Below are 55,775 nucleotides of genomic sequence, written 5' to 3' on the forward strand. Positions count from 1 at the left end.
GAAGGGCCGCGCATCGTCTCGGCCGGGCACGCCATCACTCCGACCGGTGGACACCTCGATCCCACCATGTTCCAGCGGCTGGCCCCGCACATCATGCCGGTCAGCGTGGAAGAGGGCCGCGCCAACGGCGTGCCGCAGGTGCGCGAATCCGTGCGCTACCAAATCAAATACGGCGCCGGCGTCATCAAGATCTCAGCCTCCGGCGGAGTGATGTCGCACGGCACCGTAGCCGGCGCACAGCAGTACTCGGACGAGGAACTGGCCGCCATCGTGGACGAGGCGCACCGAGCCGGGATCAAGGTCGCGGCGCACGCACACGGCGACGCCGGAATCCGCGCCTGCATCCAGGCCGGTGTCGACTGCATCGAACACGGATCGCTCGCCAGTGACGACACCATCGCGATGATGGTCGAACACGGCACCTTCCTGGTGCCCACCAGTTATCTGTCCGAAGGACTGGATGTCTCCAAAGCCGCTCCCGCACTGCAGAAGAAGGCGGCCGAGGTGTTCCCCCGTGCTCGGGAAACACTGCGCAAGGCGATCGCGGCCGGGGTGAAGATCGCCTGCGGCACCGACGCGCCCGCGGTCCCGCACGGAGACAACGCCAAGGAACTGTGGGCACTGGTCGATCGCGGGATGACACCGGCCCAGGCATTGCGCGCGGCCACCGTCACCAGCGCCGAACTCATCGACGCCGACGACCGCGGCCGCCTCGCACCCGGACTGCTCGCCGACATCATCGCCGTCCCTGGCGATCCGACCGCCGACATCACCGTGTTGCAGGACGTGCGGTTCGTCATGAAGGACGGCCGCATCGTCAAACACGCCTGACCTCAATGGTCTCTCGCACTCGCATTTTCCTGATCAAGGAGACAACAATGCCCAAGGGAATTCTCTACGTCGAAACCCGTCCCGCCTCCGACGAGCAAGCCGCCGCGTACCACCAGTGGTACGAGGGAACGCATATGCAGGAGATGCTCAGTCTCGACGGAGTGGTCGCCGCCCGCCGGTTCGCACCCGTGGACGGTGAGAACGTCTATCTCGCCGTCTACGAAATCGAGGCCGACGACATCACTTCCGTCCAGGCGCAATTGGCCGCAGCGAGCAAATCCGGCACCTTCTCCACCCCGGTCGGGGTGCAGACCGATCCGCCGCCGACCGTCCGGCTCTATCGCGAAATCATCACGCACACAGCCTGATTCGCGGCTGCAGAGAACGATGCTACGAGGTGACCATGCCTGCACGACATCAGCTGTTCATCGGTGGTGACTGGGTCGCGCCCGCGGGTGCCGAGATGATCGAGGTGATCTCCCCGCACACCGAGCAGCCGATCTCCGCCGTGCCGGCCGCGTCCCCCGCGGACGTCGACCGCGCGGTCGCGGCCGCACGGGCGGCATTCGATCACGGCCCGTGGCCATGCCTGGACCCGTCCGAACGCATCGCGGTCGTCCGTCGGCTGGCCGCGCGATACGAGACCCGGCGCGAGGAGATCGCCGAGCTCATCACCGCCGAAATGGGGGCGCCGATCACCTTCTCCCGCTCCGCTCAGGCGCGACTGCCCGGCGCCTTGATCAGCGCGTTCGCCGACCTCGCAACCGAACATCCCTGGGACGAAACCAGGCCCGGGCTGCTCGGCGCCGACGTCACCGTGCGCCGAGAGCCCGTTGGAGTGGTGGCCGCTATCGTGCCATGGAACATGCCGATGTTCACGACAGTGGTGAAGCTGATCCCGGCATTGCTGGCAGGGTGCACCGTCGTGCTCAAACCCGCCCCCGAGACACCGCTGGACGCTTATATCCTCGCCGAACTGCTCACCGAACTCGAGTTGCCCCCCGGCGTGGTCAGCATCCTGCCCGGAGATCGCGAGACCGGCAGCTATCTGGTGGCGCATCCGGGGGTCGACAAGGTGTCGTTCACCGGCTCGACAGCCGCCGGCCGTCAGGTAGCCGCGGCCTGCGGAGCCGCATTGCGCAAGGTCAGTCTCGAACTCGGCGGTAAATCCGCGGCCGTCGTACTCGATGACGCCGATCCCGAAGCGGTCGCTGCCGGTATAGCCGTGGCCGGCCTGATGAACGGGGGACAGGCGTGCGTCGCGCAGACTCGAATCCTGTTACCGCGGAACCGGTTTCACGAATTCGTCGATGCATTGGCCGACATGGTCGATTCGCTCGTGGTGGGCGACCCGGGGAATCCCGCAACCCAGGTCGGGCCGATGGTCGCCGAGCGCCAGCAACGACGCGTTCGCGAGTACATCGACAAGGGCCGACACGAAGGCGCACGACTGGTGGCCGGTGGTTCCGACTTGCCCTCCGGTATCGATCGCGGCTGGTACGTCCGGCCTACCTTGTTCGCCGATGTCGACAATTCGATGTGCATCGCGCAGGAGGAGATCTTCGGTCCCGTGCTCTGCGCGATTCCCTACCGAGACGACGACGAAGCGATCGAACTCGCCAACGCCTCCGACTACGGCCTCTCCGGCTCGATCTGGACACCCGACATCGACCGCGCTACCGCCGTCAGCCATCGAATCCGCAGCGGCACACTGGGAATCAACCAGCCTTACAGCATGGACCCGGCCGCGCCTTTCGGCGGAGTCAAGGCCAGCGGCATCGGCCGTGAGTTCGGGCGCGAAGGCCTCGACAGTTTCATCGAAACCAAATCGATATCCACCGCACCGAGCCTCTGACCATGTGCCACGCTGGTGATTCAACGGGGATATCTGTGGCGACGGCGCGGATATGCCGTGCCCCGACCCTGTGCCGGCGGTACCGACCAAGCGATCCGGATTCATCGACACCGACGGGAAGCTGGTCCTGCCCGAAGGAGCCCGGCTTGCGGAGACCGGTCCGCAGTGGCCGTGTGCTGACAGGTGTCTCGCGGTCTCAGTCCGCCGTCGCGGGTTGCTCGGCGGGCAGTTTGATTGCCGAGACATACATTTCGAGGATCGGTCGGTAGAGGTCGAGGTTGTCGAGTTGGCTGCCGAGTTCGACCGCGTCGGTGGTGGCGATGAGTATGTTCGCGAATGTCAGTGCGGGGATCGACAAGGTGGCGCCGATTCGGTCGAGCCCCTCGGCGACGAAGGTCGCCAGCGCTTGCGCCACTTGTTGTCGTCTGTCGGCGACTCGCTCGCGTACGTCGGGGTTGCGTAGCAGGTACAGGGTGAACTCATACCCGAGCGCTGCTTGCGCGGCCCCGCGTTCGTTGCTGAGTTGGCGCCACCGCTGCGCGATCTCGTCGAGTTCATGGGCGCCGACCTCGGTCGCCGCGGCGATCACGTCGGCGAAGGTGTCGAAGTAGCGGCGCCAGTAGCGCTCGTTCACTGCCAGGAAGAGGTCTTCCTTTGCGGTGAAGTGCTTGTAGATGGCGCCTTTCGTGTAGCCGGCGGTGCGGGCGATGTCGTCGAGTGTCGCCGACATGAAGCCCTTTTCGGCGAATACCGCCTCGGCGGCATCCAGCAGGAGAGATCGAGTGTGCTCGAGGCGTCGCTCCACAGTCCACCGTTCCACCATGCGGATCAGTCTACTCAGTCTCCGGGAAACCCATTGGATTCTTAGATACCCACTGGTATATTGGCTGGGTCGGCGGCCACGCCGAGGCGATCTCCCCGCCGACGAGACGCTCTGGCTTCCAGGACGTCGACCCTCGCTGCGGCCTTGCGTATGCGCTACGGCCGGAGGCGTGAGCGCTGCAACGCGACGATCGAAAAGGAGACGGTGTCATGAGCGGACCGTCCGACAGCAAGACCAACCCCCTTGTCACGGAACCCGTCCCTGAGGCGATCGCACTGGGCTCCCAGGTTCGGTCCCGGGGCAAGCCGGTCCGGATCTGGGCTGTGATCGGCGGTGTGATCCTGGCCTTTCAGCTGTATGTGTGGATTCGGTGGGTGACCGGCCCGTATTTCGAGCGGGTGCCCAAGGGGCCGAGTGACCCGCCGACGTTCATGAAGGCGATTCTGATCACGTGGACGGCGGTGATCATTGTCGGTCTCCCGGTCGGGATCTATTACTTCATCATCCGGCCGTGGCGGCGGGAACGTCGCATCACGCTGGACGGCATGTTATTGGTGGCCTGCGGATTGTTGTGGTTTCAGGATCCGCTCCTGAACTACTTCAATACGTGGAGTACCTATAACACCTGGATGTGGAATATGGGCTCGTGGGTCCAGTACGTCCCGGGCTGGCATTCCTACGGAGAACCCGGTCGCATGATGGCCGAGCCCATTCTGATGAACGCGCCGGGATATTCCTACGGTGTGCTGCTGTGCACGATATTGGGCTGCTGGATCATGCGCCGTGCGAAGAAGCAGTGGCCGCGGCTCAACAATTACGGGTTGATCGGCGTGCTGATCGTATGGACGTTCATCTTCGACTTCGTCATCGAGGGACTGTTCCTGATGCCGATGGGGCTGTTCACCTACCCCGGTGCGATCAAGTCGCTGTCGATCAACGCCGGTACCTACTATCAGTGGCCGTTGTATGAGGGGTTGATGTGGGGTGGAGTGCAGGCGGGGCTGTGCGCGCTGCGTTATTTCACCGACGACCGTGGCCGGACATTCGTGGAACGCGGGTTGGAGCGCATCCAGGGCGGGTTCGTGAAGCAGCAGTTCACGCGCTTCCTGGCCATCTTCGCGGCGTGCAGCATCTTCTTCTTCGTGTTCTACAACATTCCTGCGCAGTGGTTCGGCATGCACGCCGAGTCCTGGCCCGAGGATATCCAGAAGCGCTCGTATTTCGATATGGGTATCTGTGGTGAAGGGACCGGCCGGTTGTGCCCCGACCCGGCGCTCCCGATACCCGGAAAAGACAGTGGCTATATCGATCCGCAGGGCCGGCTGGTGCTACCGCCCGGCACCGAGCTTCCGAAAACCATTCCATTCGATCGGGGAAATTGAGATGCTGACCGACAACCATGTCGTGCGTACCGGCACCGAGGCCCCGCCGTTCTACAAGGCGGTCGGTGACGAGGTGGAGGTCTTCGGCGCCGCGGCGCGCCGCGGCCTGCCCGTACTGCTGAAGGGCCCCACCGGATGTGGCAAGACCCGGTTCGTGGAGGCCATGGCGGCCGGGCTGGACCGGGAACTGATCACCGTGGCCGGTCATGAGGATATGACGTCGGCGGATCTCGTCGGCCGCTTCCTGCTGAAGGGCGGCGAGACGGTGTGGGTGGACGGTCCGTTGACGCGGGCAGTGCGCTCGGGCGCCATCTTCTACCTGGACGAAGTGGTGGAGGCGCGTCAGGACACCACGGTGGTGATCCATCCGCTCGCCGATCACCGCCGTGAACTTCCGGTCGACCGGCTCGGCACCACGTTGTCGGCGGCACCGGGCTTCCAACTGGTGATCTCCTACAACCCCGGCTATCAGAGCGTGCTGAAGAACCTCAAGGAGTCGACGCGCCAGCGGTTCGTCGCGATCGAACTCGGATTCCCGCCCGCCGAGATCGAGACCGAGGTGGTCGCTCACGAGGCCGGGATCGACGCGGGTACGGCCCGGACGCTGGTCACGTTGGGCAACGCCATCCGCAACCTGGACGGTTCGCCGCTGCGGGAGGTGTCGTCCACTCGAATGCTGGTCCTCGCCGGCGGTCTGGTGGCCGAGGGGCTCAGCCTGCGCAGTGCCGTCCAATCGGCCATCGTACAAGCGCTGTCCGACGATCACGAGATCGTCCGTGCTCTCGGTGAACTCGTCGACGCCGTCCTGCCTCGATCATGACAGCCGACCCGAACGACCTCGACCGGTTCCGGTTGCTGGCCACCTATCTCGCCGGCCGGGCGGTCGAGATCGCGCCGGCGCCTGCCGATGCGGCGGCACATACCAACGGTCAGACCGTCTTCGTCCGGGCGCGCACGCCGAGCGACCAGCGTCGAGAGGTGGTGGTCCAAGCCGCGTTGCTCGGTGCGGGCAGCCTTGATCAATCCGTCGTGAAGTCGTTGCGGGCGCGTCCGGCGGTCGCTCGCCGCTATCTGGCTCTGGAAGGCCGCCGCGTTCTCGGGGATCTCGCCGACCGGTTTCCGCTCGTTGCGGAGTCGGATCTCGGTGGCCGCCCGCTGACGTCCACGCCCGACGAGTCACTGGCGGTGGCCAGAGGTCGAGGTGCGGTCGCCGATCCGCCGGATTGGTTCGGCGTCATCAAACCCTCCCGTCTGCTGGCGCCGGTGGCCGGAGCGGGTGGGCGGCCCACCGACCGTGAACTCCGCCTGGAGTTCGATCCCCTCGACATCCCGGAGGAAGAGGCCGACGGTGACGTCGAGCAGTCCGGGGAAAGCAAGATCGCGAAGCTGTTCGAGAATCCGCTGTTCAGTTCGCGTACCCTCATGGACTTCTTCCGTAAACAGTCGGGGAGTACGAGGTCGGCCGGGGACGGGCCGGCCGGTGCCGAGGCGCCTGTCCGAGCGGTACGTCGTGCCCGCATGGTCGGGGTCCAGGCGCGGCCGCTGCCCGCGCGGATCCATTTCACCGACGACGGCAAGCCCGGTGCCGCCGTCGGCGTGGGCGGGGCCCTGTATCCGGAATGGGATGTCCACCACCAGCGCTACCGTCCCGAGTGGTGCCGGGTGATCGACTTCCCCTTCACCGCCGACGCCGACATCGCGGCCGCCGGTGTCCTGGCCGACGATGTGCTGCTGCGGCGCCTGGCCCGGGTCGGCTTGGGCCCCAAGGCTCTTCGCGGCCGCCCCGACGGAGACGAACTCGACTTGGAGGCGCTGATCGACCTGTTCGTCGATCTGCGCTCGGGCCACTCGCCTCCCGAAAACGTCTACCGCGAGCACCGCAAACTCGAACGCGATCTCGGTGTCCTGATCCTCCTGGACGCCTCCGGATCGGCTACCGATACCGACCCCGACGGTCTCGCCGTCCACGACCACCAGCGCCGCGCGGCCGCCACGCTCGCGGTCACCCTCGAAGAACTCGGCGACCGCGTCGCGGTGTACGCGTTTCGATCGCAGGGCCGCCACGCGGTGCATCTCCCGGCGATAAAAACGTTCGGGCAGCGTTTCAGCGCGCTCGGGCGAGCCCGGCTGAACCAGCTCCAGCCTTCCAGTTACACGCGTCTCGGCGCCGGTATCCGGGGTGCAGGCGAGATCCTCAAATCCCAAGCGGGAACGCGCAATCGATTGTTGCTCGTGCTGTCGGACGGGTTCCCCTACGACGACGGCTACGAAGGCCGCTACGCCGAAGCCGATGCCTACAAGGCGCTCGAAGAACTCCGCGGCGACGGTGTCGGGTGCCTGTGTCTGTCTCTGGGCGCGGGCACCGACACCGAGGCGCTCGAACGCGTCTTCGGCTCCGCCGGCTACGCCAATGCCGCCACTCTCGCCGAGCTGAGCCCCCGCATGGACGACCTGTTCCTGGCTTCCTTGCGAGAGCTCAGAGCACCGAAGCCGGCGCGCATGTGACGCGGCAACCCGACGAAAGGACGAGTCGATGGATGTGATGCCACTCGAGCCCGCCGGCCGCGTACAGGGAGTGACCGCCGCGGTGGACGCGATCGCTCGTGCGCACCAGCACAGTCTGCGAGGGTGGTTGGTGGTCGTGGCTCACCATGTGGACGACGTGGTGGATCTCGCCGGGGGCTGGCTGTTCGACCGCGCCATGGCCGGATGTGATGTCTCGGTCCTGATCGCTCATCCACACGATCCGGTGCCACTACGCGTACTCGGCGCCGCAGTTGTCGACCTCGCGACGGTGCCTGCCTCCTCGCACGATGCCACACCGCAACAACTGGCGGTCATCGGCGACGAGCGAACCTTCGACGACGCGGTACGCCGCTGGATCAACAGGTGCCTCGGCACCGGCTACCCCGAGACGACGCTGTGGGGCGATGTCCATGACCCCGATCTCGAGGGGCAGACCGAACCGGCGCAGCATCAGGCGAGCCTTGCCGCGCTGGCATTCAAAACTCGGGCCCACGCTCTCGCCGCGGGCCGCGCGGGAGTGGTCGATGACGCCCCGATCTCGGGTATCGAGTCGTTCCGTGCCGTCGGCCCGGCGCGGTCGGTGTCCGCCGCAAGAGGCCGGATCCGCAACGACTGGCGAGCGATGCTGCAACCGCCGCCGGAGAGGACACGACAGTGAACACCGAACAGGCTGCGGCACAAGCCGATCGTGCCCGCTACCATTTCGACCGGCATACACCCGAATACCGATTCCAGTTCCGGGCCATCACCGAAGACATGCACGCCCGCTGTCCGCTGGCATGGACGGATACCTACGGCGGGCACTGGGTTGCTGCCGGGAACCGCGAAGTCTTCGAACTGGCTCGCTGCCCCCATGTGTCCAACGACCGCGACGTCCACGGACAACGCCGTGGCTACCAGGGCATCACGATCCCCTCCGGCACGCAAGCCATTCCCATGCGCAGCGGCATCCTTGAAATGGACGATCCCGAGCACCGGCTGTTCCGGGCGGTACTCAACCCATATCTCTCGCCCAGCGCCGTGAACCGATGGCTGCCGTTCATCGACGAACTGATCCGCGCCTGCCTGGACGAGAAGATCGAATCCGGACGCATCGATTTCGTCGACGACCTCGCCAACATCGTGCCCGCGGTTCTCACCCTCGCCATGCTCGGCATCCCGCTGGCCAAATGGTCCGTCTACAACGGACCCGCCCACGCCTCGGTCTACACCCCACCCGACTCACCGGACATGCCGCGAGTCACGAAAATGAACATGGACATGGGCATGGACTTGCTGGCAAATCTCAACGAGATCAGGGAGCACCCGCGCCCGGGGCTGATCCACGCGCTGGCCACCATGCGCATCGACGGCGACAAACCCGACGATCTCGACCTGCTGGGCATTCTCGCGCTGCTCATCGGTGGCGGATTCGACACGACCACGGCACTGACGGCGCACTCGTTGGAATGGCTGTCCCAGCACCCATCCGACCGCGAAACCCTGAGCAGCCAGCGAGACCTGCTCCTCGACTCGGCCACCGAAGAGTTCCTGCGCTATTTCACCCCGGCACCGGGCGACGGCCGAACCGTCTCGGCCGACTGCGAGATCGCGGGACAGCAACTCGCAGAAGGAGAACGGCTGTGGCTCTCCTGGGCGATGGCCAACCGCGACGCCACCGTATTCGCCGATCCACACTCCGTCGTTCTCGACCGAAAGCGCAACCGCCACTTCAGCTTCGGCCTCGGAATTCACCGCTGCATCGGATCCAACGTCGCTCGAGTCGTTTTCAAACGCATGCTCATCGCCGTGCTCGACCGCATGCCCGACTACACCTGCGACCCAGCCGGCACGGTGCACTACGAAACCATCGGGATCATCCAGGGAATGCGCAAACTTCCCGCCACCTTCACCCCGGGGCGACGTCTCGGAGCCGGACTCGACGACACCCTCGACACACTGCAACGCATGTGCGATGAACAGCGCCTCGCCGCCTCGGCCGAAAGCATCCCGTAACCGGTCCACCGACTATCGACCGGTGCCCGAACATGGACCCCTCACCCACCGAGTAGAAAGCAACATCCATCATGGCCCCATCCATCCGGACAGCAGAGAATTCGAACGGGTCCCGAACCGGCCCAGTGCTGGTGACCGGGGCGTTCGGGCTCGTCGGCACGGCGACCGTACGACGGCTGCTCGATACCGGCCGCGAGGTTGTGGCCACCGACCTGGATAATCCTAGGAACCGTCGCGTGGCCCGCGGAATCGCCGACACCAGGCTGCGCGTTCACTGGGCCGACCTGACCGACCCGGAACAGGTGGATGAGCTGATCACCACTATCGCGCCGACAGATGTCGTGCACCTTGCAGCGATCATCCCGCCGCTGTGCTACCGCTACCCCGATCTGGCCGAGGCGGTGAATGTCGGCGCGACCGCCGCGCTGGTGCGCGCTGCCGAGAAGTCGCCCGCCCCGCCGCGATTTGTGCAAGCCTCCAGTATCGCCGTCTACGGTCCGCGGAACCCACATCGGACTGACGCTGTGCTCGCACCCGATACCCCGATCCGGCCGATCGACGTCTACGGGACGCAGAAGGGAGAAACGGAAAGATTGTTGATCACATCATCACTGGAATGGATCGTCTTGAGACTTGGTGGGGTGCTGTCCGTCAGCGGTGGACTCGCCATCAACACCGACATGCTCCGTTTCGAGGCTGCACTGCCGGCGGACGGCCGGATCCAGACCGTGGATGTCCGCGACGTCGCCGCTGCGTTCGAATCCGCGCTGACTACGCCTGCGACACGGGAAGTCTTCCTGATAGCCGGAGACTCCTCACATCGGCAACGCCAGCACGACGTCGTCAGCTCCGTCACCGCCGCACTCGGTTTACGCGATGTGTTCCCCGACGGCATAGTCGGCGACCCGGACAACGACGAGCACTGGTTCACCACAGACTGGGTCGACACCGAGCGGTCCCAGCAGGTCCTCGCATTCCAGCAGCACTCCTGGCCCGGCATGCTCGAGGAAATTCGTGTGAAAGCCGGCCGGTACCGACCCCTGCTCCGCGCCGCGGCGCCCCTGGCGCGTGCCTGGCTGCGCCGAACGTCGCCTTACCTCGGAAAGCACCGAACATTTGCTGATCCCTGGAACGCTGTCACGACCATGTTCGGGAACCCGTATCCAGAATCGGCATGACCCTCGGTCTCTCGATCCGCCCGCTAATCGCTGGATGGCCTGCGACCAGCTCATATCCGCCGGATTGGTGCTGGTGTTTCGACTCGAGAAGCGTTCGGCCGCTCATTCCTCGCGTGCACCTTCCCGTCTTGCTTGCCGGACCCGATCGGTCTGGCAGTACCAAGCCGTCCCGTCGTTGTCGGGGCTGCTTGCCACCCCCACCGTCGTCTCCCGGATCGGGCTGCCCCCAGTTTCATCCGGCCGCTGCGACGACCGCATGGTGCAGGTCTTCCACCTCCACTCGGTTGAACAGCGCCTCACGGCGCTGGATGTTGCGGGTCAACGCGCAGAATGCTGCCTACGAACTTCGCAAGGGTGGAACCGTCCCATGGCTGGTGGGCTCGTCCCATGGTTCCTTCGGTGCATCGAACCTCTTCCGCGCGGACCACTCGGGGGGCACCACAGGCGTTGTCGACCACCGTGCTGACCACTCGGCGGAACGTTTGTGGCGTCGCCCAGGCGTCAATTTCGCTCGCGCGGCCTGCCAGACCGGGCGGTGGCGGCGTTCGACGCCGCGCTGCTGGTTCGGTTTCCGAATTGTACTGCTGCGCAGAGAAGTTGAGTTGTAGGACAAACTGTCGGAGCTTGCTGTTTCTGCGGCTCGGGATCGCTCCCTCAGCGTTCGCATGTCAGCGCCGATCTGTCTCGGACATGTCGGGATATGGTGCTCGGGATCGAGCAAAACCCTTGTTGCGCCATCGGTGGCGCCACCGCTACGTACACCTGCCGATATGGTCCGAGGAGCGGGCCCGGGCGAAGGAGGCGGCGATGGTTGTGACGATGGGGGCGGGTGTCGCCGCACCGGGATGGTTTACGCAGGCCATTGCGGAACTGCCCGAACATCGTGAGGTCGACGTCGGGGGCGGTGTCGTTCATTTGCGGTGCTGGGGCCGGGCGGGGACGGCCGGTGTGGTGCTGGTGCACGGCGGATCGGCGCATTCGGGCTGGTGGGACCACATCGCTCCGCTGTTGGCGGGTACGCATCGTGTGGTGGCGCTGGATTTGTCCGGTCACGGTGACAGCGCCGTGCGATCCCGATATCCGATCGAGGGCTGGGCGGACGAGGTGATGGCCGCTGCCGAGGCCGGCGGGATAGCCGGACGGCCGTACGTCGTCGGGCACAGCATGGGTGGGCGAGTGAGCGCCGTGGCGGCTGCTCGGCATCGGGAATCGCTCGCGGGTCTGGTCGTCATCGATTCTCCGTTTCAGGAGCCGTCGGAAGAGTCCATCGTCCGGCAGTTGCTCCACCGGCCGAAGACGTACCCGACGCGGGATGAGATCTGTGGTCGGTTTCGAACCGTCCCGGACCAGGCGGTTCTGCTTCCTTACGTCGCGCGGCACGTGGCGGAGGAATCGGTGCGAGACAGCGGTGCCGGGTGGGGCTGGAAGTTCGATCCCGAGATGTTGCGCAAACGCCTCGAGGACGGGCGTATCCCACCCCTCGGCTCGCTGCGGGCCGTGGAGGCATCCGTGCTCTACATCCGGTGCGAACGCGGTGTGGTGGCGCGGGAGCGGGCGCTGCAGATCGCGAGCCTGTTCGGGCGACCCGCGACGGTGGTCGAATTGGCCGAGGCCGGTCATCACCCGATGATGGATCAGCCGCTTGCGCTGGTGGCGACCTTGCGGACCGTCCTCGCCCAGTGGGATTCGCGCGTTCGACCGGAATAACGGCGCAACCCGGTCCGTTCGACGTCTTATGCCGAAACCTTTCTCGGAAGCCGAGCGTCAAGAGTTCCTGGCGGGCAAGCACATCGGAGTGCTGTCGGTCGCCGCTACCGACGGGCGTCCGCCCGCCACCGCACCGATCTGGTACGACTACACCCCGGGCGGCAATATTCGCATCAACACCGGCGCGGCACGCCGCAAGGCCAGGCTGGTGCGTGAAGCCGGCGTGGTGACACTGACGGTGCAGCGCGAAGAGTTGCCCTATCAGTACGTCATCGTCGAGGGCACGGTCGTCGAGGCCGTCACCCCCTCGCCCCGGGACGCGCGGGTGAGCATCGCCAGCCGCTATCTCGGTCCCGAGGAGGGCCGCGCCTTCGCGGACCGGATGGACGGCAACGACTCCGTACTGTTCACCATCCGCCCCGACCGCTGGATCAGCCAGGACTACTCGGGTGATCTCTGACAGCACTGTTCGGGCGTCCAGCCCGGAGATCGACTCGGCGACGGCGCAGGCGACGCGCGAGAATTCGGTGGCCGGCCACATGAATCGTGCCGCCGGACAGGCCGTCGGCCTGATCAACGACTGCGCGGCGCGGGCGATATCGTCCGCCGCCTGACCGAGGAAGCGGTCGCGGCACTGGAGAACCCTGCCAAGCGAATCAAGCTGTCCGACTGAACTATCGCCGCCCAATTCGCCGACGCCCGCATACCACCGTCGTCCACCGTGTCGAACGCCGGGGACCGCGGACGTCGTGATGTTTCGCCACGAAGTCGTGATCACACCGTGCTGATCGAAGGGAGCGGCACGGAGGCGTTCGCCGATGACGCCGAGCTACCATCTGTTTCGCTCTCTGGTTCCGAATAAGACTCCGCTTCAACGACTTCCGAACAGCCCTGGCGTGCGAGCAGTGCATTTCGATGCGATGTTCACGCGAAAGCCACTCGGGCACTCGGATGTTTACTGGACGGTAGCCATGGCTAATCCGTGGCCGGGGCCTCCCTGTTTCACCCGATCGAAACTGCTCGACCTCTCACCGATGCACCCCTGACCGATTACTCGTTCCGGACCGCATCGGTCGCAAGTCAGAATGTTCGTCGAAAGGATTGAGGGACAGTGCATTACCTATGTTCGAGCTCGGCCATGGTTTCGCCGGCCGGTGGTGGCCGGTGACAGCCGAGATGGAGATCCTCGAACTGACAGACGAGTTCTACCAGGATCCGCATGCGACCTATCGGGCGCTGCGCGAGCGCGGCCCCCTCCATCGCATTCGATTGGACGGTGTCCTCGGCTGGTTGATCGTCGATCACGACGTGGCCAAGCAAGCCTTGGCGGAGCCGACCATCAGCAAGCGCATCGGGTCGCCCGAGGGCCAGGCCGTGCTGGCCAAGAACGGTGCGGCCGAGATGTTCAACACCGCCATCAACGACAACATGTTGTTCGCCGATCCGCCACAGCACACGCGTCTGCGCCGCCTCGTGGCGAAGGCGTTCGCGGGGCCCGCCATCCGCGATCTGCAACCGAGAATCAGCTCGATCGCCGACACTCTGCTCGACGGCATCAGCGCGCGAACGACTGTCGACCTCATCGACAGCTACGCGTTCCGGCTGCCGATCGCGGTGATCTGCGAGTTGCTCGGGGTGCCCGACGACGACAAGGCAGACTTCCGTTCGTGGACCGCCGTGGTCGTCAGCGACACCGCCACGAACGAGGAGCGCGCCGCCGCCGGGGTTGAATACTTCACCTACCTGACGGCGTTGATCGCCGAACGGACCGACGACCCCCGCGACGACCTGCTCTCCCACCTGATCATCGCGAAAGACCACGAGGACCGGCTGGACCACCACGAGCTCATCGCCATGCTGCTCCTGCTGCTGATAGCGGGGCATGAGACCACCGTCAACCTGATCGGCAACTCGGTACTCGAGCTACTGCGCGAGCCCGCGATCGCCGAGCGGTTGCGCGCGGACCCCGAAGCGATACCCGCCTACGTCGAGGAGATCCTGCGCTGCCAGGGGTCGCTGCACTTGGCCACGGCCCGGTACACCACCGCCCCGATCACGTTGGGCGATCGAGACATCGACGCGGACGAATTCATCCTCATCTCGCTCGCCGCCGCCAACCGCGACCCCGCCCGGTTCGCCGAGCCGGACCGCATCGACCTCGAACGACCCGAGAGCCGGCACATCGCCTTCGGACACGGCATCCATCACTGTCTCGGTGCCGCCCTGGCACGAATGGAGGCCACGACCGCGATCTCGAGGCTGCTGGCCACTTTCCCGGATCTGTCGCTCGACGGCGAATTCAGCGATCTGACGTGGCGAAAGAGCCTGTTGATTCACGGCTTGACCAGCCTGCCGGTCCGGCTGGCCGCACGCACGGATTCTCGGACCGGGCCCTTGACCGACACGGACCGCGTCTCCGTCATGGCCTGACCCGGCCGTCGACACGACGAGTGGTACATCGCGGCAATCCCATTCCGGCTCGCTCCCAGCGATGTACCACTCATCCGTGAGGGTGCCAGGAGAGCGACGCAGCTGGTCCTCGAACTCGACGTCGAGGCGAACAATCGCCTCTTCGATGTCGGCTCCCACCGCACGCGGGCCGGTGACGCGGTCATCCTCGAAGAGGGGGCGGGTTGTGACCGACTATCTGGCGACTTACGCGTCAGGAGGCTAGCGCTGGTGATCAGCCCACCCAGAAGGGCGTGGGCCAGTTCCACTGCTTGGGCAAGGCCGTGTGTCAGATCGGCCGGACTCGGCGATACTCAGCGATATTTCGGTGAGCGCCCCGTAGAAGGCGCTAGCGAGAAGTTTCGGGCTCGTGCGGCCGGATGTGGTGTGGTGCCGGTGGTGGCGTGTTCGGGTACGCCACAGCCGACCGCGTCGCCACAGCAGTCGCAGTCCGTTCCGGCCGAGTCGACCCGAACCAACACCGTGGCGGCGATGCACGGGGAAGCATTCGCCCATGCGAAATACCGGGCTTATGCGGATCAGGCCCAGCACAGCGGCGAGCCTCGGGTAGCGCAGGAATTCCGCACCGCGGCACAGACCGAGCTGTCGGATCATTTCACCCGCGAGGCCGATCTGGTCGGTCTGGGTGGTGACACCGCGGCGAATCTGCGTGACGCGATCGCCGGCGAATCCACTGAATCGACGACCATGTACCCGGGCTTCGCCGCACAGGCGACAGCGGCGGGTGACGCTGCGGCGGCGCAGCTGTTCTCCGCGATCGCCAGTGATGAAGCAGCGCACGTACGCGACTTCACGATCGCCTTGGCGACCCTCACCGGTCCCGCTGCGGGCGCCGTGGTTCCGGCGGGGCCCGATGTCACCGCGACGTCGATCACGCCGGGACCGGCGAAGTCGTCGGGTGCGACCCTGGCCAACCTGCGCACGGCCATGCAGGGTGAGGCGTACGCCTTCGCGAAATACAGCCGATATGCCCGCCAGGCTCGTGAGGCGGGGAACCCGCAGATCGCGCAGCTGTTCTCCCGCACCGCCCAGGTGGAGCTCGACGAGCACTTCGCCGAAGAAGCGACGTCGGCCGGACTGGTGGCCTCCGACGTTGCCGCCAATCTCACCGACGCGATAGCAGGGGAGAAGCACGAAGCCGAGTCGATGTATCCCGACTATGCCGCCCAGGCCGACAAGGCCGGAAACCCCCGGGCGGCCGACCTGTTTCGAGAGATTGCGGCCGACGAAAAGGCTCACGAGCAAGCCTTCCAACAGGCTCTCGATGCTCTGTGACCCGCCGGGACGCTGTCGCCGGCCCAGCGGTGGATTCTGTGGCTAGCAGTGCCCGATGGCTCCGATCACGAACAGTTTCATAACCCACTGCCCGCCCGCGTTGGTCCTCAACTGCGAGAACTTTCGTCGCCCCGCCGGGTGACACCGTGGGCTGTCTCGGCTTGATCCTGTCCAGTCGCCTACTCGGGCTTGCTCACGTTCGCAGCCAATCGATCCTGAAGCTCGGCGTGCCGAAACTGGTAAATCGGTCCCACTGTGCGTAACACGCCTCGCTCCCTGGCGTCCTCCAGAAACCGCATGAGCCGCAACGGCGTTCGGTGCCGTAGGGCCAGCTCGATCTGGAAACAGAAGGTTGGCCACGACGCGGTAATTGCGGGGGGTAAAGCGAGCATCGCGGCAAGTCCACCGAGGAGCCCGACCGCGAGCACGGCAGGCAACCCCAGATTGAATTGCATGCCGAAGCACAGTCCTGCCGTCAGCGCGCCGAACCCGCAAATGACCCCGAATCCGAGGCCGGCCATGGCGTCTTGCCTCCACGAGGCAACAGGGTCGTGCGCGCGGTTGTCGTCCTGGTTCGATGCGAACAACGAAGTCCCGGTCCCAAGCGTGAGCCAGAGCACCGTCCCGAGCACGAGCCACCACACGAGCGTGGGCTCGAGGTCGTTGATGAAAACAAGTACGTATCCGGTTCCGAGCCCGAGCGGGAGCGCCACGAACAATCCAGTGGTTGTGATCGGTGCCAGCCACCAGCGAGCAACGACCCGTTTGGGTTTGATCTCACTCTCGAGAATGGTCGAAATCGCGGACACGAGCCCAATGGCAAGCCCAACCGGCAGCCCGGACCAAATCTCCCTACCATCCGCGATCCAGTACGAAAGGCCGAGCAGGAAGCCGATGGGGATTGCGGTCACGAACCAGACGATCATTGCACGTGCAAACAGAGCGATCCCGTGGTCGGTCCATTGCCGGATGGTCCACCACGCCAGGTCACGACTTCCGTTCTGCTTCAGGCGGTCTGCGATGTAGCCGAGCGTTCGTTCCGCGGTCCGGACGGAGTATCGAGGCTTCGGGGCACCCGGTTCCCGGGTGTACGCGGCGATGAGCACCTGGTCGAGAAGGTGGCTCTCGATCCGCTTGGGTGTCGGAAAGCGCTTGCGATCGAGGAGTTCGTCGACCTTTCCGATCTGTGGGTAGGTGTCGCGCAGCAGGGTGACGGTGAGCGGTCTGTTCAGCGCTCGGGCGAGGGGGCTACGTGGATCGTCGTTGAGCTTTTCGGCGACGGCCTGCCAATTCGGCGGCGGCGGGGAGACAACGTGGCGCAGTAGGTAGTCGGCGGCGTCGGCGGGTCTCAAAGATCGGAGCTCGATGACGGCAGCACCCAACAGCGGCTCGTGCTGTACGGCGGCGCGGAACTCCTTACGCCGGCTGAGCAGTACCAGGCGGAAATCGGCCTTGTTCAGCGCCTTCAACGCGATCGGACGCAGCTGCTCAGGCATTTCATCGAGACCATCGAGGAACACCGCGATTCGGCTCTCCTGGACAAGCCTCTTCGCGTCGTCTCGCCGGAGCGGGAGGGTCTCGGCGAGTTTGTGGATGAGCCATTCGTTGACCGGTGTGGCCTCCGGGTCCCAGTTGTGCAAGGTGAACATCACCGGCACCGGAATCCCGGAGTGACACTTCTCGCGGAACTTCAGGGCGTCGAGTAGCAGGAGAATCGCGGCGGCGCTCTTGCCCGAACCCGCATCCCCAGTGATCACCAGTCGGCCGGAGGGCAGCCCGCCGTAGACGTCATACAGGGTGCTACGGTCACCCTCCTGCAAGGTAGTGCTGGTGATGACGGAAATGCCCGGTAGAGGGTCGAATCGCGGCCGCCCACCGCGCGTCGAGGTTGCCGCAGCCACAGGCACGGCAACAGAGAGCGCCGCTTGATGCCACCTGATCGGCAGCGGCTCGACCAATAGATCACGATCGTGCGCCTCCTTGGTCCATCGTTCGTGCATGCGGGCGGCCAATCGGTCAGCGAGCCGGTCCAGAGGCTCGGCAGTCCTCGACCAGAACGTCCTCACCACCCACACGGCGAGTGAGCAGACCGCCACGACCACGGCCACGACGAACTGACCGTATCCACTGGCGGTACTTTTCTCGGTCGGCTCGAGCAGCGTCACCCACAGGATCCACCAGACCGCCCCCAACGTGATCAGGCATGTGACTGCCAATATCAATCGACGCACGGACGTATACACTACTAGCGGCACACTAGGCCCGAAGTCGAACTTGTTGTCTCGGTTGATAACTCGCAATTTCGTTGGCCCGCTGTGGGTGCGGCACCATTAGGTCATGGGCCTCGGCTCCGCACGCCGGGTGCGCCGGATCGCCTGACCCGGTCCAAGAAGGCCGTAAGCGGCCAGGGAGCTGCCGAGGTAGCGAAAGACATCCGGAGACGTTGGCACAGCATGACGCTGCCGAGTTCCCTTGTTGACCACATAGATCAACTGGACTGCCCAGGTTTGCAGCTCACGCTCGGAACGCGGCCGACCGAGGTGTGCGACTCGGCGAGCTGATCGAATCTTCCTCTGCCGGTGGGCCGACGGTGGTGCCCACTGTGTCGTGACCGCCTCGGCCGCCCGAATCCGGTAGCGAATGCATGTGTGAAAGCGCCGCTCTAGGTGAGCGAAAAACCTTGCTGCGCCGCGGAATTCGGGATCGTCCGCGTAACGGGTTACGACTATTTGCACGGTGCCGCGCCGGAGACACTCGTGATATGAGCTGTCGCCGGTGGTGCCTCGCGCGGCGGGGCATCGAGGCTGGGGATCAGGAATCGTTGCAGCAGTTGTGTTTCGGTGTCGGGGTGGGCCGGCCACAGCAGCATCGAGACCATGGTTCGTATGAACCAGGTCGCGACGAGCGCGTCGTCGGGGTCGGTGCCCAGCAGGTCGGCCACCAGCGCGATCAGCGTGGGTGATTCGGAGAACCCGGTGACAGCCCGGGGACCGTGCTCGGATCCCAGGAACGCGGTCACGACCGGTTCGGCTCGGGCCTCGCATAACGCGACCGTGAGCGCGGTGTAGGTACGGTCGGTGCCGCTGCGGCGGGCGATCGCGGCTTCGACTTTCTCGATGATGCTGGTGGCTGCCCGGGCGAGCACGGTTTCGCGCAGGTGGGCGACGCCGCCGGTGTGCCGGTACACGGTGGCTCGCGAACAGTGAGCTCGCCGGGCCACGGAATCGACGGTCAGGTTGTCGAACCCCGCGCTGATGATCAGGTGTGTGGCAGCGCTGTAGATGTGGTTGGCGGCGCGATCATGCCGATCGGTGGCCAGCAGCCAGTCCATGCCCATCGTCTCAGTATGAGACGACACCGGCCGACGGACGGTGAGAAAACCACACGTCAGTCGATAGTGGTGAGACGAGCGAGTCGCGCCGGGCGCGCCCGTGTGTGTCGACTTCGTTCGCATGTCTTGTCCGTGAGACTTCCGCGCCGACACGGTGGAGCTGTGCGCGGCGCCTGCTCCCGAGTCGCCGCTGAGCTGTGAACGGAGACCGGAATGGCGTCACTCACGCAGGAAGCGGACACACAGGTGCTCCGATGGTCGGGGCGTCGGTGGCGCACCGTGGTCGTGTCGTGTCTGGCGGTCGCCCTGGTCATCGCCGCGATGGCCGCCCTCTACACGGCGCTGCCCGCGCTGGCGACCGACACCGGCGCCACGCAGGTGCAGGCGACCTGGATCGTCGACGGCTACACCCTGGCCCTGGCCTGTCTGGTCTTGCCCGCGGGTTCGATCAGCGATCGCTACGGCCGCCGCCGGGTACTGATCGCCGGGCTCGGGGTATTCGCCATCGCCTCCGCCGTTCCGCTGTTCATTTCGGCACTGGCCGGCCTGATCGCGGCTCGGGTGGTGGCCGGCGCCGGGGCGGCGATGGTGATGCCGTCGACCTTGTCGTTGATCACCGCGGGATTCCCCGAGCGGTCCGCACCCCGGGCGATCGGTATGTGGGCCGGGTTCGCGGGCGTCGGCGGCATGCTGGGCCTGGTCGGGTCCGGGTTATTGCTGCAGCACTGGTCGTGGCAGTCCATCTTCGGCGGACTTGCGGTCGCAGCGGTGATACTGCTCGCGGCAGCGTTCTCACTGCAGGAATCGCGAGCGGCAACCACGATCCGGTTGGATCCACTCGGAGCGATCACCTCGATCGCCGCGATAGGCATGCTGGTGTGGGCACTGATCGCCGCCGGCGACCGTGGATGGGGCGACCGCTGGATCCTGACCGCCATGGCCGGGGCCACCGTCGCCACGGTGGCCTTCGTCGTCACCGAGTTGTGGGTGCGCTCACCGCTGCTGCAACTGCGGCTGCTGGCCCGGCGCGGATTCTCCGCCGGTGCGGTCTCGATCACGATCCAATTCCTGGTCACCTTCGGGCTGTTCCTGATCAACGTGCAATACCTGCAGTTGATGCTCGGCTACAGCCCACTGGGCTCCGCACTCGCAGTCCTGCCCATGGGCGCCGGCGTGGTCGCCCTGTCGATATTCTCCCCGCGACTCGCCGCCCGCTACGGACTGCGTCTGCCCACCACGGCAGGATTCATCGCTCTCACCGCCGGACTACTGCTGATGAGCCGACAAACACCCGCCTCCGGCTATCCGGGAGTTCTCGTTCCACTGCTGGTCATCAGCTTCGGTCTCGGCCTGGCCGCCGCACCGGCCACCGCAGCCATCATCACCGAAACCGACGCCGATCACCACGGCGTCGCCGCCGCCGTCAACGACGCCGCCCGCGAGATCGGCGCCGCCATCGGCATCGCCGTCGCCGGCACCGTCCTCGCCGCCGGGTACCGGTCCACCGTCACACCTGCCCTCGAACACATCCCCGAACCCGCACGCACCCCGCTGGCCCACTCCCTCGCCGCCACAACACAACTCGCCGACCGAGTAGGACCCCGAGCGCAACCACTACTCGAAGTTTCCCGCGCCGCATTCCTCCACGGCCTTCACCTCACCGCCCTCACCCTCGCCGCCCTCACCCTCATCACCGCGATCGCTCTCACCATCTGGGCACCCGGACGACACCATCGAACGGCCACAAACCACGACAACGCCTGACCGACAACGCTTCACGGCGACTCGCCACCACCGAATCCCTGCCACACGACCGAAAACCGGACGCAACAACTCCGGTGCCACCTACGCATTCGGCATGAACTGACATGTCGCCCCCGTGTTCACAGTCACGATCGCGCGTAACCCGAACTCCTTCGAGCTTCAGTGGCATTCCCGGATCCGATTGGTCAACGGCCGCATAGTGTTCGCGGACGATATCTCGGGGTCGGTCTCACTGGCCTCCGGCCGGAGCCTTCGGCCGAGTCACAGCACTCGCCGGGCGCGGATAGCATTCGGAGGCGGCCGTCATCGCCTGATTTCGCAGAGGAGCTCTCCATGTCACAGCCACCGCGTGGCGACCAGCATCCCGTTGTGGTCGACTTCCGGGCCAAGCGGAGAGACAACTGGCAGCTGCGGGTGGCCGACTGGATCACGCGGTTCGCCGGGTCGATGCCGTTCGTCTATCTCCACGCGGCGGGGTTCGCCGGTTGGATGCTTTTCTGTGAGGACAGCCCGTGGCCGACACTGACGCTCGTGGTGTCGCTGGAGGCGATCTTCCTGTCGACGTTCGTCATGATCGGGCAGAATCGCGCGGCGGAGTTCCAGCAGTTGAAGGCCGACCACGACTTCGCCGAGGAAGAGTTGGAACTCAAGACCAATACCGAGCTCACCCGTGCGATTCACGAGATGACCACCGAGTTGCATCGCAGGATCATCATCGACGAGAAGGTATCCGGCGGCGCCGAGAAGCCTTGATAGTGCAGCCGTCCTTGCGTGAGGCTGCACTGACCTGGCCGACGCCGCCGACCGGATCGTTCGCTGATCAGTGCGCCTGTGTCCTGGTGTGAGTGTGCTGGGTGAGGAACAGGGCCGCGCGGTCGAGCGCCTCGTCCGCTTCGTCGAGCATGCCCGCGAAGGCCTGGAACACGTGCGGCACGTCGGCGGTGACGTCCAGGATGATGTCCACTCCCGCCGCCCGAGCCCGCGCGGCGAGGCGGGTCGAGTCGTCGAGCAGGATCTCGTTGGTGCCCACTTGGATCAGCATCGGGGGAAAGCCGGTGAGGTCGGCGAGGACCGCGGGGCTGAGCAGGGGTTGATGCGGGTCGGCGCCGGCGAGGTACATGGCCCCGGTGTGTTCGACGGCCTGCCGGGTGAAGATCGGATCGACGTCTTCCTTGGTGTGCATGCTTTCGCCGGTGCGGGTGGCGTCGAGGCCGGGGGAGAACGCGACGATGGCGGCGGGCAGCGGCAGGCCCGCGTCGCGGGCGGCCAGACAGGTGGTGACGGTGAGGCCGCCGCCTGCCGAGTCACCGGCGAAAGCGATGGTCGAAGGATCCATTCCGGTGTCGAGCAGGGCCCGGTAGGCGGCGAGGGTGTCCTCGATCGCGGCCGGGAACGGGTGCTCGGGTGCGAGCCGATAGTCCAGTGAGTAGGACGCGAAGCCGGTCTTGGCCACGAGCTGTCCGGTCAGCGACAGCGCGGTCTCCGGGGAGCCGAAGACGAAGCCGCCGCCGTGGAAGTACAGGATCGTCGCGGCGCCGGGCTCGTCGTCCGGCTCGACCCGCAGTGCGGGTCGGTTGCCGAGCGTCGTCGGCGCGGTGTGGATGTTCGCGGGGACGATCATCCGGGCCATCAGCGTCGCGAAGCCGGTGCGCAGCGCCTCGACGGACCGGGGGCCCGCGGGCCGCGGCTGCCGCAGCATCGCGTCGACGAGGGCCCGCTGTCGCTCACTCATGGTTGTGCTCCTCCCGGAAGTAGATTCCATTACACTATATGTCGTGGAATATAAATCGGGCGATGACGTCGACCTCACCCGCTTCTTCGCCGACTTGGTGCGGTGCGAGACGCGTCTGTACAACGCCCTCAACGACCGTCTGCGTGAGCGGCACGGGATCGTCACCTCACAGTTCGAGTTCCTGCGCTTCCTGCGTGATCGGCCGGGATCGCGCGTCGCCGACCTCGCCGCCGAATTCGCCATCGGAGTCGGTGCGACCAGCAAGGGCGTCGACCGTCTGGAGGCGCGGGGATGGGTTGTGCGGCAACCGAATCCGTCCGATCGCCGGTCCTCACTGCTGGCCCTGACCGCCGACGGCGCGCGGCTCTTCGACGCGGCGGAGCAGACGGTCGCGGCCGGCCTCGCCGAGCTGATCGGCGACATTGTCGACGGTTCCCCCGACACCGTCCGCGTCATCGCGGAACTACGGGTCACGTTGGAGCGCAACCAGATCGGCACGCCCACCGGCTGATCGCCCGTCCCCTCGATGCCATGCCGCGACCGCGGCACCCCCGCCGCGTGCGTCAGCGGCCGGTGGCGGAGTGGGAGTCTCCGCCGATTCGGGAAGATGAGGCCGCGGGGGAGCAGTAGGCCGTAGAGGGAGATGTCGAGGCTGCAGACGAAGCCGTTGCCGTAGGTGCCGTCGCTGCTGAATTTACCTATGTCGGCGAAGATGTTCTGTGCGTCCACCGCGGTGTGGTCGAGTCGGGCGCCGTTGGCCAGCAGGACGGTGAGAGCGTTGGTGGTGGCATCCTGTGCGGCAGCGATTTTCGGCTCGACCTGGGTGAGCATGTCGGCCATGGCGGCTGGAAACCGTTGAGCAGACCGGAGATATCGAAGGACTGCTCGGTCTGCTCGAGCGGTATCGATCCGTTGTCGGGAAGCGGGGCGGGGTTGCCCTCGCCGGGTTCGAGCGCCACATACCGTTGGCCGAGCAGATTCTGGTAGCGCGCCGATGCCCTGGTGTCGCCGAAGACGGTCTCCCCGCGCTGGAGGATGAATGTGACCGCGGCGTGGTTGTTTCGGTCGAGCGCGATCGTGGCGACCTTGCCGACTCGCACACCGGCGACGCGGACGTCGTCGCCGGCTGTAGTCCGAGGACGTCGCCGAATAGGTGTTGGTGGGGCCGGAGACGGTGCGGGCGAGCGTATTCCAGATCGTTGTGGTCACCAGGACCGCGACGACGGCGAACACGCCGAAACCCGTCAGTGGCCTGGACAGGCCCCCCGCCCCGGGCGCCCGTTACGCCTTGTTCCCGAATCGGGACAACACGGCGGGGATCTTCGACGCGGCCATCAATGCCCGGAACTGCCAGCTGTCGTCTCGGGGCAGAATGCCGCCGCGCTGGGTGGCGTCGAGGAAGTCGTAGAGGGTCTCGCCTTCCACCATGAGTCCGTCGGTGTTGAAGTGGTAGCGGTCGACCGCCGGGCACTGGATGAAACGCCCGTTGCCGTAGATGACCGGCGCCGACTCGTCGTAGGGGTACAGCCGCAGCGGCCCGGTCCAGTGTCCGCTACCGATGTACCGGATGACGGTGCGCACGGTTCCTTCCGGCGTCACATCCAGATACACCTGATTCGGTAGCGGGTCGTAGCGCCAGTCGGGGATGGCGTCGAAGAAGGCGAAGTTGTATTCGACGAATTCGTCGATGCCGACGATGGTGCGTCCGAAGGTCGTGACGTCGGTGTAGCGGATGTCGGGTGCGTAGAGCTCGTCGTTGATGCTCATATCCCGGACCAGGAAGCTCCACCAGTACTTCTTCGCCCACTCCATCAGCCAGCTGACGTCGACGCCGAAGCCCTTGTAGAGCTCGAGTTTGCGTTCGAAGTCGTCGAACCATTGCAGGGTGGTGGCTTGTAGCTCGGCTTCGGGGATCGCCCGGATCGGTACTGCCCGATTGGAACTGAGGAATTCCGGAACCGGCTTCGACAACCGCGGCTGCCGCAGAGCCTGCTGAAACTGTTCCTCGTTGAACATGAACACCCTTTCACCACGACAAATGCACCGCCGCTTCCTGTGAGCGGGGGCGTGTACCACCAGGAATCTCGGTACCGCGATGAACGACGAGTCGCCCACGGCGTCGCAGTCCCGAGCCGGTCAAGGTGAATCATATGATTCATGTAGAATCACATGATGTCAATACGTGTCCGTGGCGGATGCGAGGATGGATCGGTGAGTGCTCCCAAACTCTGGCGCGGCCAGACGCTGCAGGACCGTTCGGACGAACGTCGCGAGCAACTGCTCGACTGCGCTTTCGACCTGCTCGGCACAGCAGGCGCCGGCGCGGTCACCATGCGCGCGGTCACTCGGCAGGCGAATCTGAGCCCTCGCTACTTCTACGAAAGTTTCGACAGTCGCGAATCGCTCGTCACCGCCGTCTACGATCGCGTCGAAGGCGAACTGCGGCAACGCCTTTCGGCTATCACACCCGGTACCGATCCGCAGGCGGCGATCCGGGCGGCGCTGGAAGCGTGCGCCGAATTCTTCGAGGAGGATCCGCGCCGGGCGCGGGTATTGCTGCGGGAGCCGCTGGCCGACGACATGCTGCGTCAGCACATCACCGAGCGCACACCCGAGGCGGTGCGGGCGGTGGCGCCGCTTCTCGGCAGTGGCGCCGAGGCGCTGTTCGCCAGTAGCGACGCCGCCCTCGCAACCATCGGCACCGCGTTGGCCGGCGCGCTGACGGCCGTATACCTGGAATGGACCGACGCGCACCTGACGATCGACAGAGACCGGCTCGTCGATGTCAGTGTCGGCATCGTGACCGCGTTGCTCGGCGTCGGCCTCGGAAGCTGACCGACCGCACGCCTTGTTCCTTCGGGATCGGCCGGGCACGCCGGCCGTGATTACCGGCTTCGGGCGCGCCTGCCCCGTGTTAGCTTCTTGGCCGTGAGCTTCGAACCGGCCGATGGTATCGAGCTGCGCCCGTCCGATTCCGCCTATGTCGAGCTGGTCTATCGGGCCGGGCCGGTCGCCGGGGCGGTACCGGCGCGGATGCGGTCCGTCGCCAATTCGAACTGGGAGCTCGTCGTGTGGCGCGGCGGTGGGCAGACGCACGTTTCGGTCCGCGGTCCCGAGACCGGTCCCACGGTGGTGGAGCTGGGGCCGGGTACAGGTGAGACGCTCGGAATCATCTTCCGCCACGGTGCGTTTCTGGCGCCGATGCCGGTGCCGGGGCTGGTCGACACCGCGGTGTCGAGTCCGCACACCACCGCCCGCTCGTTTGTGCTGCAGGGCGAGGAATGGGAAATCCCGGCCTACGACAATGCCGACGTTTTTGTCGACCGCCTGGTTCGGGCCGGACTGCTGGTGCGTGATCCACTGGTCACCGATGTGTTGCGTGGTGATGGCACCACTTTGGTCACCCCGCGATCGGTGCAGCGGCGGGTGGCCGCGGCGACCGGGCTGACGCAGGGTGCGATCCGGCAGATCGAGCGGGCGAGGCAGGCCGTGCTGCTGCTGCGGCAAGGGGTGCCGGCGGTCGAAGTCGCACAGCGGGCGGGGTATCACGACCAGCCACACCTGGCGCGTTCGCTGACGCGGTTCACCGGCCGCACAGCGTCCCAGCTGCGGCGCGCCGACGACGAGGAGATGCTGTCGCTCCTGTACAAGACCGAGGTCGAGGTGCGCCCCTAAATTGTGCGGTGACGCCGGAAGCCCGGCACACCGAACACTTTTGGAGGCACGTCATGGCATTCACGCAGATCTACGTCAACCTGCCGGTCACCGACCTGGAGGCGAGCAAGAAGATGTACACGGCGATGGGGGGAACGATCAACCCGGACTTCACCGGGGACACCTCCGCCCAGGTGGTCTTCGCCGACGCGGTCGTGGTGCAGCTGATGACGCGCGAGACATTCGCGACCTTCACCAAGCGAGACACCGCGGACGGTCCGATCGAAGTGATCAACGCGCTGGCCGCCGGGTCGCGTGAAGAAGTGGACCGCCTCGCCGACGCGGCGCTGGCCGCGGGTGCCACCGAACCGCGGGAGGCCCAGGACATGGGCTGGCTGTACAACCGGGCGATCGACGACCCGGACGGTCACTGCTGGGAACTGCTGGCCTACGACCCGGCCGCCATGGGCGACGGCACTACTGCCGCCCAGGGGTGACGTCGGCGGCGGTCATCGGACTCGAACTCATCGAGACGGTCGAGGGCTCGGGCTGCGCGATCCGCACCCACACGGCTATGAATACGACAACGGCGCCCGCGTCGATGTCACGCGCTTGGACACCACCTGGGCGGGAGCAGCCGGTGCGCTGGTCTCCACCGGCGAGGATCTGAACCGATTCTTCACCGCGCTGCTCGCCGGAAAACTCGTGGCGCCGACCCAACTGGCCGAGATGCGGCGTGACACCGAACCACTCACCAACCGGCCCGCCGGTATGGACTACGGACTCGGCCTGGCCCGGCTGGCAGTACCGTGCGAGACCCAGGTGTGGGGGCACGGCGGATCGATCCCAGGCTTTCGCACCTATGCGGGGGTGACGGCCACGGGCCGCGCGGTGACCGTGGTCGCCGATCAGCGACCCACCGATGCCGCCTCCGCCGCAGCCCTGCAGCACGTGTTCGACGCCGCGGTGTGCGCCGGAGCCTGACCGGAATGGGGCGGCCGCGCTACGCCGGAATGTGGCCCGAACTGCCGACGCTGCGCATCGACCACGGCGCCTGATCACCAGGCGCGTGCGGGCTCAGGCGGAGCGGCGTGGCTGTTCCGCCGGAGCCGGGAACTCCGGTGCGGCTGTCAACGGGGTGCCGGAGGCACGGGCGATGAGTGCCGAGCGCAGATACCACAGACCTTGGCTGCGGGAAGGGTCGAAACCCGTCAATTGCCCGATTCGGCGGAGCCGGTAATCGATGGTGTTCGGATGGATATTCAATTGCCGTGCGGTACGCCGCCGATTCATATCGGTGTGGAAAAATACGTGCAGCGTTCGCAGAAGTTCGGGGTGATCGTCGAGCGGGGCGATGCGATTTTCCAATATTCGGCGGCCGATTCCGGGGCGGGTCAATTGGTATTGCAGCGCCAGGTCGTCGAATTTGTGTAGTCCGGGGCCGATTCCGAGGGATTCGGTGGTGTCGAGAAGTTCGTGAGTTCGCCGCGCGGCGGCGGGGATGGCGTCGGTGGCGCATCGGGTCACGACCGCGGTGACCGGCGCCGCGGCATAGTCGGTCACCACCTCGACGGCGCGGGCGAGTTCGGGTTCGGTGCAGACGCCGGAGGGCAACAGAACGGTCCCGCCGTCCACCGACAGCATCGCCAGTGCGCGGTCTTGGAATTGGCGGGTCAGCGCCGATTGGATGCGGCGCAGCTTGCGGCCGGCGACCACGTGCCGATCGAGACCCGGGCGGTTCTCGTCCGGATGCGGGGCCGCCCGGACGGCGAGCACGTAGTACTCGTCGGCGATCGGAATGCCGCATTCCCGCGCCACTTTCGAGCTCGCTTGCCCGGCGAGCAGCGCCGAGGTGAGCGTGTGCGCGGCGGTGTGGTGGTCGCCGGAGGCGGCTTTCAGTTCGCGCACGTACGCCCTGCTGATGGCGCCGGTGCACAGGTCGGACAACTCCACCGCGGCCGTTGCCCATGCGATGACGCGGGCGCCACTGGGCTCGCCCGAGCGCGGGACGACAACCTCGAGGGCTTCGGCGAACGCGACGTGCATCGCGTGCAGCACCTTCTCGATCGGCATGTCGGCGCGAGCCCATCGTGCTGCCGCGACCTGCAAAAACGTCGCCGGGTTGGCCGTTGCGGGCGCACTGCCGCGTTCGCTCGCCCACCGCATGCATACGCGGATCACGGCCTTCACGTCCCCGTCGAGCAGTGGGCGCGGCAGTGCGGTGAAGGGATGAATCTTCGTGCGCAGATGCGAAAGCAGGAGATCGGCGAGACGTTCGGCGTCGTCGGCGGTGATGAGCCCGGTGCTCGAGGCGTGCGCGATCGAAGTTTCCGGCGCTGATCGGATCGTCACGGGTGACCTCCTCGTCACGACTGCGGGGTGGTGTCCGGCCGCCGGCACGTTGCCGCCGGTCCAGGAATCGAAGATTAATGCGAGTTCTCGCTCACCTTCTACTCGGATTCGCAGACCGTGCTGCTGGTATACGACAACGCTCTGAAGTGCGAAAATGGTCGGAATACGCGCGAATTCGAGAGTGTCGAACGCGCATAATTGTCCCACTGCTCACTTCTTGCACGAAGCTCGCGTCCCGGCCTCCCGGCCTCCCTAGCGTCCCGGCGTCCGGCCTCCCGGCGTCCAGTTGTCCCGGTGCCCAGTTGTCCCGCGGGCCGTCGTCCGTGCCGATCTGGTGCCCGCTCGCATCACGTCGCTACCGCATCGCGCTGGAATCGGTACCAGGCCACCGGAATCGATCGCTTCCCGCGCGAAAGGCGTTCGGGGGTGGCCGATCCCGCGACCAGTGCGAGATCGGTGGCTTCGCCGGCGGACAGGGTCGTCGGTGCCGGCGCGGAGTGCCGAGACGCGGTGAGTGATCCGAGCCGTCCGAAGCACGTTCGAATCCCACTTCCGGTGTCGAGTCGCAGCTGTGACCGCGTCGGAAAGAATGCACGCCCGACCCGTGATCACCGAATTCCCGCAAGCCCTCGCATATCCCTCGCGCCATATCCCCGGCCCCGAACGAACCGACTGTGTGGATTCATGGCGGGCCCTGAATAGTTTCGTGAACCCATGAAGACATCACCACAACCGTCGCCGCTCGCTCGATTGTCTCCGTAGCGTTTGCTCGCGAATTCTGGAAACGTCGATCGGCGACTTTCCGGGCAGCGAATTCGACGATGTCAGGAACACCATGAAGAAAAGTATTCGCCGCAGTTGTACGAGTGCGGCCATTGTCGCGGCGGCTGCCGCGCTCACCGTGGGGCTGACCGGCGCCGGGGCCGGCGCCGACCCGGTCGGTGATCAGCAGCAGGAGCAGCAGCTCGCGGAGATGATCACGCACGGGTTGAAGAATCCGTCCGCCCACGCGATCGCCGACAGCGGCAGCTCGGGCACCGGTTCGGCCTGCACCTCGGGCAGTGGCGCGGGCTCGGGCAACGGCTCCGGTGACTGCTACGGCGGCTCCGGCTCGAGTTCGGGCTCGTCGGGTGGAACATCCAGCGACACAGTCGGTTACGGTCCGGCGCAGAGTTCGTTCCTGGCCGCCTTCGGCTACGGGCTGCTGCATCCGGATGTCGCGCCGCCGGGGACCAACGACTGGAATTGCAAACCGACCGCGGCGCATCCGGAGCCGGTGGTGCTGGTGCACGGGACGTGGGAGAACGCCTACGACAACTTCTCCTACATCAGCCAGCCGATCCACGACGCCGGCTACTGCGTGTTCACGTTCAACTACGGCAAATCGAACCTGATCCAGGGTGGCGGTCTGGGGTCGGTGCTGCCGGGTACCAACGGCACCGGCTACATCCAGGATTCGTCGAAGCAGTTGGCGCAGTTCGTGGATCGGGTGCTGGCGGCGACCGGGTCGCAGAAGGTGAATCTGGTCGGCCACTCCCAGGGCGGTGCGATGTCGCGCTGGTATCTGAAATTCGACGGTGGTGCGGCGAAGGTGCATCACATGATGACCTTCGGCGCCACCAACCACGGCACCTCACTGGACGGTATCGGCGCGCTCGGCCGGATGATCAACAATCTCGGCATCGACGTGCTGGGTCTGGTGGAGATCTTCGTCGGTCACGCGGGCATTCAGCAGACGATCGGCTCGGATTTCGTCAACCAGCTCAACGCCGGCGGCGACACCGTGCCGGGCGTGGATTACACGGTGGTCGGCAGCCGCTACGACGAGATCACCAACCCCTACGATCTGACGTTCCTGAAGCCCGGCCCGGGTGCGACGGTCGACAACATCACCCTGCAGGACGGATGCGAGCAGGACGTGTCGGATCACCTGACCATGATGTACTCGCCGCGAGTGTTGTCGATCATCCTGCAAGCCCTCGATCCGGCCCAGACTCCGGCGCTGACCTGCAGCTTCAACCCGTGGCTGGTGGGTGGAGGCGGCAAACTGTGACCCCCTGATGCCCGCTCGCCGGTGTGTGGGAGGAGTCGTGGACCTTCCGGCGCGCCGGCGGGCACCCTCCGCCGCGGGACAGCGGTGGGTGTTACCGACACTCCCCACCGCAGCCGTCCCAGCGCGGCGGCCGTGCCCACCGGGTGGATCGACCACCACCCGGTGGGCATCTCGGCTCTCCAGGCCCGATACCGCGCGGCCGTGGCGGCGTTCGGCGTCGACGACGAATTCGGAGGTGCCCATGCGCGATGTGCACTGCTACGCAATCGATTCCACGGTCGGTCGTTTGTTCGGCCGCCACTTCTACGGTGTCCGGCTCCAGCCGCTCGAGGACGGATACGGCTGGGTCGTCTACGGGCATCCTCCGGCGAGGCGGATCGTCGCGGCGCTCGTGTGTGCGGCGCGGCAGCGCGGTTCGTTCGCGGAATTGCGCGATTGCTGCACCTATATGGATCTGTGTGACGGGATGGAACGCTGGTGGGTGACCGATCTGTCGGCCGACACCGACGGCTTCCTGTGCTGGTATGCCCGCGACCGAGGCTATCCCGGCGCGGTGCCGATCACGACGATCGTGCCGTGAACCGCCAGCGGGCGATATCGGCGCCGATGTCGGTCGCGGGTGGTTCGTGGTAGAGCCATTCGCGGGCGAGGCGATGCCAGTTGTTGGTGGTGTGCAGTTGTCCGAGTACGGCATAGGTGAACAGGTCCGCGCGGCGGGAGAACACGTGCTCGGGTGGCAGGCGTTGGTGGCGCATGCCGCGGAACTCGGCCGCGCGGGGGTCGACGGCGAGAACGACTGCGCTGGTGGCCAATTCGGGGGTGACGGTGATGTCCTCGTCGATCAGGTGCCAGCCGGTCGCGGCCCAGATGTAGCCGAGGCATTCCTCGGGCGTGACTCCGGCGTCGGGATCGACGATGCCCTGGGCGACCCACGAGTGGTAGATGTGCTCGGCGCGGTATTCGCCTGCGGCGCGGATGATCTCGCGTTCGAGTTCGACGTCGGCGGGACTCATGGCGGTGTAGAGCCCGAAGTCGACGAAGGCGAGTCGTCCGTCCGAGGTGAGCAGGATGTTGCCCGGATGCGGGTCGCCGCAGAACTCGTGGTCGGTGAACAGGGACGTGATGTAGAAGCGGTAGATCAGCTCACCGATGCGGGTGCGATCGGCGTCGGGCAGGGATCGCATGTGCTGAAACGGTTCGCCGTCGACCAGTTCGGTAACCAGAACATTGGGGCCGCAACAGTGTTCGATGCTGTCGGGCACGCTGATGTAGGGATGGCCACGGTAGCGGGTCGCGACGTGGTGCTGGGTGCGGGCCTCGCGAAGGTAGTCGAGTTCGCTGCCGATGTTGCGGGCGATTTCGGCGAGCACCTCTTCGTCGGCGGCGCTGGGCAGGACCGCCTTCCACAGGCGGCTGATCATCATGAGGTTGCGCATATCAGCTTCGACGGCGCGGTCGACGCCGGGATATTTGACCTTGACCGCGACGTCTCGCCCGTCGCGCAGTCGCGCGCGGTAGACCTGCCCGATGGAGGCGGCGGCGATCGGCGTTTCGTCGAAGTCGGCGAAGATCCGCGCCATCGGGCCGAGATCGTTCTCGATCACCGCGCGCATGGCGGAGAACGGGAATGCCGGGGCCTGATCGCGCAGTTGGGCGAGTTTGGTGCGGAACATCTCGCGTTGTTCTTCGGGGAGGAGGTCGAGGTCGAGCACCGACAGCATCTGCCCGAGCTTCATCGCCGCGCCCTTCATCCCGCCGAGCACGGTGACCAGCTGCTGGGCGGCCTGCATCGCCGAGCGTTCGCTCAAGCGCCGGCGCGCTTCTTCGGTGCGGCCCACCATCGACAGCCGAGTGCCGACCCCGCGCAGTGCCTGTCCCGCAGCGAGCCGGCCCATCTTGCTGCCGCGCGAGATACGGCCGTGGGGAACCCGGTTGCTCACTGCTAAACCTCCATCGGTTCGGACCTGCCGCTCGCCGCGCCGGACCGAGTGGGGGCGAGGCGAGGCCAAGCTACCGGCCCGCCCGCGAGTGTTCGGCCGTTCGGATCCACTCGCGTGGATATCACGAAAATGCGCGGCCGACGTCGGAACAGCACACAGCCGCGGCCGAGGCGGAGAAAAAAAGAGGTTTGGGCTCGCGCGGCGGGGGTTGTATACGAATGTGATGTATGGCGGTGACGAGGAGATGAGTGTCTTGGTGGATGACAGCGGCTTGAGCGTCGAGGTCGACCGGACCGGCGGTGCGCTCGTCATATCGGCGTACGGCGATGTCGACGCGATGACGGCCGACCAGCTGCAGAGTGTGCTGGACCGGATGAGCGAGGCGTTCGAGGATGCCGACCAGGCCGCGCCGGTCATCGATCTGTCCGGAGTGGGTTTCCTGGGTTCGGCCGGTCTGAGCGTGCTGCACGCGGCCGCGACCACGGTGACTCCCCGGCGGCTGCGGGTGGTCGCGTCCGGGGCGGCCAAACGTGTCATCCAGGTCACCGGTCTGGACCGGATGGTCTCGGTGTACGACGATCTGGCTAGCGCCGGCGTCACCGCTCGCTGAGCCGACAGCAGAACGCCGCCGGGTGGCGTTCCCGGCGGCGTCCGTATGAGGTCGACGTCCCACAAGCGCCTCTCGGCGGGTGGTCGCTCGAAGCGACTGAAGGGTGCGGCCCGGGGCTGTCCGGACGCCGACAGCCGATACAACCGTGACACCCGGCGAGCTATTTCCGGGCCGCGTTGTGACGTGACCCACCCAGCGTCGATGGGCTATTCGGTCGCGGCGGTGGCGGCCGACTCCTCGGCCCGCTCGGCTGCCTGTGCGGCGCGCTCACCCGCGCGCCGGGCGGCGGACTCCGTCATGCACCACACACTATGCCCGCGCGGCGAGCCTTGTAACGGCAACGTTGCACGGGGACGCCGGGAGGACGACCCTGGAAGCCATGCGCGCCCGTGACGTGGAGATCGGGCATACCTACGTAGTGCTGGTCCCGCATCGACTGCCGGCCGCCCGCTATCCCGACCGCGAGCGACTGGGCACATCGATGTGGGTGGCGAGCCTGCTCACCGGCGCCCGGTTCCGGCTCACGGTCTCCAACGTCGACTACGACACCGATCCGGTGACGGTCGAGGGACTGCGTCTCATCGAACGCTCGCACACCGAGGTCACGCTCACCGACGACCAGGCCGCGGCGCTGGGCTTGGCGCCGAAGCAGGGATATCGCATGGTGGGATCGCTCGTGGACCGCACCGGCCGGGTGGCGTGCCTGCCCTCGATCGAACCGATCCGGGTGCCGGTCCGCTGGCTGCGTTCGGCCGACGATCCCCGGCTGGCGCAGACCACCCACCGCGACGCGGACCTTTGGCCCTTTATGTGAACAGTCGTCGCGGACCGCACCATCGCAACGATCTCCACCGGCCATAATTGTTTCGTGCGGCGCAACGGCATGGACAACGAACACGATCAGACGGCCGAAGAAACGGCACCGGTCGATCCGAGCAGTGTGCCGCGGGTCGGATCCTTCCGGTTCTGGTTCGCGACACGGCGCTGGGAGTGGTCGGAAGAGGTGTACCGGATGCACGGTTACACCCCCGGCAGCGTGGTGCCGACCACCGAGCTGCTGCTCTCCCACAAACATCCCGACGACCGCGACGATGTGGCGGCGCGCATCGCCCGCGCGGTCGATCTGGGTGAATCGTTCTCCAGCCGGCACCGGTTCATCGACACCGCGGGACAGGTGCATCACGTGATGGTGGTCGCCGACCGCCTCTACGACGACGCCGGAGCTGTCATCGGTACCGGCGGGTTCTACATCGACCTCACCGAGACCCTGGCCGAGAGCGAGCGCGAAACCCTGTCGGCGGCCCTGCCCGACGTGATCGAGCATCGCGCGGTGATCGAACAGGCCAAGGGTGTGCTGATGCGGATGTATCGGGTCAATGCCGAGCAGGCGTTCAAGATCCTGTCCTGGCGTTCGCAGGAGACCAACACCAAACTTCGCGACCTGGCCGCCCAGCTGGTCGCCGAACTGGAGACGCTTCCGGAAGCGCAGCCGCGGACGCTCACGGTCTTCGACCACCTGCTGCTCACCGCTCACACCCGCATACCGCGCCATCCCCGCTGAATCAGGCGCGGGCCCGCTCGCGGGCCAGGGATCGATCGCGGTGCTCCTCGAAGCGCGGGATCTGCACCAGTTCCATATTCTCCAGGAAGGCGCCCAGTCGTTCCCGGGCCTGTTCGCCGCGTGGGCCGAAGTCGTTGCGGCCGAAGATGTTCCATTGCCGGATCACCGGTTCGAGCACGTCCTCGTAGTGCTGGCGCAGATCGTAGACGCCGTGTTTGGCCATCAGCACTCCGTTGCGGCGGAAGTTGGGCATTCCGGCGCCGGGCATCTTGAAGTTCTCGACGATGAGGTCGATGGCCGTCATCGCCTGATCGGGAACGAGATCCAACGCGGCGGCGCACATAGTGCGGTAGAAGATCATGTGCAGGTTCTCGTCGAGCGCGACGCGCTGTAGCATGCGGTCGGCGATCGGATCGTCGCACACCTTGGCGGTGTTGCGGTGGCTGACGCGGGTGGCCAGTTCCTGAAAGCTCACGTACGCAACCGAATACAGGAACCCCGCTTCGCCGTCGAGCAGCCGGGCCACCCCCGGGGTGAAGCCGTTGGTCATATGGGTCATGCGGGTGTTCTCGAGCGCGACCGGGTCGACGCCGCGGGTGACCACGAGATAGTCGCGCAGCACGACGGAGTGGCGGTTCTCCTCGGCGGTCCAGCGGCCCACCCAGGTTCCCCAGGCGCCGTCCTGAGAGAAGTTCTCGGCGATCTCGCGGTGGTAGGAGGGCAGGTTGTCCTCGGTGAGCAGGTTGGTCACCAGCGCCGCCTTCGCCACCTCGCTGAGCGTGGATTGCCCAGGCTCCCAATCGGTTCCGCCCAGCATCGCGAAGTTGCGACCGGCGTCCCACGGGACGTAGTCGTGTGGATGCCACTCCTTGACCATCGACAGATGCCGGTCCAGTGCCGTGGCGGCGACCGGTTCGAGTTCGGTGAGGATTTCCCGTTGCGTCAACTCTCGTGCCACGCTGGTGATCTACCTTTCTGTGTCGAATGCGACCTCGGCACAGGGTGTGACGAGGGTGAGATCCGCGTCGTAGCGGCGGTACAACAGATGTCCGCGCCCGGTGAAGGCGTCGATGTGGAACAGGAAGGGCAGGCCGTGCTCGCACAGCCGCTCCACCGCCGCGGATTCGGTGAGGATGGGTGTCGGACGCGAGTGCACGGTGAAGATCCGGCCGCCGGTATCGGAGGGCGGATGCATCCGGGATCGGCGCGCGAGCCGTAGTCCCGAGGGGCCGGCCCGGTAGACGGCGGCATCCTCACCGGTTTCGGCGTCGACGAACAGGTGCACGTCGAAGTCGAGCGTGTCCATCGTCGCCGCGGCCGACTTCGGGCGCAGGGTGTCGAGTGGGAATGCCTTGCGGCGCACGATCTTTCCGACGCCGGGGTCGGCCAGCGCCGGTCGGGCCGGATCCGGCCACTCCCGGACGGCCGGGTCGGTGAGCTGCCGTTCCAGCCGGACCACCACCGACAGCACCTCGTGGGGCCCGCGGGTGCGCACCTGCATCCGGACCGGGCGATCGGGTAGTGCGAGATTCACTTGGACCAGCAGGGATTCGGTCTCGCCGGGAGCGGCGGTCACCCGCACCCGGGCGCCGCCGGTGACGGTGTGGCGCGCCAGCAGCCGACCCACCGCCCCGGCCACGCGTTCTGCCTCGAGGGCGGGTACCGGCCCGCGGGTGAAGATGACGATGTCCGGGAACGCTTCCGACGACCATGCCTGAGATTCCCGTAACACCCGCTCGCCCTCTTTCGCTCACCCGACCCGTTTCGACGCACGACAACTGTGCCGACGCGGAGGATGGCGCCCAAGGGTCGAAAGTCCCTTCGAGGAAGCACGAAATGCCCGATCGGAAATTCCGATCGGGCTTCGGGCGGGCGGAGGTCAGACGGTTGTGACGACCTCGTCGTAGTCCAGCCGCGGGGAGCGCGGGTACCAGGCGTCGGGGCCCGGCTTGCCGATATTGACCACGACCAGGGCGCTGTGCGTGCCTTCGGGGAAGAACTCCTTGTCGACACCGGCGGCGTCGAACCCGTTCATCGGACCGGCGGCCAGCCCCGCCGCGCGGATGCCGAGGATGAAGTAGCCCACCTGGATCAGCGCGTTGAACCGCGCCGATTCGGCCCGGTAGACGTCGTCGGCGAAGTAGTCCTTGGCGTCGGGTGCGTGCGGGAAGACCTTGGGCAGGTGGTCGTGGAAATTGAGGTCGGCGGCCAGGATCGCGGTCAGCGGCGCCTTCTCGGTCTTGGGCTTGTTGTTGTCGAGCATGTGCTCGACGAGGGCGGCGCGAGCCTCGGCGCCGCGGACCAGCACGATGCGCAGCGGCTGCTGATTCATCGAGGTCGGAGCGTATTTGACCAGGTCGTAGATGTCGCGGATCTGCTCGTCGCTCACCGGCTCGTCGGTGAAGGTGTTGGCGGTGCGGGCCGTGCGGAACAGCAGGTCCTGGGCTTCGGCCGCGAGGGTGAGGTGGGGGGTGGGCTGAGCGGTGCTCACAGCGTAACTCCTTGTCGGGGTGGAGGTTTCGGTCAGTCGTGGGTGACGCGGCGGGAGCGTGTGCGCAGTTCACCGTCGATGCGGACGAGGACGTCGTGCACCACACAGCTCGGCGCGATCTCCGGCGCCGCGCCGGGCCGGATCTTGACCACCAGGCAGTACATCGTGGCGACGATGCTCCCGTCGTCGCGCGGGGAGAGGTTGATCATGTTGAACCAGTGGCGGCGCTGCATCGGATCGCTGTCGAAGCGCTTGTGGAACTCCACCAGATCCGACACGATCCCGGCGCGGGTGCGCGCGGGCGGGCGGCCGGGTGTGTGCTCGAATTCGGCGTCCTCGGTGAAGGTTTCGGCGTAACCGGTGATGTCGCGGTTGTCCAGGCGCTGCATCTGATCGGCGTAGAACTGCTGGACCTCGGCGTACAGCTCGGCGCGGCTGGCGACAGTGGTCATGGACGGCTCCTCGGAAGACGGTGTGGCCGCCGGGATTCCGGGCGGACCTCGATCGCGCTCCACGGTCGCCGACGGCACTCGAGATTCGGTCGAGCCCGCACCGGTTTGACCGGTCTTATAGGGCCTTTCGCGACGCTGGTGGCCGGACGGGCCGGCGTAACCGGATCCAGCACCGATGGAGGAGATATGGCGGACAGTCAGCGCGTAGCGCTGGTCAGCGGAGCGACCAGCGGGATGGGCTTGCAGATCACGAAAAACCTGGCGGCACAGGGTGTTGCGGTGTTCATCTGTGCCCGGGACGAGCAGCGGGTGGCCGATACGGCCAAGCAGTTGCAGGACGACGGGTTCGCGGTGGACGGAGTGGGCTGCGACGTCCGCGACGCCGCCCAGATCCGGGAGTACGTCGACGCCGGGGTACGGCGGTTCGGGCCGGTCGACATCCTGGTCAACAACGCCGGCCGCAGCGGCGGCGGCGTGACCGCGCAGATCGAGGACGAGCTGTGGCTCGATGTGATCGAAACCAACCTGCACAGCGTCTTCTACGCCACCAAGGCCGCGCTCACCGCCGGTGGCATGCTCGAGCGGGGCAGCGGCCGGATCGTCAACATCGCCTCGACCGGCGGTAAGCAGGGTGTGCTTCACGGCGCGCCCTATTCCGCCTCCAAGCACGGGGTCGTCGGCTTCACCAAGGCGCTGGGGCTGGAGCTGGCCAAGACCGGAATCACGGTCAACGCGGTCTGCCCCGGATTCGTGGAAACGCCGATGGCCGAACGGGTTCGGGAGGTGTATTCGGGTCTGTGGGGTGTCGACACCGACGAGGTGCACGCGCGGGTGAGCGCCCGGGTGCCGATCGGCCGCTACGTCCAGGTCGACGAGGTGGCCGCGATGGTCGACTACCTGATCTCGCCGGCCGCCGCCGCCGTGACCGCACAGGCATTGAATGTCTGTGGCGGCCTGGGCAACTACTGACCGCGGAGCGCCGTCATGACAACAATGGACGAAAACGTCACGCCCACACCGGAACTCGACGCAGCCCAGCACGACTACCTGCAGATACTCGACGCCATCCAGTCGGGTGCGCTGCGGCTGCTGGCCGGCTTCCCCGCCCAGCCCAGCGGCCTGCGGATCCAGGTCGGTGAGGTGACCGTGGAGGCGCAGTGGCCGCAGGGCTCGGGGGAGGCGGGCGCGAGTGCCGGCGCAGCACCGGCCCCGGCCCTCGCAACCGACGTCGCGACCGAGGTGCCGGTGACCGATCCGGTCATCCGAGCACCCAGCGTGGGCGTGTTCTATCGGAGCCCGCAGCCCGGTGCCGAGCCGTTCGTGGCGGTCGGCGACCGGGTGTCGCCGGGGCGTCAGGTCGGCATCGTGGAGGCGATGAAGCTGATGATCCCGGTGACGGCCGAGGTGGGCGGGGTCGTCACCGCGATCCTCAAACAGGACGGTGAATCCGTGCAATTCGACGAACCTCTGTTCTCGTACTCGCCGGAGTGATCAGCACGGGCGGGCGGACCTGCGCCAGGTGAGAATGCGGCGCTGGGTCCGCCCGTCCACTTGTGCGGTGCCGATCAGCGTCAGCACGTCACCGTCGAGGGACATCTGGCGTACCTGCTCGGTGCCGGCCCAGGCGGGATTGGAGCAGACGCTGATCGCGTGCACCACCGCCTTTCCCGCCGTGCGCCAGGTTCCGGCGTAGCCCATGAACGTGTTCGCCGCGGCGGTGTCGCCGGTGCGCATCATGCTCACCGAGACCGAGCCCTGTGCGGTGTAGATGAGCAGACCGCGCGGCGCCGGGCCCAGTGGCCCTTCGCTGCGCACATCCGCGTCGTCGATGTCGTAGTAGGACAGCAGTTCCCAGGTGCCGACGAGATCAGTCGCAGTCATGGTCCTCACGATGCGTGCCGCCGCTCGAATCATGCTCGAGCGTTCCCGCGGGCGTAGTCGTAGGAGGCGCGTACCAGTTGCCAGACCTGTTCCAGTTCGTCGGCGTCACGCGGGCCGTAGACCATCAGCAGCGTCGCCGGCAGGACGCCGGCGCGGGCCATCGGATGCTGTTCTGCCCAGCCGGCCGAAACGGCCTCGGCGGCAGCGGTTTCCGGCAGGCGCAGATGCAGGCTGCCGTCGGCGTGCCCGTGAAGGTGGGCGAATTCGGTGCCGGCCAGGAAGGCGTCCTCGGGGCCGTGCGCGTGATCGGGGTGCAGATGCAGGGCGCGGGTGTCGGGCAGCGAGACCGTACTGCGGGCCGCCAGCACACCATCGAGTGTGGCCATGCGCGCCCACAGCGCTTCCTGGAGTCGGACGTCCGGATTCTGGGTGAGCTGCTGATGCGGATTGTGTGGCCGGGTGAGCGGGCGTTCGCCGCGCCGCCGGGGCAGGCGCAGGTTTCCGTAGGGTGCCGTCGCAGTCATCACTGTGCTCCTCTCGCGCCGGTGAAGGCTTCTGGTCACACAGTAGTTTCCAAAGTATAGTAGTTACCAAATGGAAAGTGCCCAGGAGTGCTCATGACGCCCGTCACGCCGCCGCCCGTCGCGGATCCGTGCCCGATCTCCCCGGTGGTCGACCTGTTCTTCGGCCGCTGGTCCACCCAGGTGCTGTGGGTGCTGATCCACGACGGGCGGATGCGTTTCAACGAAGTGCAGCAACGCATTCCGGGCGTCACGCCCAAGGTGCTGACCCAGCGGCTGCGCCAGCTCGAACGCGACGGTCTGGTGCAGCGCACCTACCATCCCGAGGTCCCCCCTCGCGTCGAGTACGCGGCCACCGCGCTGGCCGGCACCCTCACTCCGTTGTTCGACGGTCTCGCGCGGTGGTCGAACGAGCACCTGGCAGAGGTGCTGGCGGCTCGCGCCGCCTACGACGCGGGCGACGGCTGAGACGCGAATTTCAACAGCAGCCCGGCGAATTCACGCGGCATGGTGATCATGCAGTCGTGCCCGGTCGGCAGGATCTCGAGCCGTTCGGCGGGCAGGTCGGCCGGGGGAAGGGTCCGAGGCATAGCCGCGCGCATCGCCTTGAAGGCCTCGCCGCCCTCACTGCAGTGGATGTGGGTGACGGGAACGAGTGCCAGATCGTCCGGATTGCGCAGCGTCAGCGGCTGGTGGAACGTCTTCAGCGATTGGGCCGTCAGCATCGAGGCCACCCAGCTCAGGTCGGGTTCCTCGGTGACGCCGTTGATTCCGCTGTCACCCATCGGCTCGGTCGGCGGGGGCACGCGCCAGCCGTCTCCCACGGCGGCGGCCGCGGTGGTGAACGCCTCGACCATCTCCGGCATGATGTCGGCGACGGCTTCGCCGTCTCGTGGGACGAAGGTATCCACGTAGATCAGCTCGGCGATGCGGTCCGGGAACCGGTCCGCGAGCGCGGTGACGACGATCCCGGCATAGCTGTGGCCCACCAGGATCAACTCCCGCAGATCCTCGGCGACGATCAGCTCGGCGAGATCGTCGACGTGGGTGTCGAGTCCCACGTCGGGGGTGAGCTCGTCGGCGCGTTCGCCCATACCGGCGAGTGAGGGCGCGAAGACACGGTGGCCGGCCGCGGTGAGCAGCGGGGTCACCCGCTGCCAAGCCCAGCCGCCGTGAAACGCGCCGTGAACGAGGAGATAGGTCGACACGACAGGTCCTCCTGGGTGTGGGGAATCAGGTACTGGAAACGAGCTGGTCGCCGTGTGCGGGCGGGACGTGCTCGGGCCGGATCCCGAGGCCGATCACCCGTGCCACCACGTGCGAGAGTCCGGGGAAGCGACGCAGCAGCCGGGCCAGCAGCGGCTTGTCGGTGGTGGGTCCTCCGGCGTTCGGATACAGGTCGGCGAGTAGCCGCAATTGCGCGAATTGCACCACCCGCATGGGGAATTCGCGGCGACGCTGCACCGATCGCAACTGCGCGAGACTCGGCACACCGCCCGCGGCCAGTGTGGGCGCCAGCAGCCGCGCGGCGGCGACGGCGTCCTGGACCGCGAGGTTGATACCGACACCGCCCGCCGGCGACATCGCGTGCGCGGCATCACCGATCGCCAGTAGACCGGGCCGGCACCAGTGCCGCAGCCGGTCCACCCGCACATCGAGCGGCTTCACATCGTCCCAGTCGCGGATCGCGGCCTCGAGCCCCGGCGCCAGCACCGGATAGATGGCCGCGAGCTGCGCCCGGAACCCGGGCAGCCCACCGGCTCGGATCGCCTCGAATCCGCCCTTGGGGATCATGTAGGCGACCTGCAGGTAGTCGCCGCGATCGATGCAGACGATGAAGAAGCCCTTGCCGCTGCGAACCGTCGGCAGGCTCTCGCCCGCGGGTTTGCCCACCCGGAACCACAACACGTCCATCGGTGCCCGGCTCGCCGCCACCGCGAGCGCGCCGCTGGTGCGCACCAGCGAATTGCGTCCGTCGGCGGCGATCACGAGATGGGCCCGCACCTCGAGCGGACCGTCCGGGGTGGCAGCGCGCACGCCGGTGACGGTGCCACCGGACTCGCGCAGTTCGGTGACCTCCGCCCGCTGCAGCAGACGGAATCCCGGATACCGGCGACCGGTTTCGGCGAGGAAGTTCAATACGTCCCATTGCGGCATGAACGCCACGAACGGAAACCGGCCGGGAAGCCGGCGGAAGTCGGCGAACACGACCGGCCCCATCGCGGTCGCCATCGGCAGCTGCGGCGCCCGCACATGCGGCAGCCGGAGAAACTCCTCGGCTAGTCCGAGTTCGTCCATCACCGTCAGCGTCGACGGATGCACCGTGTCACCGCGGAAGTCGCGCAGGAAGTCCGGATGTTTCTCCAGCACGAGAACTTTCGCTCCGGCCCGGGCCAGCAGCACACCGGTGACCAGTCCCGCCGGTCCGCCGCCGACCACACACACATCCACGGTCTCGGCCGTGCCCGTTTCCCGCTCGGCTGTGCCGACCTCTCGCTCGCTGCGCTCGCTCATGCCAGGCACGCCGGTAGTCGGCCGTCGTTGTAGCCGACCATCTCGTCGAAGATGGCGAGCACGTCCAGCGGCGCCCCCGGCGCCGCGCCGTCGGCCTCGGCATATGCGCGATGCAGATTGCCGACCACCCGTTCGGCATCCACCAGATCGGCGAACTCGCCGGGATCGGCCTCGAGGGCGATGCCGAGCGGAGTCAGCCCCAATGCCCGGCCGTCGAGCGCCAACCTGATGATCCACTCCAGGTACCGGATCGTCTGATCGAAGATCTCCGGTCCGGTGACCGGACCATGACCCGCCACAACGGTTTCCGCGCCCAGCCCGGCCAGCGTCCGGACCGCGGCGAGGGTGCCCTCGACCGAACCGAACAAGCAGAACGGTGCCGCGCCCGACATCACCAGATCCCCGGCGAACAGCACCTTCTCCGCGGGCAGCCACGCCACCACGTCGTTGGTGGTGTGCGCCGCCGGACCCGGATGGATCAGCTCGACCCGCCGGTCGCCGACGTGGAGGGTCAGCCGGTCGGAGAAGGTGACGGTGGGTGGCGTGACTCGCACGTCGCCCCACCGGACCTGCGGCCACAACTGCGTCAGGGCCAGCCCGGTCTCGATCATCTCGGCGCGGATCCGGTCGTGTCCGATGAGCACCGCGGCGGGCCCGAACAGATGGTTGCCGAAGTTGTGGTCGCCGTGGTGATGGGTGTTGACCACGGTGCGCGCCGGCCCGCCGGCGACCCGATCCACGTGCTCGATCAGGCCGCGGGTGCGGTCCTCGGTGGCGAGCGTGTCGATCACCAGCGCACCGTCGGGCCCGGCGACGACGCCGGCGTTGCTGACGCACCAGCCGCCGTGGCCGTGGGTGTAGGCGAAGACACCCTCGGCCACCTCCTGCACCACCGGTTCGGCCAGGCGCGGACTTCCGGTCGCGGTCATGACGGGGTTTTCGCGGATTCGGCGTGGCGGGCCGCGATGTATCGCACCGCGCACAGCAGGGTGTTGCGGCTGTTGGTGCCGAGGGCCTCGCCGAGATAGGCGCGCGCCTCGGCGAGTCCGGTTCCGGGGCCGAGGATTTCGCGCGCGGCGGCGGGGTTGATCGCCACCGTGTGGCGGGCGGTGACCACCACGCCGGCGGGATCGTCGGCGAATTCCCAGGCGCCACTGTGCCCGAACAGCATCGCGGGTGGCAGCTGCTGTTTGTAGTCGATGCGCTCGGCCGGGACACAGATCCGGATCGACCGGGTGGTGTGCGGGATCCCGCCTTCGGTGACGGTGTCCATCTCCATCAGCTGCACCCCGTCGGCGTCCTCGGTGAGGTCCACCCGGCCGACGTGCGGAACGTGCTCGGGCCAGCGGTCGCTGTGATAGACGAAGTCGTAGAGCTCGGCTGCCGTCGCGTCCAGGGTCACGCGATCTTCGAAGGTGACGATGATGTCGTCGACCGGATGCCCCAGCTCGGCGATCCGAGCCAGCGCCGCCAGCTCGGCCACGCTGTTGCGGTCGACCGCGCCGGTGATCACGTCCGGATCCACACCGTCGGCCACGGTGAAGTGGTGATCGAGTGTGACAGTCGTTGTGCGCGGACCGGTTTCGTGGAACGTCCACTGCCCGCCCATGGAGGCGATCGGCGCCCGGCTGCGTTCCTGCTCGAAGGTGATGCGCCGCCCGGCGGGGTCCAGGGTCCGGCGCGAGGTCCAGTCGGTGACCTGCCCGTTCACCGTCGCCCACAGCCGGAACCGTTCCTCGTCGGCGCCGCGGTGCAGATGCCGCACCAGCACACTGGGTTCGAAGATCACCGGCCAGCGCCCGACGTCGGCGACCAGCCCGTAGACCTCGTCCGCGGGCGCCTCGACGACACGGGTGTGAGTCGTGCGGATGGTCATGCCACACCCGCCAGCTGCTGGTTGACGATGTCGATCAGCTCCTGCGGAGTCTTGACGTCGATGAGCTGTTCCTCGGGGACCGTCACTCCGAACTCGCGCTGGATACGCGAGGCGGTTTCGATCAGGGCCAGCGAGTCGTAGCCGAGTTCCTCGAACTCGACCTCGGCGATGTCACCGGCGAGTTCGGGGGCGTCCTCGTCGCCGCCGGCGCAGGCCACGAGGATTCGGCGCAGGGTGTCGATGGTGATGGTCATGATCTGCTCCTGAGTGCATTCGAAGGGATAGTGCGATTGCTGTGCTGCGGGGTCAGCGCGGGTGCGCGCGGACGACCACCGCGGAGTTGAATCCCCACCGGCCGCGCGCGAGCACCAATCCGGCGCCGAGGTCGGCCGAGCGCGGTTCGCCGCGGACCAGATCGATCCGGCATCCGTCGGCGAGTTCGGTGGTGGCCACGGTCGGCGGGATCACCGCGTCGCGCATGGCCAGCAGGCAGGTGACGATGTCGAGGGGGCCCGCGCCGGAGAACAGCCGCCCGGTGAGCGGTTTCGTGGCGGTCACCGGGACTCCGCCGGGACCGAAGACGGCGTCGAGGGCGGCCGCCTCGGCACGGTCGGCCTCGGGCACGCCGGCGGCGTCGGCGAAGACGACATCGATGTCGTCGCTGCGCAGTCCGGCATCGGCGAGTGCCAGTTCGATGGCCCGCTGCAGTCCCGGCGGGCGCGGCGAACCCGGCGGCGGATCGAAAGTCTGCGCGTAGCCGGCGATCTCGCCGTAACAGTCGGGCACGCCCCGGGCCTGGGCCGCCGTGGCATCCTCGAGGACCAGCATGGCTCCGCCTTCGCCCGGCACGTTGCCCGCCGCCTGCGCGTCGAACGGCAGATAGGCGCGCGCGGGATCGGTTGCGGTACTGACCGTTCCGGCCGCGATGTGGGAAACCCAGCCCCACGGGTCGAGCGCCGAATCGACGCCACCGGTCACAACCAGGGGTGTGCCGCGGCGCACGGTGCGCCGGGCGTGGCCGACCGCGTCCAGGCCGCCGGCCTGATCGGCGACCAGCGCACTGCTCGGTCCCCGCATGCCGTGCCGGATCGAGATCTGGCCGGTGTTCACCGCGTAGAACCAGGCGAACGATTCGTACACGCTCACGTGCTCGGAGCCGCGCGACCACAGTTTGTTGAACTCGCGGTGGGTGAATTCGAAACCGCCGGAAGCGTTTCCGGTGACCACGCCCATGCCGTAGTCGGTGAGTGCGGTGGGGTCGACCTTCGCGTCGTCGAGTGCCCACTGGGCGGCCACCAGTGCCATCCGGGTGGAGACGTCGGTCTGCGGCAGCAACCGGCTCGGCAGGTATTTGCCGGCGTCGAACTCGGCCACCTGGCCGGCGAGTGTCGCGCCGAACCCGGTGGTGTCGAAGCGGGTCAGCGGTGCGATCGCCCCGCGGCCCGCGAGCACGGCGTCCCAGAAGTGGTCCAGGCCCAGCCCGTTGGGCGCTACCACGCCCATTCCCGTCACGACGCTCATGCCGGCACCCCCTGCGGGCGGCGCAGCACCATCGCGCTCTGGAAGCCGCCGAAGCCGCTGCCGACGCTCAGTACCGTGTCGATGCGGTGGTCGCGGGCCGTGAGCGGGACGTAGTCGAGATCGCATTCCGGATCCGGCTCGTGCAGATTGGCCGTCGGCGGCACCACCTGGTGCTGCAGCGCGAGCAGGCAGGCCGCGATCTCCACCGAGCCGATCGCGCCCAGCGAATGCCCCACCATCGATTTGATCGAGCTCATGGGCGTGCGGTAGGCGTGCTCGCCGAGACTGCGCTTCACCGCGGCGGTTTCGTGGCGATCGTTCTGGCGGGTGCCCGAGCCGTGCGCGTTGACGTAGTCGACGGCGGTGGGATCGACCCGCGATTCGTCGAGAGCCACCCGGATCGCCTCGGCCATCTCGCGGCCGTCGGCCTTGAGGCCGGTCATGTGGTAGGCGTTGCAGCGCGTCGCGTAGCCGGTGATCTCGGCGTAGATGTGCGCGCCGCGGCGGCGGGCGCTGTCGTACTCCTCGAGCACGAACATCGCCGCGCCTTCGGCGAGGACGAATCCGTTGCGCGAGTTGTCGAACGGGCGCGAAGCGTGCTCGGCATCGTCGTTGCGAGGGGTTGTCGCCTTGATCGCGTCGAAGCAGGCCACCACGATCGGTGTGATCGGGGTATCGGCGGCGCCGGCCAGCACCACGTCGGCGGAGCCCTCACGGATCAATTGCACCGCGTGCCCGACCGAGTCGAGCCCGGAGGTGCACCCGTTGGACACCATGGCGACGGGCCCCTCGGCGCCCACACTCCACGCCACCTCGGCCGGCATCACACTCGGCACCATGTAGTCGAACATGTAGGGCGAGACGTGCTTCTCGTCGACGACCCAGTTGCGGCCGGAGTCCGACAACACCAGATATTCCTGCTCCAGGCTCGTCGCGGCGGCCACGGCACTGCCGAGGCTGACGCCGACGCGCTGCGGATCGAGCGCGTCGACGGTGAGGCCGCTGTCGGCGACCGCTTCCCGGGCACACACCACCGCGAACTGCGCGGCGCGGTCCATGCGGCGAATCTCCCTGGGTGACAATCCTTCCCGGGCCGCGTCGAAATCGGCTTCGCCGGCCACCTGCGACCGGTAGGGCGAGGCGTCGAAGAAGCTGATCCGGCGGGTGGCGGTGCGCCCCTCCGAGAGCAACTTCCAGAATTCGTCCTTGCCGTTACCACCGGGCGCACGTACTCCGAGCCCGGTCACGACGACACGACGGTTCATAACGAACCTCCGAATGCATTGGCGTACACAGCTGTTGTCCCTTCTCGCCGAAGAGTCCCGAAAGTCCCCGAGATCACGATCAGGGTGAAGCGGGCCGCTCTAGCCCCGCTCGAGCAGCGCGATCGAGCTGTCCTCGAGGGCGCCGCGCGAACCTGGGCACACCGGACGCTGCGGTCCGGCTGACCGTGGCCGATCGAGCACAGGAGACACCCCGTGAAGACGCCGCCAAGCTCCCACACCGCGGACTGGGTACTGTGCCCGGGCTGCCGGATTCCGCTGTATCGCAAGCGTTTCGAGCGAGACCTGGGCGTGTGCGGCGAATGCGGCCGGCATACCGCCCTGTCCGCCGAGCAGCGATTGCGCCAGCTGGCCGACGAGGGCCGGTTCGAGCCGCTGCCGATCGCCGGCACCGAGGACGACCCGCTGAACTTCCACGACGTCGTGCCGTATGCCGATCGGCTGGCCGGCGCGCGGGCGCGCACGGGACTACACGACGCGGTCGTGTGCGCGACCGCCCGCATCGAGGGCTCCGCGGTCGTGATCGTCGCCATGGACTTCCGCTTCCTCGGCGGCAGCCTGGGCACCGCGGTGGGGGAGATGATCACCGTGGCGGCGGAATACGCTCTGACCGAACGCATCCCGCTGCTGCTGGTCACCGCTTCCGGCGGCGCCCGCATGCAGGAGGGGCCGCTGTCGCTGATGCAGATGGCCAAGACCAGCGCGGCGCTCGAGCAGCTCGATCGCGCGGGCATCCTCACCGTCAGCCTGATCACCGATCCGACCTACGGCGGTGTCGCCGCCTCGTTCGCGACGCTGACCGACGTACTGATCGCCGAACCCGGCGCCCGGCTGGGTTTCGCCGGGCGCCGGGTGATCGAGCAGACGATCCGCCAGGAACTACCGCCGCAGTTCCAGACCGCGGAATTCCTGCTCGAGCACGGCCTCATCGACATGATTGTGCCGCGGTCGAGCCTGCGCGCGACGCTGGGTTCGCTGCTGCGCATCGCGGGCCCGGTCGATCCCACCGGTGAACCGGGTGCGGCGGCCGGCATCGTCACCGATCCGCAGTCGCTGCCCGAGACCCAGGCGTGGGAGCAGGTCCACCGCGCGCGGCAGATCACCCGGCCGACGGCGCTGGACTATGTGGCGCTAGCGTTCGACGGATTCCTCGAACTGCGTGGTGACCGCATCGGCGCCGACTGTCCGGCCGTCGTCGGCGGACCGGCCTGGCTCGGCGACCAGCCGGTGATGGTGATCGGCCAGCAGAAGGGGCACGATCCCAAGGAGCTCATGGCCCGCAACTTCGGCATGCCGACGCCGCCGGGATATCGCAAGGCCGCCCGGCTCATGCGCCTGGCGGAAAAGCTCGGCCTGCCGGTCGTCACGCTCATCGACACGCCCGGCGCCTACCCGGGAGCGACCGCCGAGGAACAGGGCCAGGCCGTCGCCATCGCCGAGAACATCCGCCTGATGTCGGCCCTGCGCGTGCCGGTGATCAGTGTCGTGATCGGCGAGGGCGGCAGTGGCGGCGCGCTGGCGCTCGCGGTCGCCAACCGCGTGTTGATGCTGGCCGACTCGGTCTACTCGGTGATCAGCCCCGAAGGGTGTGCGGCCATCGTGTGGAACGATCCGAGCGCCTCGGCCGAAGCCGCTGCGGCACTGCACATCACCGCTCGCGACTTGCTGCGGCTGGGCATCGTCGACGGTGTACTGCCCGAGCTCGGACACGACGAGGCCCTGGCGCCGCACGCGGCGGCCGAGCGGCTGCACCGCGCCCTGGCCGAAACGCTGCAAGCCTTGATCGGGCGCAGCGGTGAGGAACTGGCGGCGCAGCGGCGGGCCAGATTCCGTCGCTTCGGACTCCCCGTGGCCGCTCGCACGGCGGCCTGAGAGGGGCGGCGCGAATGTTCGACAAGATTCTGATCGCCAACCGCGGCGAGATCGCCTTGCGGGTGGCCCGCACCTGCCGGGAAATGGGCGTGCGCACGGTGGCGGTCTATTCGGCGGCCGACCACGATTCGGCGGTCGTGGATTTCGCCGACGAGGCCGTGCGGATCGGTCCGGCCGCGGCGAAACGCAGTTATCTCGACGCGGCCGCCATTCTGACGGCGGCTGAGATCACCGGCGCCGACGCCATCCATCCGGGTTACGGATTCCTTTCGGAATCACCGGATTTCGCCGATGCCTGCCGGGCCGCCGGGGTCACTCTGATCGGGCCGCCCGCGGATGTCATGGCCGAGCTGGGTGACAAACAGTCGGCACGCACGCTGATGGCCAAGGCCGGGTTGCCGCTGCTGCCGGGCAGTCTCGACGCTCTCGAATTCGACGAGGCGCAGGCTCTCGCCGATAGGATCGGGTATCCGGTGATCATCAAGGCCGTCGCGGGCGGCGGCGGGCGCGGGATGGCGGTGGTGCACGACGGCGCCGATTTCGCCCGCGCCTACCGGGATACCCGGGCGACGGCCCGCATGCTCTTCGGCGACAGCCGGGTGTATGTCGAGCGGTATCTCGACCGCGCCCGGCATGTGGAGGTGCAGGTGCTGTGTGACACCTTCGGCGCGGGTGTCCATCTCGGCGAGCGGGATTGCTCGGTGCAGCGCAGGCACCAGAAGCTGGTGGAGGAGTCACCGGCGCCGCGGCTGCCGGAGGGGCTGGCCGCGCGGATCGGCCGATCCGCGGTCGACGGGGTGCTCGCGGCCGGATACACCGGAGCCGGCACCGTCGAATTCCTGCTCGACTCGGCCGGCAACTATTACTTCATGGAGGTGAATTGCCGCATTCAGGTCGAACATCCGGTCACCGAAATGGTCACCGGTATCGATCTGGTCGCCGAGCAGATCAGGATCGCCGCCGGCGAACCGCTGGCATGGACGCAGGATCGCATTCAGCCGAAGGGCACCGCGATCGAATGCCGGATCAATGCCGAGAATCCGGCGGCCGGATTCGTGCCGTCACCCGCCACGATTTCCGAATTCACCGCGCCCGGCGGTCCGTTCACCCGAGTCGACACACATATCCGGGCGGGTTATTCGGTGCCGCCGAACTATGATTCGCTGCTCGCGAAAGTCATCGTGTGGGCGCCCGATCGCGATGCCGCGATAGCGCGGATGAATCGGGCGCTGACGGAATTCCGGGTCGAGGGCGAACGATTGTGCACCACTCGAGAATTTCTGCTGGACGTCCTCGATCAGCAGAAATTCCGAGCCGGTACCCATACGACCGCCCTGGTGGAAGAAATGTTCGAGAGTACCGCCCCGGAATGAGAGCGGCCGGATCAGGCGGGCGTCGCGGAACGTTGCGCGCCCGTCTGCCAGCCGATCAGATATCCGGCATGGCGGCGCTCGAGCATCAGGGTCACCGATTCGTCGGAGGCGTTGAGAATGTCACTGTGTAATCGGCGTAATTTCACGCAGGGATCCAGGCCGAGTTCCCGCTGCAGTGAACGGGCGAATTCATGGTAGGACTCGAGGGCGCGATGGCGCCGGCCGGAACGGCACAGCGCGTACATGTAGTAGGCCTGCAGCCGTTCGTGCAGGGGTTGTTCCGCGGTCAGTCGTGCCAGGTCGGGGCAGACCTCGCGGAAGCGGCCCAGCCGCAGCTGCGCCTCGATTCGCAGCTCGAGGTCGGTCAGCCGCACCTGTTCCAGATGCGACAGCTCGGCCGACAACGGCAGGCCGCTTTCCACGTCCAGCAGCGCCGGACCGGTCCACAGCGCTTCGGCCGCCGTGAACAGATCCACCGCGCGCATGTCGTCACCGGCATTCAGCGCGCAGCGGGCGGCGTCGGTCATCGTGCGATAGTCACGCAAATCCAGGACACAGTCCTGGGCGTCGAACATATATCCCTTGCTCCAGGTGCGGAGATATCGGTCCGCGATCTCGCCCTGGTCCACATCCAGATATTGCGCCATCTTCTTCCGGATCCCCAGAACATAGGTCTGCACGACGGTGATCGCGCTGCGCGGCGGATCGTCGTTCCACAGCTCTTCGATCAGGGTCGTGACCGGAACCACCGTCGAATGCCGAATCAACAACAAGGCCAGCAATTGCCGTTGCTTCTGTGCGGTCGGCGTCGCATTGCGATTGTCGAGGGCGAGGGTCAAAGGGCCCAGAACGCGGGCATACACAGGATTCGACACGTAGCGTCCCCTTATAGCATGAATTGCTGTGCGGTGAGCGTGAAATCATACGTCGCTGTAGACCGTTTCAGAGTACCGAGGGCATTGTGGCGAGACCGTAAACCCACTGTGATCATACCGTTAACGCCTTACGGCCGTCTTATTCTCGCATATGTTTTCGCAGGTGAACAATAGTTTGGACGCTCGACCGGGTGGCCGCGCGGCCTGTCGTCGGAACCGATTGCCGCCGAGCGCAATCCGGGCCGGGCCGCAGCGGTCCGCCGGTTCCGGTCAGGCTCCGGTGAGGGGCTCGGCGAGGTGTTCGGCGAAGGCCGCCGCGGCGGCGGCCGGATAGTCGGTGGTGCCGTCGACGTAGTCGCCGGTCCAACCGGTGGCGAGGTGCTGGAGTGCTGCCACGTTTGCCGGTTGTGGTGTCCCGCAGAGCAATTCGCCCATCGGATCGCTCGAGGTTCCTTCGGCGTCGGTGTGTTCGCCGGTGCTGAGGCGCACCCCGAGGAAGGGGCGATGCAGATGTGCCTGCAGTGCGGTGGTTCCGCTGCCGAAGTTGTTGCACAGCGCGGGCGGACCGGAGACGGTCAGGACGGGCAGGTCGGTGGCGGCGAGGTCGTCTAGTGCGACATCGGTATTGGCGCCGAGGAAGGATTTCACCGGGTCCAGCAGGACGAGCCCGCGCAGCTTCGCCCATGTGGCCGGAGAGGAGGTGTGCAGGCGATGGGCGACGTATTCGACGGCTTCGGCGCCGGCGGAATGGCCGATGAACACGAACGAGCGCGGTAGCGCGGGCAGGTCGACTCCGGCGCGCGTCGCCGAGGTGGCGAGGGGCCCGGTGGGATCGTCGGCGGTGGCGAACAGCCGGGCCACCTGATCCAGGAACGCGGTGTTGTCGCCGAGGTTCTGCAGGGTGCAGCCGTCGAGGTTCACGAACGGCAGGCTGGGGGAGAAGACGAGATACCCAGCAGTGGACAGCGTTTCGGCGAGTGCGGCGACGTTGCCCTCGGTGCGCGCGAAGCCGTGCTGCAGCCAGACCAGGCCGCGTGGCGTACCCGCGGGCCGATACCACGCGACGTCCTGATGCAGGGTCGTCGCCGCACAGGGCAGATCCACCGTGCCCGGCAGCGGTGGGCCCGCGGCGGCGGGAGCGAATGCGGCGGCCGCGACACACGCGGCGGCGAGGACGGTCAGGGTCGAAGCTCGCAGCCTCATCGCAACTCCACAAGCACACTCGGTATCCCGGTGATGACGCCACCGGGACATCGATCAGTATTCGCCACCGAGACGCGCCGCGGAGGCGCTTCGGGCCGTCACCTGTCGGCGGGCGCGACGCGCCAGGTCCGCGGCAGCGGGACCGGACGGAAACCGCTGGTGGCCAGGGGGTTCGCAGCGTGCGATGGATGCGGGGTGCGGGTATCCCTGGTCGCGAACTCACCAAGCGGCCCGACTCCTGCCAGGGTGCCACAGGGGGACGCGATATCGTCACCCTCCGGCCCACCGGTAGCTGGGTGATCGCCGACCTGCGGATATGCGGTTCGTCTTTCCGGCGGCTATGCGCCTGCGCCCGGCACTCGCCCCGGACGCTGCCCCTGTGATCGGCGGCTGGTCCACCGGATTCGACGGTGCCACAAGCCGGATTCGGTCGCGGGGGCGTATGCGGCCAGGGCGCCACCGGTCCACACGGCCACTGCGAGCTCGATCGAATTGCATCTCGTGCCCGTCCCGCTGGTTTTGCTGAAAGATTGCCGGGTACCTGCCGATGTGTGGCCGGACATGCTGGGCTGCCGGGGCGACAGCCGGTCACGCCGGCGTATTTCCCAATCCATCCCATCCGTACCGAGGAGGAGAGCAACCATGACCGGACAGCTCGACACTCTGATGGACAGCACCGTGTACGACTCGCACGACGACAAGATCGGCAAGGTCAAGAACATCTACGTCAACAACGAAACCGGTTCGCCGACCTGGGCGTCGGTGTCCATGGGACTGTTCCGCCACGATTCGCTGGTTCCGCTGGTCGGGGCGCAGCACGATCCGCAGTCCGACGCGCTGCGGGTGAATGTGGACAAGGAAATGGTGAAATCCGCGCCCGCTGTGGAACAGAACGGGCACATCAGCCGGGAGGGCGAGGAACAGCTGCTCCGCCACTATCACGTCGACCCGAACCGGACCGTCACCGTGCCCACCAGCCGCGAAGAGGTCCGTGTGGAACGCGAACCGGTCATCGACGCCCGCGCGTACGGGCAGACTTCCCTGGGCGACGAGGGACAGGAGGTCACCGATCCGGGACGCTACGACGATCGCCGTTACCCGGACGAACGCTGACCACTGATGGTGTGAGCCGGGCCCGGACCGGGCCCGGCCCTATCGTCCGGGGGACAAGGCGCTGTCAGCCCAGAGCCAGGTGGGCTTGCAGTAACCAGGCTGGAACCGAGCTGCGGCCGCCGGGCTCGTCGCGCACGTCCTCGAAGTGGATCGGTGATCGATCGTCGCGGGGGAGATCGTTGCCGTGGATGCGCGCCGGGCGGATGTCGTCGATGACCCAGTACTTCGAAACCAGCTCGCGCAGTTCGTCTTCGGTCACCGGGTTGGGGCCGAACCCCTCGGGTGAGGCCGGTAACGCCTTGCGGTCGAAGACGAGCACGAAGTAGGACGCGCCCGGTGCCGCCGCCCGGATGATCGAACGCTGATACCCGTCCCGCTGGTCGACCGGGATCGAGTGGAAGAGGGTGCTGTCGACGATGGTGCCGAACCTGCCGTCGTATCCGGTGAACGAGGTGATGTCGGCGACCTCGTAGGTGGCGGTGGTCAGTCCGCGTCGTTCGGCCTCGGCGCGGGCCAGGTCGATGGCGGTCGGGGCGGAATCCAGACCGACCGTCGTGAAGCCGCGCTCGGCCAGATACAGCGAGATCGCGGCCTCGCCGCAGCCGACGTCGAGGACGTCGCCGTGGAATTTCCCTTGTTCGGCAAGCGCTTTCAGTTCCGGCTGCGGCTCGCCGATACTCCAGGGCGGTTTGGCGCCCGAGAACGGGCCGCCCTCTCCCTGGTACGCGTTCTCGAATGTGAAATCGCTCGGTGTGGTCATGATGTCCTCCGGATCGGTCGGGGCTATCAGACATGGTTGGAGCTCATTCGATGCTACGGCCGCGCCGCGTGCCGGGGTGCGGGCGGTAGGGGGTTTGTGCGGTAGGGGCTCGTTCCGGGGCGTAACTCGATAACCCGGCGTGCGGTGCCGGTTCCTCGTAGCATGAGCGGACGAGTGAAATAGATACTCAATCTCTCGTCGATCGAGGCCCGGGCGCTCGAATCGCTGCTCACCCCCATTCGGAGGCGCGAACCGCGAAAGTGCTGCGCACCAGGGTGATTCACCAACCGCAGGCGACCTTCTCCGCGCATCCCGGCTTCGAATCCCTGTGCCTGGACCAGACCACGCCGGTGCGTGGCCTGTTCCTCGCCGGTGACTGGACCCGCACCGAACTGCCCTCCACCATGGAATCCGCGGCCGAGAGCGCCCGGCGTGCTGTGGACGCGGTCCGCGAGTACCTGACTCAGGGCGTCCGGCGCAGATGACCCGCTGATGCCGCGACCCGGCAAGTGCTCGGGCGAACGCCACAACGGCTGCGCCCGGCTGGTGGTCGAGCAGGCGATCGATCCGTACGGACGATGCCCGCCCGCCTTCACCAGGTCTTGCCGGCCTGCTCCCGGATCGTGTGGTTGATCCGGTTGAAGAAGTTGGTGATCGCGATGTTCAGGATGATCGCGAACATCTGCTTCTCGTCGAAGTGGTCGGCGGCCGCGTTCCAGATCTCGTCGGTCACTCCGGGCGAGCCGTCCTGGATCCGGGTGGCGGCCTCGGTCAGCGCGAGCGCTGCCCGCTCCTCCTCGGTGAAGAACGGGGTCTCGCGCCAGGTGACTACGCTGTGCAGCCGCTGCTCGGTCTCCCCGAGCTTCCTCGCCGACTCGACGCCGGCGAACACGCACGGACTGCACCCGTTGATCTGGCTGGCCCGCAGATGGACCAGCTCGAGCACGAGCGGATCGACGCCACCGGCGTGAATTGCCTTGTGCAGATGCTGGATTCCGGTGA

At 66.9% G+C, this 55,775-nt stretch carries 58 protein-coding genes (2 of these 58 cut by a window edge); 33 read left to right on the top strand and 25 right to left on the bottom strand.

What is annotated here, in order from left to right:
* The 3 genes in view from NE2_RS11045 to NE2_RS11055 are tightly spaced (at most 47 nt apart) and all read left to right on the top strand, a layout consistent with a single transcriptional unit that may run on beyond the window.
* Positions 1-831, top strand: partial view of a metal-dependent hydrolase family protein gene (locus NE2_RS11045; protein ID WP_063025845.1) — the 3' portion only. 417 nt of this gene lie to the left of the window's left edge; the window shows 831 of its 1,248 coding nt (coding positions 418-1,248); its start codon lies beyond the left edge, outside the window; its stop codon occupies positions 829-831.
* A gap of 47 nt (positions 832-878) precedes the next feature.
* Complete coding sequence (locus tag NE2_RS11050; protein WP_063025945.1) at positions 879-1,199, top strand: DUF4286 family protein; 321 nt, start codon at positions 879-881, stop codon at positions 1,197-1,199.
* Positions 1,196-2,686 (top strand): aldehyde dehydrogenase, encoded by a 1,491-nt coding sequence (locus tag NE2_RS11055; protein WP_373862242.1) that lies wholly within the window; start codon positions 1,196-1,198, stop codon positions 2,684-2,686. Before NE2_RS11050 ends, NE2_RS11055 begins: the two co-directional genes overlap by 4 nt.
* Positions 2,687-2,882: 196 nt before the next feature.
* Here the strand turns inward: NE2_RS11055 and NE2_RS11060 are convergent, their stop codons facing one another.
* Complete coding sequence (locus NE2_RS11060) at positions 2,883-3,509, bottom strand: TetR/AcrR family transcriptional regulator (protein ID WP_063025846.1); 627 nt, start codon at positions 3,507-3,509, stop codon at positions 2,883-2,885.
* Between the two features lie 209 nt (positions 3,510-3,718).
* On the opposite strand from NE2_RS11060, the gene NE2_RS11065 reads away from it, so the two are divergent.
* From NE2_RS11065 to NE2_RS36685, 11 genes are all read left to right on the top strand, one after another.
* A complete protein-coding gene (locus NE2_RS11065; protein WP_063025847.1) occupies positions 3,719-4,891 on the top strand; it encodes a spirocyclase AveC family protein in 1,173 nt (390 codons plus the stop codon).
* 1 nt (position 4,892) lies between these two features.
* Positions 4,893-5,711, top strand: a complete 819-nt coding sequence (locus tag NE2_RS11070) for a CbbQ/NirQ/NorQ/GpvN family protein (RefSeq protein WP_063025848.1) — start codon at positions 4,893-4,895, stop codon at positions 5,709-5,711.
* Positions 5,708-7,396, top strand: coding sequence for a nitric oxide reductase activation protein NorD (locus NE2_RS11075; RefSeq protein WP_063025849.1), 1,689 nt, complete (start codon positions 5,708-5,710; stop codon positions 7,394-7,396). The genes NE2_RS11070 and NE2_RS11075 overlap by 4 nt, the downstream gene beginning before the upstream one ends.
* Positions 7,397-7,424: 28 nt before the next feature.
* On the top strand, positions 7,425-8,075 hold the full coding sequence (locus NE2_RS11080) for a hypothetical protein (RefSeq protein ID WP_063025850.1): 651 nt from the start codon (positions 7,425-7,427) through the stop codon (positions 8,073-8,075).
* A complete protein-coding gene (locus tag NE2_RS11085) occupies positions 8,072-9,412 on the top strand; it encodes a cytochrome P450 (protein WP_063025851.1) in 1,341 nt (446 codons plus the stop codon). The genes NE2_RS11080 and NE2_RS11085 overlap by 4 nt, the downstream gene beginning before the upstream one ends.
* A gap of 71 nt (positions 9,413-9,483) precedes the next feature.
* Positions 9,484-10,590, top strand: a complete 1,107-nt coding sequence (locus NE2_RS11090; protein ID WP_063025852.1) for an NAD-dependent epimerase/dehydratase family protein — start codon at positions 9,484-9,486, stop codon at positions 10,588-10,590.
* A gap of 807 nt (positions 10,591-11,397) precedes the next feature.
* Positions 11,398-12,297 carry an alpha/beta fold hydrolase gene (locus NE2_RS11095; RefSeq protein WP_063025947.1) on the top strand — a complete coding sequence of 300 codons (900 nt, stop codon included), beginning with the start codon at positions 11,398-11,400 and terminating at the stop codon, positions 12,295-12,297.
* Between the two features lie 28 nt (positions 12,298-12,325).
* Complete coding sequence (locus NE2_RS11100) at positions 12,326-12,757, top strand: pyridoxamine 5'-phosphate oxidase family protein (RefSeq protein WP_063025853.1); 432 nt, start codon at positions 12,326-12,328, stop codon at positions 12,755-12,757.
* Entirely contained in the window at positions 12,747-12,911 is a 165-nt protein-coding gene (locus NE2_RS35635; RefSeq protein WP_157110932.1) for a hypothetical protein, read from the top strand. Before NE2_RS11100 ends, NE2_RS35635 begins: the two co-directional genes overlap by 11 nt.
* A gap of 550 nt (positions 12,912-13,461) precedes the next feature.
* Positions 13,462-14,727: a cytochrome P450 family protein gene (locus tag NE2_RS11105; RefSeq protein WP_218018588.1), complete on the top strand. Its 1,266-nt coding sequence runs from the start codon at positions 13,462-13,464 to the stop codon at positions 14,725-14,727.
* 510 nt (positions 14,728-15,237) lie between these two features.
* On the top strand, positions 15,238-16,041 hold the full coding sequence (locus NE2_RS36685; RefSeq protein ID WP_063909363.1) for a ferritin family protein: 804 nt from the start codon (positions 15,238-15,240) through the stop codon (positions 16,039-16,041).
* Positions 16,042-16,220: 179 nt separating this feature from the next.
* Here the strand turns inward: NE2_RS36685 and NE2_RS11115 are convergent, their stop codons facing one another.
* Complete coding sequence (locus NE2_RS11115) at positions 16,221-18,206, bottom strand: voltage-gated chloride channel family protein (protein WP_146165294.1); 1,986 nt, start codon at positions 18,204-18,206, stop codon at positions 16,221-16,223.
* A gap of 560 nt (positions 18,207-18,766) precedes the next feature.
* Positions 18,767-19,378 carry a TetR/AcrR family transcriptional regulator gene (locus NE2_RS11120; RefSeq protein WP_063025856.1) on the bottom strand — a complete coding sequence of 204 codons (612 nt, stop codon included), beginning with the start codon at positions 19,376-19,378 and terminating at the stop codon, positions 18,767-18,769.
* Between the two features lie 207 nt (positions 19,379-19,585).
* Between NE2_RS11120 and NE2_RS11125 the strand changes: the two genes are divergently transcribed.
* Both NE2_RS11125 and NE2_RS11130 read left to right on the top strand, forming a co-directional pair.
* On the top strand, positions 19,586-21,136 hold the full coding sequence (locus NE2_RS11125) for an MFS transporter (protein WP_084493960.1): 1,551 nt from the start codon (positions 19,586-19,588) through the stop codon (positions 21,134-21,136).
* A gap of 333 nt (positions 21,137-21,469) precedes the next feature.
* Positions 21,470-21,889, top strand: a complete 420-nt coding sequence (locus NE2_RS11130) for a DUF1003 domain-containing protein (RefSeq protein WP_030515869.1) — start codon at positions 21,470-21,472, stop codon at positions 21,887-21,889.
* A gap of 67 nt (positions 21,890-21,956) precedes the next feature.
* On the opposite strand, the gene NE2_RS11135 is transcribed toward NE2_RS11130, so the two are convergent.
* Positions 21,957-22,868 carry an alpha/beta hydrolase gene (locus NE2_RS11135; protein WP_063025857.1) on the bottom strand — a complete coding sequence of 304 codons (912 nt, stop codon included), beginning with the start codon at positions 22,866-22,868 and terminating at the stop codon, positions 21,957-21,959.
* A gap of 43 nt (positions 22,869-22,911) precedes the next feature.
* On the opposite strand from NE2_RS11135, the gene NE2_RS11140 reads away from it, so the two are divergent.
* Positions 22,912-23,379: a MarR family winged helix-turn-helix transcriptional regulator gene (locus NE2_RS11140; RefSeq protein WP_218018589.1), complete on the top strand. Its 468-nt coding sequence runs from the start codon at positions 22,912-22,914 to the stop codon at positions 23,377-23,379.
* A gap of 187 nt (positions 23,380-23,566) precedes the next feature.
* Here the strand turns inward: NE2_RS11140 and NE2_RS37035 are convergent, their stop codons facing one another.
* The gene (locus NE2_RS37035) at positions 23,567-23,968 is read right to left on the bottom strand and encodes an MlaD family protein (protein ID WP_233429740.1); all 402 of its coding nucleotides are present in this window, start codon (positions 23,966-23,968) and stop codon (positions 23,567-23,569) included.
* Positions 23,969-24,149: 181 nt separating this feature from the next.
* On the bottom strand, positions 24,150-24,884 hold the full coding sequence (locus NE2_RS11145; protein ID WP_063025859.1) for a nuclear transport factor 2 family protein: 735 nt from the start codon (positions 24,882-24,884) through the stop codon (positions 24,150-24,152).
* Between the two features lie 195 nt (positions 24,885-25,079).
* Here NE2_RS11145 and NE2_RS11150 point away from each other — a divergent pair, with 195 nt between their 5' ends.
* The 4 genes from NE2_RS11150 (at position 25,080) to NE2_RS36225 (ending at position 27,506) form a co-directional block, all read left to right on the top strand.
* Positions 25,080-25,703 (top strand): TetR/AcrR family transcriptional regulator, encoded by a 624-nt coding sequence (locus NE2_RS11150; RefSeq protein WP_174553928.1) that lies wholly within the window; start codon positions 25,080-25,082, stop codon positions 25,701-25,703.
* Between the two features lie 93 nt (positions 25,704-25,796).
* Positions 25,797-26,543, top strand: coding sequence for a helix-turn-helix domain-containing protein (locus tag NE2_RS11155; RefSeq protein WP_063025861.1), 747 nt, complete (start codon positions 25,797-25,799; stop codon positions 26,541-26,543).
* A gap of 53 nt (positions 26,544-26,596) precedes the next feature.
* Positions 26,597-27,019, top strand: a complete 423-nt coding sequence (locus NE2_RS11160) for a VOC family protein (protein ID WP_063025862.1) — start codon at positions 26,597-26,599, stop codon at positions 27,017-27,019.
* Between the two features lie 52 nt (positions 27,020-27,071).
* Positions 27,072-27,506 carry a serine hydrolase gene (locus NE2_RS36225; protein ID WP_267888179.1) on the top strand — a complete coding sequence of 145 codons (435 nt, stop codon included), beginning with the start codon at positions 27,072-27,074 and terminating at the stop codon, positions 27,504-27,506.
* Positions 27,507-27,599: 93 nt separating this feature from the next.
* Here the strand turns inward: NE2_RS36225 and NE2_RS11170 are convergent, their stop codons facing one another.
* Positions 27,600-28,874, bottom strand: a complete 1,275-nt coding sequence (locus NE2_RS11170) for a PucR family transcriptional regulator (protein ID WP_233429741.1) — start codon at positions 28,872-28,874, stop codon at positions 27,600-27,602.
* 835 nt (positions 28,875-29,709) lie between these two features.
* On the opposite strand from NE2_RS11170, the gene NE2_RS11175 reads away from it, so the two are divergent.
* The gene (locus tag NE2_RS11175; protein ID WP_063025864.1) at positions 29,710-30,927 is read left to right on the top strand and encodes an esterase/lipase family protein; all 1,218 of its coding nucleotides are present in this window, start codon (positions 29,710-29,712) and stop codon (positions 30,925-30,927) included.
* Between the two features lie 241 nt (positions 30,928-31,168).
* Positions 31,169-31,507 (top strand): hypothetical protein, encoded by a 339-nt coding sequence (locus NE2_RS11180; protein WP_063025865.1) that lies wholly within the window; start codon positions 31,169-31,171, stop codon positions 31,505-31,507.
* On the opposite strand, the gene NE2_RS11185 is transcribed toward NE2_RS11180, so the two are convergent.
* Entirely contained in the window at positions 31,488-32,867 is a 1,380-nt protein-coding gene (locus NE2_RS11185; RefSeq protein WP_063025866.1) for an ABC1 kinase family protein, read from the bottom strand. The two genes, NE2_RS11180 and NE2_RS11185, sit on opposite strands and share 20 nt — an antisense overlap.
* A 244-nt stretch (positions 32,868-33,111) precedes the next feature.
* On the opposite strand from NE2_RS11185, the gene NE2_RS11190 reads away from it, so the two are divergent.
* The 3 genes from NE2_RS11190 (at position 33,112) to NE2_RS11200 (ending at position 35,038) form a co-directional block, all read left to right on the top strand.
* Entirely contained in the window at positions 33,112-33,477 is a 366-nt protein-coding gene (locus NE2_RS11190; protein ID WP_063909364.1) for an STAS domain-containing protein, read from the top strand.
* Between the two features lie 379 nt (positions 33,478-33,856).
* Positions 33,857-34,291 (top strand): hypothetical protein, encoded by a 435-nt coding sequence (locus NE2_RS11195; RefSeq protein WP_063025867.1) that lies wholly within the window; start codon positions 33,857-33,859, stop codon positions 34,289-34,291.
* Positions 34,292-34,360: 69 nt separating this feature from the next.
* Positions 34,361-35,038: a PAS and ANTAR domain-containing protein gene (locus NE2_RS11200; protein WP_063025951.1), complete on the top strand. Its 678-nt coding sequence runs from the start codon at positions 34,361-34,363 to the stop codon at positions 35,036-35,038.
* Position 35,039: 1 nt separating this feature from the next.
* Here NE2_RS11200 and NE2_RS11205 read toward each other — a convergent pair whose 3' ends face one another.
* The 4 genes from NE2_RS11205 to NE2_RS11220 all read right to left on the bottom strand — a co-directional run bounded on the left by NE2_RS11205 (position 35,040) and on the right by NE2_RS11220 (position 37,981).
* On the bottom strand, positions 35,040-35,996 hold the full coding sequence (locus NE2_RS11205) for an acyl-ACP desaturase (protein ID WP_063011996.1): 957 nt from the start codon (positions 35,994-35,996) through the stop codon (positions 35,040-35,042).
* 9 nt (positions 35,997-36,005) lie between these two features.
* Positions 36,006-36,770 (bottom strand): sigma 54 modulation/S30EA ribosomal C-terminal domain-containing protein, encoded by a 765-nt coding sequence (locus NE2_RS11210; protein WP_063025868.1) that lies wholly within the window; start codon positions 36,768-36,770, stop codon positions 36,006-36,008.
* 147 nt (positions 36,771-36,917) lie between these two features.
* Complete coding sequence (locus tag NE2_RS11215) at positions 36,918-37,529, bottom strand: malonic semialdehyde reductase (protein ID WP_063025869.1); 612 nt, start codon at positions 37,527-37,529, stop codon at positions 36,918-36,920.
* A 32-nt stretch (positions 37,530-37,561) separates the two neighbouring features.
* Positions 37,562-37,981, bottom strand: coding sequence for a nuclear transport factor 2 family protein (locus NE2_RS11220; protein WP_063025952.1), 420 nt, complete (start codon positions 37,979-37,981; stop codon positions 37,562-37,564).
* A gap of 186 nt (positions 37,982-38,167) precedes the next feature.
* On the opposite strand from NE2_RS11220, the gene NE2_RS11225 reads away from it, so the two are divergent.
* Together NE2_RS11225 and NE2_RS11230 are read left to right on the top strand one after the other, a co-directional pair.
* Entirely contained in the window at positions 38,168-38,950 is a 783-nt protein-coding gene (locus tag NE2_RS11225) for an SDR family NAD(P)-dependent oxidoreductase (protein ID WP_063025870.1), read from the top strand.
* 15 nt (positions 38,951-38,965) lie between these two features.
* Positions 38,966-39,472, top strand: a complete 507-nt coding sequence (locus NE2_RS11230; protein WP_084493962.1) for an acetyl-CoA carboxylase biotin carboxyl carrier protein — start codon at positions 38,966-38,968, stop codon at positions 39,470-39,472.
* On the opposite strand, the gene NE2_RS11235 is transcribed toward NE2_RS11230, so the two are convergent.
* Together NE2_RS11235 and NE2_RS11240 are read right to left on the bottom strand one after the other, a co-directional pair.
* Complete coding sequence (locus NE2_RS11235) at positions 39,473-39,862, bottom strand: lipocalin-like domain-containing protein (RefSeq protein WP_063025872.1); 390 nt, start codon at positions 39,860-39,862, stop codon at positions 39,473-39,475.
* Between the two features lie 29 nt (positions 39,863-39,891).
* Positions 39,892-40,386: a luciferase domain-containing protein gene (locus NE2_RS11240; RefSeq protein WP_063025873.1), complete on the bottom strand. Its 495-nt coding sequence runs from the start codon at positions 40,384-40,386 to the stop codon at positions 39,892-39,894.
* A 93-nt stretch (positions 40,387-40,479) separates the two neighbouring features.
* Between NE2_RS11240 and NE2_RS11245 the strand changes: the two genes are divergently transcribed.
* Positions 40,480-40,851: a winged helix-turn-helix transcriptional regulator gene (locus NE2_RS11245; RefSeq protein WP_030515846.1), complete on the top strand. Its 372-nt coding sequence runs from the start codon at positions 40,480-40,482 to the stop codon at positions 40,849-40,851.
* Here the strand turns inward: NE2_RS11245 and NE2_RS11250 are convergent.
* The 7 genes from NE2_RS11250 to NE2_RS11280 form a co-directional block, all read right to left on the bottom strand.
* Positions 40,830-41,591 (bottom strand): alpha/beta fold hydrolase, encoded by a 762-nt coding sequence (locus NE2_RS11250; RefSeq protein WP_030515845.1) that lies wholly within the window; start codon positions 41,589-41,591, stop codon positions 40,830-40,832. The genes NE2_RS11245 and NE2_RS11250 overlap by 22 nt on opposite strands.
* Before the next feature lie 25 nt (positions 41,592-41,616).
* Positions 41,617-42,828, bottom strand: a complete 1,212-nt coding sequence (locus NE2_RS11255) for an FAD-dependent oxidoreductase (RefSeq protein ID WP_373862243.1) — start codon at positions 42,826-42,828, stop codon at positions 41,617-41,619.
* Between the two features lie 65 nt (positions 42,829-42,893).
* On the bottom strand, positions 42,894-43,826 hold the full coding sequence (locus tag NE2_RS11260; protein ID WP_063025875.1) for an MBL fold metallo-hydrolase: 933 nt from the start codon (positions 43,824-43,826) through the stop codon (positions 42,894-42,896).
* Positions 43,823-44,773, bottom strand: coding sequence for an aromatase/cyclase (locus NE2_RS11265; protein WP_063025876.1), 951 nt, complete (start codon positions 44,771-44,773; stop codon positions 43,823-43,825). The genes NE2_RS11260 and NE2_RS11265 overlap by 4 nt, the downstream gene beginning before the upstream one ends.
* Positions 44,770-45,027: an acyl carrier protein gene (locus NE2_RS11270; protein WP_030515841.1), complete on the bottom strand. Its 258-nt coding sequence runs from the start codon at positions 45,025-45,027 to the stop codon at positions 44,770-44,772. Before NE2_RS11270 ends, NE2_RS11265 begins: the two co-directional genes overlap by 4 nt.
* A 52-nt stretch (positions 45,028-45,079) precedes the next feature.
* Positions 45,080-46,294, bottom strand: a complete 1,215-nt coding sequence (locus NE2_RS11275) for a ketosynthase chain-length factor (protein ID WP_063025877.1) — start codon at positions 46,292-46,294, stop codon at positions 45,080-45,082.
* Entirely contained in the window at positions 46,291-47,559 is a 1,269-nt protein-coding gene (locus NE2_RS11280) for a beta-ketoacyl-[acyl-carrier-protein] synthase family protein (RefSeq protein WP_063012016.1), read from the bottom strand. Before NE2_RS11280 ends, NE2_RS11275 begins: the two co-directional genes overlap by 4 nt.
* A 213-nt stretch (positions 47,560-47,772) precedes the next feature.
* On the opposite strand from NE2_RS11280, the gene accA reads away from it, so the two are divergent.
* Both accA and NE2_RS11290 read left to right on the top strand, forming a co-directional pair.
* Positions 47,773-49,449 (top strand): acetyl-CoA carboxylase carboxyl transferase subunit alpha, encoded by a 1,677-nt coding sequence (gene accA / locus NE2_RS11285; RefSeq protein WP_218018590.1) that lies wholly within the window; start codon positions 47,773-47,775, stop codon positions 49,447-49,449.
* Between the two features lie 14 nt (positions 49,450-49,463).
* Positions 49,464-50,822, top strand: coding sequence for an acetyl-CoA carboxylase biotin carboxylase subunit (locus NE2_RS11290; RefSeq protein WP_063025879.1), 1,359 nt, complete (start codon positions 49,464-49,466; stop codon positions 50,820-50,822).
* Positions 50,823-50,833: 11 nt separating this feature from the next.
* Here NE2_RS11290 and NE2_RS11295 read toward each other — a convergent pair whose 3' ends face one another.
* Together NE2_RS11295 and NE2_RS11300 are read right to left on the bottom strand one after the other, a co-directional pair.
* Positions 50,834-51,697, bottom strand: a complete 864-nt coding sequence (locus NE2_RS11295) for an AfsR/SARP family transcriptional regulator (RefSeq protein WP_084493963.1) — start codon at positions 51,695-51,697, stop codon at positions 50,834-50,836.
* 270 nt (positions 51,698-51,967) lie between these two features.
* The gene (locus tag NE2_RS11300; protein WP_063025881.1) at positions 51,968-52,900 is read right to left on the bottom strand and encodes an alpha/beta fold hydrolase; all 933 of its coding nucleotides are present in this window, start codon (positions 52,898-52,900) and stop codon (positions 51,968-51,970) included.
* A 642-nt stretch (positions 52,901-53,542) separates the two neighbouring features.
* Between NE2_RS11300 and NE2_RS11305 the strand changes: the two genes are divergently transcribed.
* Positions 53,543-54,013 carry a PRC-barrel domain-containing protein gene (locus tag NE2_RS11305; protein WP_063025882.1) on the top strand — a complete coding sequence of 157 codons (471 nt, stop codon included), beginning with the start codon at positions 53,543-53,545 and terminating at the stop codon, positions 54,011-54,013.
* A gap of 64 nt (positions 54,014-54,077) precedes the next feature.
* Here the strand turns inward: NE2_RS11305 and NE2_RS11310 are convergent, their stop codons facing one another.
* Positions 54,078-54,773, bottom strand: a complete 696-nt coding sequence (locus tag NE2_RS11310) for a class I SAM-dependent methyltransferase (RefSeq protein ID WP_063025883.1) — start codon at positions 54,771-54,773, stop codon at positions 54,078-54,080.
* Between the two features lie 260 nt (positions 54,774-55,033).
* Between NE2_RS11310 and NE2_RS11315 the strand changes: the two genes are divergently transcribed.
* A complete protein-coding gene (locus NE2_RS11315; protein WP_063025884.1) occupies positions 55,034-55,258 on the top strand; it encodes an FAD-dependent oxidoreductase in 225 nt (74 codons plus the stop codon).
* A 107-nt stretch (positions 55,259-55,365) separates the two neighbouring features.
* On the opposite strand, the gene NE2_RS11320 is transcribed toward NE2_RS11315, so the two are convergent.
* Positions 55,366-55,775, bottom strand: the 3' portion of a protein-coding gene (locus tag NE2_RS11320) for a carboxymuconolactone decarboxylase family protein (protein ID WP_218018591.1). The gene runs 28 nt beyond the window's last position; 410 of the gene's 438 nt are visible here — the last part of the coding sequence; the start codon falls outside the window, past its right edge; the stop codon is at positions 55,366-55,368.

Source organism: Nocardia elegans NBRC 108235 (assembly GCF_001612845.1).
GTDB lineage: Bacteria > Actinomycetota > Actinomycetes > Mycobacteriales > Mycobacteriaceae > Nocardia > Nocardia nova.

What these genes read in the sequence shown, in the direction of transcription:
- NE2_RS11050 (WP_063025945.1), top strand. Translation starts at nt 879, where the DNA reads ATGCCCAAGGGAATTCTCTACGTCGAAACCCGTCCCGCCTCCGACGAG.
- NE2_RS11270 (WP_030515841.1), bottom strand. Translation starts at nt 45,027, where the DNA reads ATGACCATCACCATCGACACCCTGCGCCGAATCCTCGTGGCCTGCGCC.
- NE2_RS11095 (WP_063025947.1), top strand. Translation starts at nt 11,398, where the DNA reads ATGGTTGTGACGATGGGGGCGGGTGTCGCCGCACCGGGATGGTTTACG.
- NE2_RS11265 (WP_063025876.1), bottom strand. Translation starts at nt 44,773, where the DNA reads ATGACCATCCGCACGACTCACACCCGTGTCGTCGAGGCGCCCGCGGAC.
- NE2_RS11290 (WP_063025879.1), top strand. Translation starts at nt 49,464, where the DNA reads ATGTTCGACAAGATTCTGATCGCCAACCGCGGCGAGATCGCCTTGCGG.
- NE2_RS11180 (WP_063025865.1), top strand. Translation starts at nt 31,169, where the DNA reads ATGCGCGATGTGCACTGCTACGCAATCGATTCCACGGTCGGTCGTTTG.
- NE2_RS11075 (WP_063025849.1), top strand. Translation starts at nt 5,708, where the DNA reads ATGACAGCCGACCCGAACGACCTCGACCGGTTCCGGTTGCTGGCCACC.
- NE2_RS11190 (WP_063909364.1), top strand. Translation starts at nt 33,112, where the DNA reads ATGAGTGTCTTGGTGGATGACAGCGGCTTGAGCGTCGAGGTCGACCGG.
- NE2_RS11300 (WP_063025881.1), bottom strand. Translation starts at nt 52,900, where the DNA reads ATGAGGCTGCGAGCTTCGACCCTGACCGTCCTCGCCGCCGCGTGTGTC.
- NE2_RS11310 (WP_063025883.1), bottom strand. Translation starts at nt 54,773, where the DNA reads ATGACCACACCGAGCGATTTCACATTCGAGAACGCGTACCAGGGAGAG.
- NE2_RS11130 (WP_030515869.1), top strand. Translation starts at nt 21,470, where the DNA reads ATGTCACAGCCACCGCGTGGCGACCAGCATCCCGTTGTGGTCGACTTC.
- NE2_RS11240 (WP_063025873.1), bottom strand. Translation starts at nt 40,386, where the DNA reads ATGACTGCGACGGCACCCTACGGAAACCTGCGCCTGCCCCGGCGGCGC.
- NE2_RS11125 (WP_084493960.1), top strand. Translation starts at nt 19,586, where the DNA reads ATGGCGTCACTCACGCAGGAAGCGGACACACAGGTGCTCCGATGGTCG.
- NE2_RS11070 (WP_063025848.1), top strand. Translation starts at nt 4,893, where the DNA reads ATGCTGACCGACAACCATGTCGTGCGTACCGGCACCGAGGCCCCGCCG.
- NE2_RS11175 (WP_063025864.1), top strand. Translation starts at nt 29,710, where the DNA reads ATGAAGAAAAGTATTCGCCGCAGTTGTACGAGTGCGGCCATTGTCGCG.
- NE2_RS11305 (WP_063025882.1), top strand. Translation starts at nt 53,543, where the DNA reads ATGACCGGACAGCTCGACACTCTGATGGACAGCACCGTGTACGACTCG.
- NE2_RS11080 (WP_063025850.1), top strand. Translation starts at nt 7,425, where the DNA reads ATGGATGTGATGCCACTCGAGCCCGCCGGCCGCGTACAGGGAGTGACC.
- NE2_RS11245 (WP_030515846.1), top strand. Translation starts at nt 40,480, where the DNA reads ATGACGCCCGTCACGCCGCCGCCCGTCGCGGATCCGTGCCCGATCTCC.
- NE2_RS11235 (WP_063025872.1), bottom strand. Translation starts at nt 39,862, where the DNA reads ATGACTGCGACTGATCTCGTCGGCACCTGGGAACTGCTGTCCTACTAC.
- NE2_RS11200 (WP_063025951.1), top strand. Translation starts at nt 34,361, where the DNA reads ATGGACAACGAACACGATCAGACGGCCGAAGAAACGGCACCGGTCGAT.
- NE2_RS11225 (WP_063025870.1), top strand. Translation starts at nt 38,168, where the DNA reads ATGGCGGACAGTCAGCGCGTAGCGCTGGTCAGCGGAGCGACCAGCGGG.
- NE2_RS11280 (WP_063012016.1), bottom strand. Translation starts at nt 47,559, where the DNA reads ATGAACCGTCGTGTCGTCGTGACCGGGCTCGGAGTACGTGCGCCCGGT.
- NE2_RS11100 (WP_063025853.1), top strand. Translation starts at nt 12,326, where the DNA reads ATGCCGAAACCTTTCTCGGAAGCCGAGCGTCAAGAGTTCCTGGCGGGC.
- NE2_RS11220 (WP_063025952.1), bottom strand. Translation starts at nt 37,981, where the DNA reads ATGACCACTGTCGCCAGCCGCGCCGAGCTGTACGCCGAGGTCCAGCAG.
- NE2_RS11090 (WP_063025852.1), top strand. Translation starts at nt 9,484, where the DNA reads ATGGCCCCATCCATCCGGACAGCAGAGAATTCGAACGGGTCCCGAACC.
- NE2_RS11230 (WP_084493962.1), top strand. Translation starts at nt 38,966, where the DNA reads ATGACAACAATGGACGAAAACGTCACGCCCACACCGGAACTCGACGCA.
- NE2_RS11135 (WP_063025857.1), bottom strand. Translation starts at nt 22,868, where the DNA reads ATGAGTGAGCGACAGCGGGCCCTCGTCGACGCGATGCTGCGGCAGCCG.
- NE2_RS11060 (WP_063025846.1), bottom strand. Translation starts at nt 3,509, where the DNA reads ATGGTGGAACGGTGGACTGTGGAGCGACGCCTCGAGCACACTCGATCT.
- NE2_RS11120 (WP_063025856.1), bottom strand. Translation starts at nt 19,378, where the DNA reads ATGGGCATGGACTGGCTGCTGGCCACCGATCGGCATGATCGCGCCGCC.
- NE2_RS11065 (WP_063025847.1), top strand. Translation starts at nt 3,719, where the DNA reads ATGAGCGGACCGTCCGACAGCAAGACCAACCCCCTTGTCACGGAACCC.
- NE2_RS11260 (WP_063025875.1), bottom strand. Translation starts at nt 43,826, where the DNA reads ATGACCGCGACCGGAAGTCCGCGCCTGGCCGAACCGGTGGTGCAGGAG.
- NE2_RS11145 (WP_063025859.1), bottom strand. Translation starts at nt 24,884, where the DNA reads ATGTTCAACGAGGAACAGTTTCAGCAGGCTCTGCGGCAGCCGCGGTTG.
- NE2_RS11275 (WP_063025877.1), bottom strand. Translation starts at nt 46,294, where the DNA reads ATGAGCGTCGTGACGGGAATGGGCGTGGTAGCGCCCAACGGGCTGGGC.
- NE2_RS11160 (WP_063025862.1), top strand. Translation starts at nt 26,597, where the DNA reads ATGGCATTCACGCAGATCTACGTCAACCTGCCGGTCACCGACCTGGAG.
- NE2_RS11195 (WP_063025867.1), top strand. Translation starts at nt 33,857, where the DNA reads ATGCGCGCCCGTGACGTGGAGATCGGGCATACCTACGTAGTGCTGGTC.
- NE2_RS36685 (WP_063909363.1), top strand. Translation starts at nt 15,238, where the DNA reads ATGCACGGGGAAGCATTCGCCCATGCGAAATACCGGGCTTATGCGGAT.